The organism is Geomicrobium sp. JCM 19038 (assembly GCF_000698125.1).
Taxonomy (GTDB): Bacteria; Bacillota; Bacilli; order Bacillales; family Marinococcaceae; genus Geomicrobium_A.
This window is the reverse complement of record NZ_BAXA01000015.1, coordinates 57672-106490: the sequence shown is the minus strand read 5'-3', so window position 1 is coordinate 106490 and position 48819 is coordinate 57672. Positions and strand designations below refer to the sequence as shown.

The window sequence follows — 48819 nt, the reverse complement described above, 5'->3', positions numbered from 1 at the left end:
GATAGCCTTTATGCCTGAAAACTTAAATACAAGTGACACGCCCATTGGACATCACAGAGTAATAATTAATAATTTATCGGGTCAAAATTCAACCCAATTTCCAAGATACATTCCATAAAATCAATCCCCCACTTGTTTTATAACGAGTGGGGATTATGATTTAAGTCTTTTAAAATTAATATATATTTCTATTTCACTTCTAGAAAAGGTTTGAAAACTAACAAACTCAGGGTTGGGATAATGCTTTTGTAATTCATATAAATCTAACCTAGTTTTGCTATTCCAATAGTCTCTGATTAGTATATCTAAATTTGGTAGTTCTGAAGTAAATACGCCCTTCTCCCCAAGTCCCTCTTCTTCTATATAGGCAAAGATATTGCTAGCTATTTCCAAATTAAATACATACACTTTTTCCTTAGGTAACGAGATTCTAATATAATCAGGTGCACCTAAATCTGAATTAAATAATCTAATGGATTCAGAAAACTCCATCCATTGATCTGTATCCCCTTCTTTTATAGCATTCATTAAATCATTAAACATAAAACCGCTACCCCTACCAGACCAATCAGATATATTTAAAGGGTTTAAGCCATCTCTCAATGTTTTTTTTATTTTCTTATGACTGTCTAGAGGACCGTAGATATGATAAAAAAAGATAACATCTCCTCCAATTACTGTTATTTTAACATAGCATCTGTTTGACCAAGCAAAGAAAAACCTCATCTCAAAGGGGAAGAGGCTATTTGCGATTTGGTTATTAATCTTTAACTCTGCCCGATCCACGGTCTTTTGAACCGTAGACTTGCACACCCCTAGATACCTTGCCGCCTGCTCCAACGAGAGCAACTCTGCCTTGACCATTACATAAACCTCACGCTCTCTACCGTAAGCATAGATAAAGCGTCGTCGATGCGGAAATGGTCAGCCTGGCTAATTTGTTTGTCCTCTGACATGTTATGCCGTAATCGCTCTAATGCGCTAGGCTCCATGTAAATTGTGCGTTGGTGTACGGATCGTCGCTCAATATCTCGCTTTGCACCTGGTCGTCTACTCGTCTCCATCCACTCAATCGCATACTCCAAGTCTCTAATCGTCCCGCCAATGATTTCATGCTGTGCAGTGCAAAATAAAAGTAACGAACATTGAATACATAAAAGAGAATTTCCCACACAAAAAAGAGCCGATTTATAAAAATCGACCCCGATCCAACCCCAAGGGTTGGTATTATGTAATGTAAATGGCGTCCCAGGAGAGATTCGAACTCCCGACCCACAGCTTAGAAGGCTGTTGCTCTATCCAGCTGAGCTACTGGGACAGCGACAATTAGTATCATACCGAATAATTCATGTTTCGTCAATAATTTTACTGGTTTTTTTTAGATATCTTTTCATTGCCGCATGAATAGCGACAATGAAAAGATTACTTAGACGGAGAGCGACTCGTTGTGCTCGCCGGTGTTGCGATTGTAGTAGTCGATCGTTTTGACTTTGCTTTCTTCAATCGTAATGATGCAATAGGTCGGTTCAAAGCCGCCTCGTGGCATAAGAAGGCTTCCTGGGTTAACGATGTGCATCTTCTCGTCGATGTGCTCAACGTTTGGAATGTGCGTATGGCCGTATAACACGAGGTCTGCGCCTTTTTCTTTGGCTGCTGCATGTAAGGCTTGTTGGTCATTCCTCGTTACGTGAAGGAGGTGACCGTGCGTTTGCCAAATCGTCACGTTATCGATCGTTGTCGTTTGGAAGGACGGGAAATCGATTTCGAAATCGGTGTTGCCACGAACAATTGTAATAGCTTCTAATAGTGGATCATCAGTATCTAGCTCAGAATCTCCACAATGAAATACTGCATCAACGTCAGACTTGTGTCGCTCAACAATCGTTTCTAACCACTGTCGATCACGATGTGTATCACTCATGACAAGTAACCGTTTCATTTCCCATCGCCTCCTAAAGGGTTGACCAAAGCTCGTCCAATTTTTTCAATGCGTTACTGCGATGACTAATTGCATTCTTCTCGTCTGGTGTCATTTCAGCGAGTGACTTGCCGTGTTCTGGACTGAACATGAGTGGATCATAACCAAAGCCATGTTCACCTTGCGCTTCTGTCAAGATTCGTCCCTCGCACGTTCCTTCAACCGCTTGTTCTTTTCCTGTGCTTGCATCAAAGTAGACGAGTGCACAGATGAAGCGCGCTGTACGATCTGCGTCATCGACTTCTTTTAACATGTCTAGCAGCTTTTCGTTGTTTCGAGCATCGCTCTTTGGCTCTCCTGCGAATCGAGCAGAATAGACGCCTGGAGCACCATCAAGAGCGTCAACTTCTAGACCAGAGTCATCCGCAAGCGCGGGTAACTTCGTGTAGTTTGAAACAAATTCTGCTTTCAGTTTGGCATTTTCATAAAAGGTCGTACCTGTCTCTTCAACATCTGGGCATTCTGGATAATCGTTTAATGACTTCACATCAACTTTGCCTTGAAGCATCGCTTCAAGTTCTTTTCGTTTGCCTTCGTTTTTCGTTGCAAGTACGATTGTCGTCATTACTTCTCCTCCTCACCGTCTGTTTCGTTGACGAGTTGTAACACTTGTTGTTGAATGGCAATGAGTTCTTTAATGCCTGAATCTGCTGATGCAAGCATACGTAACAATTCTTGATGTGTAAACGTCGCCTCTTCACCTGTTCCTTGAAGTTCAACGAACTCACCGCTACCTGTCATGATGACATTTAAGTCAACGTTTGCGGCAGCGTCTTCTTCGTAACATAAATCGAGCAAGACGTTACGCTCGGCATCAAGTCCGACAGAGATTGCTGCTAATGAATCTTGAAGCGGTAGTTTTTCGATTTTCTTCTCGTTCACGAGCTTCGTAAGTGCGAGTGCCGTTGCAACATAGGCTCCTGTAATGGAAGCGGTACGCGTCCCTCCATCAGCTTGAATAACGTCGCAATCAACCCAAACGGTACGTTCGCCAAGTGCCTCTAAATCTAAGACGGCGCGGAGTGAGCGTCCGATCAGACGTTGTATCTCCATCGTCCGGCCTGTTACTTTGCCTTTTGAAGATTCACGAATGTTTCGTTGTTCGGTAGCACGAGGCAACATGCTATATTCTGCTGTAATCCAGCCTTTGCCTTGTCCGCGAAGAATGGTGGGACTCGTTCTTCTATACTTGCTGAACAAATGACTTTAGTATCCCCAACGGAAATGAGTACAGATCCTTCCGGGTGTTTAATATAATTCGTTTCAATTGTTGTTGGTCGAATTTGGTTCGTAGTTCTTCCATCTGTTCTTTCCATGTTAACGACTCCCTATCTAACGTTCATCATAACAAAAAAGGCCGCAAATTGCCGCCTTTTCTGCAAGTATACCATGAATATGAAGCTACTGTGAAACAAGTTCCTTAATGTGGTCTTCCGTAACCGCTGTTGGAAGTGCATCGCCGCTACGGGCATTAATTTCGTCACTTCCATTAACGAGATACGTCACACTGTCTACACCATCAATCGCTGTCAGTGTTTTTGTTAACATCGTTAATGCTTCCGTTGCGATTGCGGTTCCTTCATTCTCTGTAAGGAGCGCTTCATTAAAATTGACAGTCAGTACCCCATCATTCAGTGTTGGCTCATCTACGAGCTCAACACCGTGACGCAGACCGGTAAGCAATTCCGATTGGAGCGCAGGTCCATGAATGACTTCATTCACTACGGACTCAACGCGATTATCAGACTGATCGATCCGCCTTGTGACAGGCACATAATAAAGGTCATGTTCGTTTTCATTTAGAAAGTATAATGTCGATGGTAACGTCGCTGTTACATCTACTGAGTTCACATTTGGTTCTTTGTTAATGCCACGGTCTCTCGTTAATGATGTAATTGGCGTTTCATTATGTGGCATAACGTCTTGTTCATGACCATTAATAAGAATTTCTACTCGGTCAATGGACTCATATTGTGTTAATGTCCACGTTAACGCCTGAAGAATAGCTTCTTCTTTGTTCTGGTCATAATCTCTAAAGTCTTCAGAGAAGTCAACAACCGCAGTCCCTTCGTTCGTTACGTTAACTCCGAGCACTTCTGTATCTGCTGGGAACACCGCTTGAAAACCACTCGGTAGCATTTCGGTGATTGGTCCCCCGTCAATCATATACTCAAGGGCTTGACGAAGCACTTCTTCGTCGTGCGGAAGTGAAAAGGTTCTCGGGACAACATATCCGTCAGAATCGATTAAATACAACTCACGCTCTGTGATTCCTTCTGCAGTTTCTTCGTCTTGTTCTTCCACGACACGCTCTTCTGTATGCTCGGTTTCTGCATCTCGTTCCACCGCTTCTTCATCAGTGCTACACGCTTGCACGACAAGAAGTGCAGCAATCGCAATCATAGAACGGCGAATTTGCTTTTTCACTCTTGATCCCCCCTAGCTAGTCTACTGAAGTATACGAGCCTTATGACGGAATTAGACCAGTTATCAAGACGAAAAAACCCCGACAATTAGTCGTGGTTCATCGTTGATGATAAAAAACTAATCTGACGAACGTCAGGGGTTGTGATCTTCATCCAGCGTTCTACCTTTTCTACAAATGGCAACACCTCACCACTCGTATAGAAAATATGGGCTGGAGCTTCCTCAGATTGATTATGGATGCCATTATGTTGCAAGATGGTGCTCATCTCTCTAGCTGTTTCTTGCCCTGATGAAATGACGCTCACACCACCACCAACGACTTCTTGAATGACCGCTTTTAAGATTGGGTAGTGCGTACATCCGAGAATGAGCGTGTCATAACGATACTGTTGAAGTGGTCGTAACGTTTCTTCAACGATCTTGTATGCGTCTTGTTTAGATGTTCGGTTTTGTTCAACGAGTGGCACAAAGGGTGGGCATGCAAGATTATGAACAGTGACTTGCTCACCTTGAATTGCACGGATCGTTTCAGGATAAGCGCCGCTATGAATCGTACCTTCCGTGCCAATGACCGCAATTTCACCACTTGACGTTTCATTTAATGCAGCAATCGCCCCAGGACGAATCACTCCGACGACTGGAATGTCGAGTTGCGCTTGTAGCTCTTCTAGCGTCACAGCAGTTGCTGTATTGCAAGCTATGACAAGCATCTTAATGTCCCATTGCAACAACTGTTCTACCATTTGCCACGTAAAGCGGCGAACTTCTTCCACCGTTCTTGGTCCGTACGGGCAACGAGCCGTATCACCAATGTAAATCATCGTTTCCTTTGGTAACTGCCTTGCCACTTCCTTTGCAACGGTTAATCCACCTACACCCGAGTCAATAACACCAATCGGTAAATTCAATCATCTCGCCTCTTTATTTCACGATTCTAATCTTTGGACATCTCTTCATGAAGGGATCCAAGCGTGGCTTGTAATTGGTCAACTTCCTCACTAGAAAAGTGTACTAAAACTTCTTGCAAGTATTCTTGACGTTTTTGAATCACTTCATCAATGATGACCTTACCTTCTTCCAATATATGAACGCGCACGACGCGGCGATCCCGTTGATCGCGAACGCGCTCTACAAGTTCGTTTTTCTCCATACGATCCACAAGGTCTGTTGTCGTACTAAATGCCAGATACATCTTTTGAGACAATTCACCAATCGTCAAATCACCTTTGTCTTTTAAGTATTGCAATGCAATAAATTGCGGGGGTGTAATTGGAAATTGATTCAGAATTTCTCTTCCCTTTTGCTTGACTGTATATGAAATTCGACGTAAAGAACGTTCAATGCTTTCTACTTGGTTATCTCTCACATCTAATCTCCTCCCACTCTTTTGTTTGTAAAAAAAGTCGCCTGAAAAAATGTTTCAGACGACTTAACATCTACTTATCGGATTGCTTCATTTACGAGTGCTGCAACTTCCTCTTGCGTCGTGCATGTTAATGCTTGTGCCGCAAGGACTTCACACTCTTTAGAGTCGAGTCCTAACAACTGCTCTCTCGCTTGTAATACAGAAGAAGCACTCATGCTAAATTCATCTAGACCGAGACCTAAGAGTAGCGGGACTGCTGTCTTTTCACCAGCCATTTCTCCACACATGCCTGTCCATTTTCCTTCAGCGTGAGATGCATCGATGACATTTTTCACGAGTTGTAAAATCGCAGGATGGTACGGCTGGTACAAGTAAGAAACCTTTTCACTCATACGATCCGCGGCCAATGTGTATTGAATTAAGTCGTTCGTTCCAATGCTAAAGAAATCAACTTCTTTTGCAAATTGCTTTGCAATCACAGCAGTGGACGGGATCTCGACCATAATTCCAACTTCCATTGACTCATCAAACGAAATGCCCTCTGCTCGTAACTTCTCTTGTTCTTCTACGATGAAAGCCTTCGCAGCACGGAACTCTTCAAGTGTAGCAACCATCGGGAACATCACTTTCAGATTTCCGTATGCACTTGCGCGAACTAGCGCGCGTAGTTGCGTGCGGAATAACGCTTCATTCTCAAGACAAAGACGAATGGCACGAAAGCCTAAAAATGGATTGAGCTCAGACGGCAAGTCCAAATACGGCAATTCTTTATCGCCACCAATGTCTAACGTACGAATGACGACTGGCTTTCCATCAAGTTTCTCTACAACCGCTTTATAAGCATCAAACTGCTCTTCTTCAGTCGGGAGCTGATCTCGCTCCATGTAAAGAAATTCTGTTCGGTAAAGACCAACGCCTTCTGCGCCATTATTCAACACACCGTCAAGGTCTTTCACTGAACCGATGTTCGCTGCAAGCTCAACAGTCTTCCCGTCTTTAGAAACGGACGGCTCGTTGATAAGTCGCTTACGCTTTTCTTGTTCATCAAGGAATGCTGCTCGTTTCTCTTTGTATTGCTCTACGGTACCTTCATCTGGGTTAACGATGACTTCTCCGTTAATCCCATCCACGATGAGCACATCTCCATCATGAACATCCGTTGTGACATTCGTTAATCCGACGACTGCTGGAATCTCAAGAGAACGTGCCATAATTGCAGAATGCGACGTGCGTCCGCCAATATCCGTTGCAAAGCCTAACGCAAATTCCTTGTTCAGCTGGGCAGTATCCGATGGCGTGAGGTCTTTTGCGATCACGATTGTCTCTTGATCTAAATCAGCAAGTGACGCTGATTTCACTCCGAGTAAATGACGCAATACGCGTTGGCTAACATCTTTAATGTCTGCTGCTCGCTCACGCATGTAGTCATTATCCATGCTCTCAAACATCGAAATGAACATCGCCGCGGTTTCATTTAACGCATGTGCCGCAGTGGCGTTGTCCGCATCAATTTTCGTATGCACGGCCCCGACCAGTTCTGGGTCTTCCAAAACGAGCAAGTGTGCAGCAAAAATCTCTGCATTTTCTTTTCCTTGTTGCTCTTCTGTCTTCGTCTTTAACGCTTCAAGCTCTTGCTTCGATGTTTTTGTCGCCCGTTCAAAGTTCGCTTTTTCAACTTCAGCACCTTCAGTACTGTTTTCTGTGATTTCAAGCGATACTTCTTCATAGACAAAGGCTTTTGCAATGGCAATGCCATTACTCGCAGCAATTCCTGTAATCACGCTAGACATTTACGATTCTCCTAAGCCTTCATGAATCGTTGCAGTAATCGCGTTCATTGCTTCTTCTTCGTCATTCCCTGAAATAAGGATCTTAATCTCTCCGCCTTTTCCAACGCCTAATGACATGACACCCATGATTGATTTCAAGTTAACTTTCTTACCCTTTGCTTCCATTTCAATCTCAGATGAGAATTGGCTTGCTTTATGAACAAGCTGAGTAGCTGGACGTGCGTGTAATCCTGTATCAGCAGTAATAGTGAATGTTTTTTCTAGCATTTGACATGCCCCTTTCAAGATTCAGTTCAGAATTGAATTGGTTGATCTAATCATCTTTACTCCTTCTACATTTTATCACTCAAGCAATAAATCGCCAATCGTTTTGCTGATTAACAACTTTTTCTAAAAATTTTATCGGTTTTTTGCAACATTTTCTTAACATCTTTATCAAAACTTGAATAAGATAGGCTTGAGCTTTCAAGACAGCTGTTTATCGTAAGCAATTGTTCTTGGGACGTCTATGACCACTGCTGCTATTGGATGAAAGTTTTTGAAAACTTTTCGGTATAGTTGTTCGCCGCTTTTTACTCCACTACTCACCGAAGGGTTAACTCTCACATACGATATGGAGACTAAATACTTTCTTCTAATCGTCCAATTCCAACGAGAGCCGGACACACAAGAGGGTGGCCTGGATTAGAAAGGGTGACACGATTGAAGGACTTGGAACGTGGTCCGCGCTCCCTTCTGACGAAAAGGGAGAAGGAGGTCTTTGACCTTCTCGTGCAGGACAAAACGACAAAGGAAATTGCGGGTCAGCTTTACATCAGCGAGAAGACAGTCCGTAATCATATTTCTAATGCCATGCAAAAATTAGGAGTTAAAGGGCGTTCTCAAGCTGTCATTGAATTAATTCGACTCGGTGAGATCCAAATCTAGAACTGTTCCGGTCGTCAATGAGGGATGACACCGGCTTTTCTAGAGTGTGCGCAAAACAAAGATTGGGAAACCATAAAAAGCCGAATGTTCATTTCGAACATCCGGCTTTGGTCTTTGTTACAGTTTGTCGCTTCCGAAGAAGTTTTTGAACGATTGCAGCGTCATGTCACGGTTAAGCGCCGCGATTGAAGTTGTCAAAGGAATTCCTTTTGGACAAGCTTGTACACAGTTTTGTGAGTTACCGCAATTTGAAAGACCGCCGTCTCCCATAAGTGCGTTAAGACGCTCTTCACGGTTCATTTCACCTGTTGGATGAGCGTTAAACAAACGAACCTGAGATACTGGTGCTGGACCAATAAAGTCAGATTTGCTGTTTACGTTCGGACAAGCTTCTAGACAAACACCACATGTCATACATTTAGAAAGTTCATAAGCCCACTGACGCTTGTTCTCTGCCATACGTGGCCCTGGACCTAAATCGTACGTACCGTCAATAGGAATCCAAGCTTTAACTTTCTTCAATGAATCGAACATACGGCTACGATCTACCACAAGGTCACGTACTACCGGGAATGTCTTCATTGGCTCTAGACGAATTGGTTGATCTAGTTGGTCTACGAGTGCTGTACACGATTGACGTGGTTTCCCGTTAATAACCATACTACATGCACCACAAACTTCTTCAAGACAGTTCATATCCCAAACGACTGGGGCAGAATCTTTTCCATCTACAGTAACAGGGTTACGTCTAATTTCCATCAAAGCAGAAATGACGTTCATATTTTCACGATGTGGAATCTCGAATTCTTCTGTATATGGACTGGCATCAGGGCTGTCTTGACGAGTAACGATAAAGCGGACGGTTTTTTGTTCGCTCATTATTTTCCAGCTCCTTGTTTATCACTAGCTTTTTTCTTAGAGTAGTCACGTTTTCTTGGCTTGATTAGCGATGTATCAACGTCTTCATACTCAAAGATCGGCTTGTTGTTTGCCGCATCATACTTCGCTTTCGTAGTCTTTAAGAACTCTTCGTCATTACGATCTGGGAATTCAGGCTTGTAGTGTGCACCACGGCTTTCGTTACGGTTGTATGCACCGATTGTGATTACACGAGCAAGATCAAGCATTCCTTTTAATTGACGAGTAAATGGTGCTGCTTGGTTTGACCAACGGCTCGTATCGTGCATGTTGATGTTGTTCCAACGCTCCATTAATTCTTGAATCTTATCATCCGTTTGAAGTAGTCTAGCATTCTCACGAACAACAGTAACGTTATCGGTCATCCACTCACCAAGTTCTTTGTGAAGTGCATACGCGTTTTCTTTACCGTCCATTTTTAGGATGCCTTCATACTCATCTTCCACTTTCTTCGCTTCTGAATCAAACAGTGAAGAAGAAAGATCGTCGGCTGATTTCTCAAGTCCATCGATGTATTCGACGGCTTTCGGTCCAGCAACCATACCACCGTAGATTGCAGAAAGAAGTGAGTTGGCTCCAAGACGGTTCGCGCCGTGTTGAGAGTAGTCACACTCACCCGCAGCAAAAAGACCAGGGATGTTTGTCATTTGATCGTAATCAATCCACATACCACCCATAGAATAGTGAACTGCTGGGAAGATCTTCATTGGAACTTTACGAGGGTCATCACCCATGAACTTCTCATAAATCTCCATAATTCCACCGAGCTTAACATCAAGTTCGTGAGAATCCTTATGAGAAAGATCAAGGTAAACCATGTTCTCTCCGTTTACACCGAGCTTTTGCTCGACACAAACGTTGAAGATTTCACGAGTCGCAATATCACGAGGTACAAGGTTTCCGTATGCTGGGTATTTCTCTTCAAGGAAGTACCAAGGCTTACCGTCTTTGTACGTCCAAACGCGTCCACCTTCACCACGAGCAGACTCACTCATTAGACGAAGCTTATCGTCTCCTGGAATCGCTGTCGGGTGAATTTGAATAAACTCACCATTTGCATAGTAAACGCCTTGCTCATAAAGCTTCGCTGCTGCAAAACCTGTATTAATCATTGAGTTCGTTGATTTACCGAAAATAATACCTGGTCCACCCGTTGCCATAATTGTTGCATCCGCGCGGAAGCTTTGAACTTCCATAGACGCAAGGTTCTGGGCAGTAATTCCACGACAACGACCTTCGTCGTCCATTACTGCTGAGGTGAATTCCCAGTTCTCATATTTCTTAACAAGCCCTTGAACTTCGTAACGACGAACTTGCTCATCAAGTGCATAAAGTAACTGTTGTCCGGTCGTTGCACCGGCATATGCTGTACGGTGGTGTTGCGTTCCACCGAAACGACGGAAATCTAGAAGACCTTCTGGTGTACGGTTAAACATAACTCCCATACGGTCTAATAGATGGATAATCCCTGGTGCTGCATCTGTCATTGCTTTTACAGGGGGTTGGTTCGCAAGGAAGTCTCCACCGTACACGGAATCATCAAAGTGTTCCCACGGAGAGTCTCCTTCACCTTTTGTATTAACGGCACCGTTAATTCCACCCTGAGCGCAAACGGAATGTGAACGTTTTACCGGAACGAGGGAGAATAATTCTACATTCTTCCCTGCTTCCGCTGCTTTAATTGTTGCCATTAGACCGGCTAAACCGCCACCGACAACAATGATGTTTCCGTTGCTCATGAATCACCGACTCCTTTACATGTTAGCTAAAGCTGGATCTAAGAACGCAATAATCGCGCGAATACCAATGTAACTTAGTACTAAGAATACTGTAATACTTACGTATGTCATGATCTTCTGAGATCTTGGTGTAACCGTAAGTCCCCAAGATACTGCAAATGACCAAAGTCCGTTTGCAAAGTGGAATGTAGCAGCTAATACACCCGCAATATAAAATACAAGCATAAATGGACTGCTTAAAATGTCCGCCATCATGTCATAGTTGACATCTGCACCGAATGCAGCAGCAACACGTGTTTCCCAAACGTGCCAAGCGATAAAGATGACAAGGAATACACCTGTTACTCGTTGTAACATGAACATAATGTTACGGAAGAATCCGTATCTTCTCGTGTTGCTCTTACCTAAAAATGCAATGTATAAACCGTAAATCGCATGGTAAAGAAGTGGTAAGAAGATCACGAAAATTTCAAGTGCATAGCGAAAAGGCAAACTTTCCATAAAATGTGCAGCGGCATTAAACGAACTTGCACCGTATACCGCGAAATGGTTAATGATAAAGTGCTGAATTAAGAATACACCGACTGGAATGACCCCGAGTAACGAGTGTAGTCTTCGGTTAAAAAACTCTTGATTCTGAGGCATCGATAAGGCTCCCCCTCTATTTTTGCTGACCCTTGCTCCTAGTACCTATCCTATCCATATCTGTTGCTTGTCTATGCGCTATGAAAACCCTCCCTATGGCACTCCACGAACACGGCGCAAACTGTCTCCCCGTGTTACGTCCAGTATTCGATGAAAATAAATGCTATTAAACGGAACGAATATGTAACCCTCGTCAGTTTGACCAGCATTCAAAACCTAAGCGTTTTCATACTAACTAAACTGTTGTCCCGTTCATTCATATTTCCGACATATTTATTGTACTCTGACACGGTAGAGTCGTCAAGAAAGCAGATAAAACGCATTCATCTCCGACCATTTGCGGTATTTTTACATTTCTGTAGTTTTCTTTTTGTGAAACGCTTATAATAGATAATTGAATTGGGGGAGATTTCTTTGTCTGAGGAAGTACGTAAATATACAGATTTTGGCTACGAATTACTTCGAGAAGCACTGCTACCAGAGCTCCTTAACGATGATCAAGACGACATCCTCTATCTCGGCGGCAAGTTGTTAGCGAGAAAGTATCCTCTTGAAAACATCGAACAGCTTTCGGCATTTTTTGACAAAGCAGGTTGGGGACGACTAGAGCTTGTGAAATCTGGCAAAAAAACAACGACGTTTGATTTGCATTTTTTTGAAGATGAAAAGCGCGAGAATTTCTCTCGTCATATTGAAGCCGGATTTATTGCTGCCCAATATGAATTGCTCTATCAAACAACTGCCGAAGCAATCCTCGAGCGAAAGCGTCGACGCTTCCGTTTACATATACATATGGATCTAATGTAGAGATTTAGAGAACACCAGCCAGACGACCCGATCGTTTGGCTGGTTTAGTTTTCTCGTAATTTTGTCATAATCTCTTGTGCTACTTTTTCTGGAATTGAAAGGTTTGTGAACTCTTCAAGCTTTGCTTCTTTCATTTTCTTAATGGAACCAAAGTGTTTAAAGAGTTTCTTTTTCCTTTTATCTCCAACACCTTCCACGTCATCAAGAACGGACTTTTGTACACTTTTCCCACGTGAGTCACGATGAAACGTAATCGCAAATCGGTGTACTTCATCTTGAATTCGCTGTAACAAATAAAAGGCGTGACTGTCTCTCGCTAAAGGAATGACCGTCGCTTCTTCACCAAAAAGTAGTTGTGACGTCTTGTGCTTATTATCCTTTGCGAGGCCAGCAACCGGCAAAGATAAGTTTAATTCGTCTTCCAACACAGAGATGGCTGCACGTAATTGTCCTTTACCACCATCGACGAGAATCAAGTCGGGCATCGGTGCTTCTTCACGCAACAAACGTAAATAACGGCGACGAATGACTTCTTTCATTGAAGCATAATCATCTGGGCCTTCAACGTCACGAACACGGTATTTTCGGTAATTTTTCTTTTCTGGCTTACCGTCTACAAAGACGACCATCGCAGATACTGGGTCGGTTCCTTGAATGTTTGAGTTGTCAAATGCTTCGATTCGATATGGAGCATCGATATTCATCGCTTCACCGAGATGCTCAACCGCGCGAACCGTACGTTCTTCATCTCGTTCTAACAAGCGGAACTTCGCAGTAAGTGCTTCATCAGCATTTTGGCCAGCAAGTTCAACAAGATCTTTTTTCTTTCCTCGTTTCGGAACACGTACGGTCGTTTCAAGCACTTGTTCCACTTCTTCAAAACCCGCAACATCTGGAATGAGAATTTCTTTGGGTTTAATATGAGCACCTTCCCAATAAAACTGGCCGAGGAACGAAAGGAAATCATCTTCTGGTTCTTGATAAAAAGGAAAAATAGAAACGTCACGTTCAATTAATTTTCCTTGTCGCACGAAAAAGACTTGAACGCACATCCATCCTTTATCGAATGAATACGCAAATACGTCACGATCAACACCATCAACTTCTGTCATTTTTTGTTTTTCCATAACCGCGTCAATATGTTGCATTTGATCCCGAAGCTCTTTTGCACGCTCAAAATTCAAGTCTTCTGATGCTTGAAGCATGTTCTGCTCGATTTCTTTTCGGATCGTTTTATGACCGTTGTTAAGAAAACGACCAATTTCTGATGTTAACGCTTGATTTTGAGCTTGCGATACTTCAAATTCACACGGCGCTAAACATTGACCAATATGATAATACAAACAAACGCGATCTGGTAACGTTCGACATTTACGCAGCGGATACAAACGGTCGAGCAGCTTTTTCGTTTCGTTTGCTGCAAAGGCATTTGGATACGGCCCAAAATACTTGCCACCGTCTTTTTTGACGTTTCTCGTCGTAATGAGCCTAGGGTGTTCTTCATTCGTTATTTTTAAATACGGATATGATTTATCGTCTTTAAGTAAGACGTTGTACTTCGGTTCATACTTCTTAATTAAGTTCATCTCTAAGATGAGCGCTTCAATGTTTGAAGACGTAATAATATATTCAAAGTCATCAATCTGACTAACGAGGCGTTGTGTTTTCGTATCATGGCTCCCTGTGAAATAAGAGCGAACTCGGTTCTTTAGCACTTTTGCTTTACCGACATAGATAATGGCGCCATTTCGATTTTTCATGAGATAGCAACCGGGCTTGGCTGGAATAACCGCAAGTTTCTCTTTAAGAGTGTCCATTTGAACACCTCCCCTTCACCGAAAAGTAGAAAAAAAGCCTGAAGCGAATCAGGCTTTTTCTTCTACTTTATAGATGTTTTTGAAGCAATTCAACAAGTGCTTCTTTCGGTTGGAAACCTACAACTTGTTCTACTTGCTCGCCGTCTTTAAAGACCATCAATGTTGGGATACTCATAACCCCAAACTTTCCTGCAGTTTCTTTGTTGTCATCAACGTCGAGCTTAGCGATTTTGACTTTGTCGCCCATCTCTCCGTCAATTTCTTCAAGTACTGGTGCAATCATTTTACAAGGTCCGCACCATGGTGCCCAAAAATCTGCAAGTACGACGCCTTGGGACGTTTGCTCTGCAAAGTCTTGATCCGTAACATTTACAATTGCCATTGTGATAATCCCCTTTCATTTCTATCTTTCCACACCGTAAGTATAGCATTCGTAAAACTTCGTGAGAAATAATCTGCTTACACTTCGATGTACTTTTTCATTTATACGTGAACGCGCTCATTTGGTCAATAGTGGTATTAAAAAACACACCAGAAATGACATCTGGTGTGTTTAAGGTTGTTACGCTCCTGCTTTTACTTTCTTAAACTCTTCAGTGAGGATCGGAAGAATGTCGAAGAGGTCTCCAACAAGGCCGTAATCTGCAACATCAAAGATTGGTGCTTCTTCATCTTTGTTGATCGCAACGATCACTTTCGAGTTACTCATTCCTGCCAAATGCTGAATTGCACCAGAAATACCTACAGCAATATAAAGTTCAGGTGTAACGACTTTTCCTGTTTGACCGATTTGTAACGAGTAGTCACAATACTCAGCGTCACAAGCACCACGTGAAGCACCAACTGCTCCACCTAGAATGTCTGCAAGTTCTTCAAGTGGCTTAAATCCATCTGCACTCTTCACTCCACGACCACCAGCAACGATGACTTTCGCTTCCGCAAGATCGACTTTACCACTCGTCTTCTTCACGATATCTTTGATGACTGTGCGTAAGTCTTTCAAATCTACAGAAACTTCTTTCGTCTCACCACTTCTTGAAGAATCAACTTCAAGCGCTGCAATGTTGTTCGGTCTTACGGTTGCAAAGACGAGTCCACTTGATACGCTCTTCTTCTCAAACGCTTTACCAGAGTAGATTGGACGAGTGAAAATCACTTCTTCGCCAACTTCTTCAATATCAACTACGTCTGAGACAAGTCCTGACGATAGCTTTGCAGCTAAACGAGGCGCAAGGTCCTTACCAGAAGACGTGTGTGGAATTAAAAGCGCATCTGGACTTTCACTTTCAATTACTTGTAACAACACTTGCTTATACGCGTCTGTTGTATACGTTTTCAAGTCTGAATGTTCAGCAACAAGAACTTCATCTGCTCCCTGTTGAATAAGCTGTTCACTAAATGATGCAACACTTTCACCGACGAGAAGTGCCTTTACCGAACCTTCTCCAGCAATTTTCTTTCCAGCTGCAATCACTTCAAAGGAAACGTTACGTAGTTCTCCATCTTTTGATTCTGCAAGTACGAGTACATTTTTAGACATGTTGTAATTCCTCCTTATATGACCTTTGCTTCGGTTCTGAGCAATTTGATGAGTTCTTCCACTTGTTCTGCTGGTTCACCGTCAAGCTTCTTACCTGCTTGCTTTTCTGGTGGCAAAAAGCGGTCGACCGTTTTTGTTTTCGCTTCTAGCTCATCTTCATCTAAATCAAGATCATCAAGGTCAAGCGTCTCAAGCGGTTTCTTCTTCGCTTTCATAATGCCTGGTAATGAAGGGTAACGTGGCTCGTTTAAGCCTTGTTGACACGTTACAAGAAGTGGAAGTTCTGTTTCGACAACTTCAACATCCCCTTCAACGTCACGCTCAACCGTTGCTTTTGTTCCATCAATATCAAGTTTTGTAATCGTTGTCAGTTGGTTGATATCAAGAAGCTCTGCAAGTCGAGGGGCAACTTGTCCAGCGCCATCATCAACAGCGACATTTCCACCTAGAATAATATCAAATTCTTGGTTTTTGAAGTAAGCCGCTAACATTTCAGAAATCGTATAATGATCAACTTCATCATCAAGGTCTTCTGTATCAAGAAGTACAGCTTTATCTGCACCCATTGCTAATGCTGTGCGAAGCTCTTTCTCTGCCTCTTCGTCTCCGACAGTGACAACGGTAACTTCACCGTCGTTTGCTTCCTTAAGGACAATGGCTTCTTCAATTGCATATTCGTCATAAGGGTTAATGACAAATTCTGCACCTTCCTCATCGACACGACCGTCTTTAATCTCTACCTTTTCTTCCGTATCGAATGTACGTTTCATAACCACAAAAATGTTCATCTGGTTTCCTCCTCCTTAGAATTAACGATTAGAAAATACTGGCTTTCTCTTCTCTAGAAATGCTGTAATGCCTTCTTTAGAATCTTCGCTATCGAAACATTCATCAAAATATTTCGCTTCTTTCTTTAAGCCTTCTTCTAAAGATTGACCACTCGCAGCATGCTGAATGAGATCAAGAATGCGTGAAGTTGTTACTGTGCTCTTGCTGGCAATCGTATCGGCAAGAATGCCGGCTTTCTCTAGGAGCTCAGATTCATCTTTCGCAACGTCGTTTACTAGTCCCCACTGATGTGCTTGTACACCAGTAATCGGAATGCCAGTAAGCATCATTTCAGTTGCCTTATGCGGTCCTACAAGCTTCGGTAGCCGTTGTGTACCTCCGTATGCAGGGAGCAAACCGAGGTTCGTCTCTGGTAAGCCTAATTTGCAATCTTCTGTAGCGATTCTTATCGTACAGACCATCGCTAATTCTAGACCACCACCAAGAGCAGCCCCATGGATCGCAGCGATGACTGGCTTTTTTAATTGTTCAATCTTATTAAACAATAATTGACCATTTTCTGCAAGTGCTTGACCTGAGCTCCCTTGGAACTCTTTAATGTCAGCTCCTGCAACAAAAAAACGCCCTTCACCGTGCAAAACGATGGCTCGTACGCTTTCATTGTTTTCAGCTTCCGTAATCGCTTCATCTAAAGATTTCAATACTTTCGTCGACAAAGCATTTGCAGGAGGGTGCTTAATGGTTAACCACAAGACCGCTCCTTGTTTGTTCTTTTCAATCATAATTTGAAAGGCTCCTCTCTCGATCATGATGACTTCTGAAAGCCTGTTAAGAGCATGTGATACGTTTCTTGTGAAAGTGACTCTAAGTCAAACTTTCCTTCTTTCATGACCCAATTTGTCACAATTTCATCAAGCGTACCAAATAACATCTGACGAGCTAGCTTCGTATCAAGTTGCTCTTGAAAGATTCCTTCGGCTTTCCCTTCATCTATAACATTCTCCATAACTTGCACATACCCTTTCAGAACATCGTTTATTTTTAGACGAAGTTCGCGGGCAGATTGCCGAAGTTCAAGCTGAGTTACAACAGCAAGGTCCGGTTGTTCTGCAAGTTGCGACAAATGCATTTCGACAAGGTATCGTAGCTTTTCTTTTGCATCAAAACACGTTTCAAGACGCTTTTCAATCGTTGTTATAAACGTTCCCATTTTCAAGCGAAACAACGAAATGAGAATGTCTTCTTTGTTTTTGAAATAAAGATAAATCGTTCCGTCTGCAACTCCCGCTTCTTTTGCAATTTTGGAGACTTGCGCATGATGGTAGCCGTGTTTTGCAATAACTGTCACTGCTGCATCAATAATCAAGTGGTACTTCTCAGAATTTCGTTTATCTACTGCCATGTGCGGCTACTCCCTTATGTCCAACAATTATGAATGATTACTCATTCATAAATTTTACTGAATGTGCGATTGCTTGTCAATCGTATAAACAAAGATCACAGTCCGGATGAAGCTTACCGGACTGCTGCCACTAGTTTTAGTTTTCTTTTTGAGACAATAAAGCTTCTTCTGCTTTTTTCTGCTCTTCTTCAACTAACACACGTCTTAACACTTTTCCAACCAGTGTTTTTGGTAGTTCGTTACGGAACTCATAAATACGTGGGATTTTATAGGCAGCAAGTCTTTCTCGACAAAATGACTCTAATGTTTCTTCAGTTACTTCTTTTCCAGTTTTTGTGACCACAAACGCTTTGACCGTCTCGCCTCGGTATTCATCTGGAACACCAACAACAGCGCATTCTAGGATCGCGTCGTGCTCATACAACACTTCTTCTACTTCGCGAGGATAGATGTTAAACCCACCTGCGATAATCATATCTTTCTTACGGTCAACAATGTAAAAATAGCCATCTTTATCTTGGTATCCCATATCACCGCTTTTAAACCAATCTTCATGGAAAACGGCTTTAGTCGCTTCTTCGCGCTTCCAATACCCTTGCATCACTTGTGGACCTCGAATGATAATTTCTCCGACTTGATCTGTTTCTAGAAATTCACCGGTCTCACTATCTAAAATTGCAAGTTCAGTATCTGGCCACGGTAAACCGATGCTTCCATTTCTGCGATTTTCCCAAATTGGGTTTGAGGCTGCAACTGGAGCCGTCTCAGTTAAACCGTACCCTTCGATTAAGCGTCCTTTTGTTTTCTCTTCGAATTTCTTTTGAATTTCTTTAGGTAAAGGCGCTGCACCACTTAGACAGACTTTAATCGATGAAAGATCATGTTTATCGATATCAGGGTGATTAACGAGCGCTGTGTACATCGTTGGTGCACCTGGGAAAAGCGTCACTTTGTGCTTTTCGATCGTTTGTAATACTTGCTTCGGGTCGAATTTTGGCAAAATAACGAGCGTATAGCCATTCATTACAGCTAGGTTCAATGCGACCGTCATTCCATACACGTGGAAAAAGGGTAGCACGGCTAACACTTTCTCATGTGGGTTAGGATCATCAGAACGATATGTCCATTTCGTACATTGCTCTGTATTAACGACAAGATTGTAATGGGTTAACATAACACCTTTAGGTGTGCCAGTTGTTCCACCCGTGTATTGAATTAACGCCAAATCTTCTTGTGGTGAGATGTCGACTTTCTTGTACTTATTCGTTGTTGCTTCAAGCGCTTGTTTCAAATTATGTGTTTGTTCATCATAATCAACTTCAATCTTCATCCCGAGGTTTTTCTTTTGAATAAATGGATAAATTAGATTCTTCGGAAACGGCAGATAATCTTTGATGAATGTGACAAACACATGCTCAAGTTGCGTGTTGTTTCTTACTTTTTGAACACGAGGAAATACCATGTCTAAACAAACGAGTACTTTCGCACCAGAGTCAACCATCTGATGTTCAATTTCTCGCTCCACATACAATGGATTTGTTTGAACAACAACAGCGCCCGCAAGCATCGCGCCATAATAACAAATCACCGACTGCGGTGTGTTCGCGAGCATGATCGCCACTCGGTCGCCCTTTACTACTCCTTTGGATTGCAGAGCGTTTGCAAAACGTCTGGCCTGATCATAAACCTCTTTATAGGTAACATTCGTCCCCATAAATTGAACGGCCTTTTCATCTGGATTCCTCTCTGCTACTTCACCTAAATAATCAGATAAAGCCTTCTCGGAATAGCGATAACTTTGTGCAACATCCTTAGGATAATACTGAAACCAGTTGTGCGCAATTTGTTCTTGTGTCATCGTTGGCCTCCTTGAAATAGTCATACATATAGTCTACATTTTTCATCTGAAAACGCTATCATTATTAAGTGTATTATGAATATTTCATGTATAGCATGTCCTATTCGTAACTGATTTTTTACATGTAGGTCATGTTTATTTACGGATCATCTATGACGAATGACATCAATCAAAAGACTCGATTTCTAATATAAAAAACCCACTCGAACGTCACCATTCGAGTGGGTAAAAACATCTTTATTACGTCGCTACAATTAAATATATAAACCCTGCCAACATAAAGCCGACACAGCAAACAACGAGGATCTTCCAAAGTTTCTCCATACTTCCCCCTATGAGTTCGTAATTCCTGCACCGATTACATAGGACAACCCGAATGAAAGAATCAACGATAATAAACCTACAGCGCGATTGTCTGAAGCGATCTGTTCATCGACTTTTAGAAACGGCGTTAAAAATTCAAAGATTAAATAGCCGGCAACGAGTAAAACAAATCCAAAGCTTCCCCACATGAGCATTTGCAAAAGCGTATCGTTATTTTCGATTGAAAACCGAAAAATATTCGTGACACCTAGAATTTTCCCACCTGTTGCCATCGCAACAGCTACATTCCCTGATCGAATCGATTCCCAGTTTTTATACGGGGTAATCCATTCAAAAACGACCATAAATACAATCAATGCGAGTATTGTGACGCTGTATTGAGCAATAATCATTACCCACGTCATTTCCATCCATGCTGCCATGAACATGACCCTTTCTTACTTTAGATCCGCAACGGTATTGCCGATTCCACCTTCGTTCATGCCTCCGTCACGTGTTGACTTAACACTTGGGTGTTTTGCAAGGTATTGCTTAACCCCTTTTCGAAGTGCTCCTGTCCCTTTTCCATGAATAATATGGACTGTTGGATAACCTGCAAGCACTGCTTCATCCAAATACTTCTCTAAGCGAGACAAGGCATTCTCATACCGCTCTCCTCGAAGATCGAGCTCTGGCTTCACGGTACTGCCACTCGTCTGAACGCGTGTTACAGGACGCAATTCCTTTTGTTTCGGTTGTTCGGTTTTTTGGAGTCTTCGACCGTTACAGTCATTTTCATAATACCGATTTGTACGAGGTACTCTTTATCAGATACCTTTTCAAGAATTTGTCCTTTTTGATTAAAGCGTTGAACAAACACTTCTTCACCGTCGATAAATGATGCCGCCTTTTGTGCTTTGCGTTTCACTTGCTTTTGTTTCTTCGTAAGCTTCGGAGCTGCATCTTCTAAACCTTTCTTCGCATCAATTAGTTCATGCTCTTTAATCGTAGAGCCTTGCTTTTGAAGTTCGCGTAGATGGCCAATAATCTCCTCTGCTTGCAGTTTAGCAAGTTCAACTTCTTCCGCTGCTTTTTCTTCCGCCTCTTTTAAGATGCGTTCTTTTTTGCGTTCAAGATCGTTGAATGCTTCTTCAAGCTCTTCATGAAGTTTCTCAGCAGATTGTCTTAATTCGTCAGCTTCTTCTTTCGCTACTTGAGCGACTTGTTGCTGGTCTTCAAGCGACGTAATCATCTGCTCAGCTTGCTTCGTATCGGCAGTTAGTTCCTTTTCTGCTGCCTCAATTAAGAATTCATCTAAACCTAATCGACGGGAAATGGCAAAGGCGTTACTTCGACCAGGGATCCCAATCAACAAACGGTACGTCGGGCTAAGTGATGCCACGTCGAACTCCACGCTTGCATTCATAACTCCTGTACGGTTATACGCATAACCTTTAAGCTCTGTATAGTGGGTTGTCGCCACAGTACGCGCCCCTCTTGCATGCACTTCATCTAAAATCGAAACTGCAAGCGCTGCACCTTCTTGTGGGTCCGTACCGGCACCGAGCTCATCAAAGAGAACGAGACTACGATGGTCAACACTCTTTAATATGGACACGATATTCGTCATATGCGACGAAAACGTACTTAAGTTTTGTTCAATCGACTGCTCATCACCGATATCTGCATGAATCGAATCAAACACAGTCGCCTCCGCACCTTCATCCGTTGGTAAAAACAATCCTGATTGTGCCATTAATGTGAGTAAGCCCGTCGTCTTTAATGCAACCGTCTTTCCACCTGTATTCGGTCCAGTAATCACGAGTGATGTGTACTCTCGACCGAGCGTTAAATCAGTTGGAACGACCGTTTCTTGATCGAGTAATGGATGTCTTGCTTTTGGATAGTGCAAGTAATACTCTTCATTAATCTTCGGTTTAATCGCCGCAATGCTTTTGGCGTACTTAGCTTTTGCAAATGTGAAATCAATCGTCGCTAACTGCTCAACGTTAATGAGTAAAACAGCTGACTCTGCGCCAACTTCAAGTGACAGTTCACGCAAAATCTTCTCAATCTCATTACGTTCTTTTAAGCGTGCTTCACGAAGCTGATTGTTCGCGTTTACGACCGATTGCGGCTCTACGAACACGGTTTGTCCAGATGCAGATTGATCGTGCACGATCCCGCCGTAACTATGGCGATACGCAGCTTTAACCGGTATCACGTAACGATCATTTCTTACCGTTACGACTCGATCAGATAACTTCGTGTCTGCGTCACTAGAACGGATAATTTGTTCAAGTCTAGAACGTACGGTTGATTCAAAGGTACGAATTTGCTGTCTTGCTGCACGTAGTTCAGCGCTAGCACTATCTATTACGTATCCTTCTTCACTGATCGCTTTTCTGATCGTATTGTACAACTCTTTTAATGGCAGAATCTGTTCGATCATTCCATTTAGATTCGGTAGTCGCATGTCTTCTTCATCTTCAAACAATCGTTGCATGAACAGGGTTAATTGATTGCCTACACGAATCGTATCTGCCGTTTCATTAATCGCTTTTGCATCGAGCACACTTCCGAGTGATGCTCGTTTTACTTCAAAGCGAATGTCATGCAGTCCACCGAGTGGCACATGACCGCGAAGGCGCAATACTTCTGTCGCTTCATACGTTTCATCGAGAAGGCGTTTTACTTCGTTTGCGTCTTTCTCTGGTGTTAATTGCTCAACCCGTTCTCGCCCGAGTGCTGAACTTACGTGAGTGAGGAGCTGTTCTTTCATTTTTTTATATTCTAATGTGTGTAACATCGTCTTTTGAATGACCGTTCACCTCATCTATTGAAAGCGTCGCCGCTTTTCTCCGATGTATTGTTTAAATTGTTCAAGTGAATACGTGTTAATCACATCTTCTCGTGTGAGAAATGCTTTTTTACACGTTGAAACACCAACGCTCATATGGTTGAGCATTTCTTTTCGGTGGGCGTCCGTATTTACTGCAACCCGCACCCCTTTGTCACGTGCTTTTCGTAAAGAATCCGCGGTTAAATCGAGCCGATTAGGGTTCGCATTTAGCTCAAGTGCCGTGTTTGTTTCGCTCGCACGTTCAATAAGCCAATCCACATCGACATCGTACCCTGGACGTTGACCGATAATTCGTCCCGTTGGATGGGCAATTAAATGGACATACGGATTGTTCAATGCGCTGTCTAATCGCTCATGCAACGTTTCTTGGGATTGCTGGAACGAAGAGTGGATACTCGCAATTACGAAATCGAGTTGAGACAAGATCTCGTCATCGAAATCAAGCGTTCCATCTGGTTTAATATCCATTTCTGTACCTGCGAAAATGTGAATGCCGTCTACTTCTTCGTTGACCGCTTTTATTTCTTCGATTTGTCGTAGTAGACGTTCCTCTGTTAAACCGTTCGCAACTTGTAAATACTTCGAGTGATCGGTAATAACAATGTAGCCATACCCTTGATCTCGAGCTGCTAAAGCCATTTCTTTAATTGAATTAGCACCATCGCTCCAGACCGTATGCATGTGAAGATCACTTACAATATCACGTTCTTCAATGAGCGGGCGGTCTTCCTTAAACCAATCTAATTCAATTGTTCCTTCTCGAGCTTCTGGAGGAATGTAATGAAGATCGAAGTGGTGAAAAAATTGTTCTTCTGTCTCGAATTGATGCAGCTTTTCTTCATTCAAGTCTTCTACACCGTACTCGTTGATCTTTTGCCCTAGATCTTTCGCACGTTTTCGCATGAGTAAGTGATGATCTTTAGAACCTGTAAAATGGTGTAGCGCTGTTGCGAACTCTTCATCATTAACGAGTCTAAAATCAACATTTACACGATACTCTTTTTCAAGCGTTAACGATACTTTCGTATCCCCATCTGCAATGACTTCAAACGTGTCACGAAGTGACCTTAATTGCTCACGTACAACGTCCGGTTCAGTCGTGCTAATCACATAATCAGCATCACGAATCGTTTCTTTTACTCTTCGTAAACTCCCTGCTCTTTCAAAGCGTGTAATGCCTGTAAACGAACAGAGCTCTTCTTCCACCTGATCCGCAACGTCTAGCATAAACGCAACTGGCAGTCGGTCTGGCCGCTTTCCTACTTCTTCAAGTGCTGCGAGAATCTTCTCTTCGCTTTTCTTACCAAAGCCTGCTAACGCTTGGACTTGTCCTTGCTCACAAGCTAGTTTAAGTGTATCTACATCGGTAATACCGAGTTCTTTGTAAAGCTTATTAATCTTTTTACCGCCAAGGCTCGGCAGTTGCAAAAGTGAGGGGAGGTCTGCTGGAACTCGCTCTTTTAAGTCATTTAAAACAGCAGTTTCACCGGTTTCTTTAAGTTCAGTAATGACGCTCGCTGTTCCTTTGCCGATCCCTGTCAAATTCTCTGGCTTTTCAATTTCATCTAGCGTACGCTCTTCACGCTCTAACGCTTGGGCAGCTTTTCGGTATGCAGACGTTTTGAATGGATTCTCACCTGCGATTTCCATATAAACGGCAATCGTTTCTAATGTCTTAATGACCGCTTTTTTATCCATCTTGTCACTCCTTAACTCTGTTCAATCGGGGATATCCACAACGTCTTTAACCAATCCGATAAAAACGGGGTTTGTTCAATCATTAATCTAGCAATCGATGAGTTGGCAATTGCTTCTTGAATAGCGTCAACTGGGAGTAACGCAGCGACAATTAACAAAACGAATATTAAAAGATACGCTTCAATAAACCCGAGAACGGCACCTAGCAAACGATTAATGGAACGAAGGATTGGCAAATGGCTCACGAAATCTAGCATCGATGCAAGAATATGAAGTAGAATCCTCGTTGCAAAAAACAGAAGCGCAAACGAGATGCCATTATAATAGACAGCTTCAAAGTTAAATGCTGAAATTAACATATTGTCAGGGTTGTCTAGAAATTGCGGGTAAGGCAACCAAAGTCGTAAGTATTCAGCAATATCTTGGTAAAACAAGTACGCAACGATTAGAGATCCGAAGAAACTTACAAGGTGAAACAATTGCAAGATGAACCCTCTGCGTAACCCAATAAAAAAGTTCGTAATGAGTAGTAGTAATAATAGTAAACTTAACATCGATTAATCCTCTTTTTTTGTTTGTAATTCCAGTTCTTTTTTTAGCTTCAAATAATCATCGGCGATGTTCACTGCCGCTAGCACTGCAAGTCTTGACGTATCTATAAAAGGGTTGACCTTTTTCATTTCTTTCATCTTTTGATGTACGTGCTGTGAAACCTCTTGGACATGCGTCTCTGACTCGTCACTAACAATCGTATACTGATGTCCATAAATCGTAACCGTTGTTCTTTTTTTCCCCGTCACTTTTTACGCCTCCTCCAAACACCACACCGTGATGCCTTGTGAATCCGAAACTTGTCAGTCCTATGCTTCATCATACCAAAATCAGACAGAGAAGAAAATGTCATCTCCTTAATGTTTACGATGTTCGAGCCCTTTCGGTTACACATAACAAAAAGCAATCGCCACCGTTCGACGGCAACGATTGCTTTCTAACTTATAATTAGCCTCGTAGACTTGCACCGAGCTTCGATTGCAGGCGTTCAACGATCGTCTCATGAACGTTTGCAATCTCTTCATCCACTAACGTTCGTTCTTTATTTAAGAACGTCACTGAATACGCAAGAGATTTCTTGCCAGGTTCTAGATGTTCACCTTCATAAACGTCAAAGAGAGTGACATCTTTCACCCACGCGCCTGCTGCTTCATAGATTACGTGTTGTACTTCAGATGCTGCAATTTGCGCATCAACAACGACTGCAAAGTCACGTTTGATTGCTGGGAAACGTGGAAGCGGATCGTAACGCATCGTTTTGTCTTGTTCCGTTAAAAGCGCCTCACCACGAAGTTCAAACACATACGTTACAGGCAGTCCTTCACGCGTTGCAAATGTCGGATGAAGTTGACCGATAAAGCCGACAACCTGCCCGTTCACGAGCACATCTGCACTTTGTCCTGGGTGAAGTTGTTCACGTTTAGCGACTCGGTAAGTCACACCTTCATTTAATCCTAATTGTTCTAATAACCCTTCCACAATGCCTTTAGCTGTATAGAAATCAACAGGTTCTGCTGTTTTATTCCAAGCAGCAGCTGTCCAATTGCCACTAAATGCTCCTGCGATATGCCAAAGCTCAGAAGGAAGCTTCTCTCCTGGGTTTGGTAAGAACACCGCTCCCATTTCAAACAACGCAAGGTCGTTGTTTTGACGGTTTTTGTTGTAACTTATGCTATCAAGCAACTGCAGTAATAGACTTTGACGTAGAACTTTACGCTCTTCGCTCATCGGCATTAAAACGCGTACGTCATCGCTAAACTCATCAAGTCGGAAACGTTTCGATTTTTCTTCGCTCGTCAACGAATACGTAATTGCTTCTTCTAGCCCTGCTCCTTCAAGGAAGCGACGCGCTTTTCGTTTGAGCTTTTGTGTATTCGATAGACGACCCGCGCTTCGCTCACTAACTGGATACGTCGTCGGAATTCGATCATAACCGTAAATTCTTGCGATTTCTTCAATCAAATCCTCTTGAATGTTAATGTCTAAACGTCTTGAAGGAATTGAAATTCTCCAACGATCCCCTAAATCTTCAACACCAAAACCGAGACGATACAAAATTTCTTCTGTTTCTTTTTGGTCAAGTTCTGTTCCAAGTCTCGTGTTGACCGCGCCTAAACTTAGCTCAACTTCTTGTTCGAAGACTGGCATTTCTCCAGACTCGACAATCCCGTTTAGAACAGCGCCACCCGCATACTTCTCTAATAAATAGGCCGCACGTTCAGCAGCTTGAACTGTCCCTTGTGCATCCAACCCTTTTTCAAAACGTGTACTTGACTCACTACGTAAGTTCGTTCGTTTGGCTGTATTGCGAACACGAACCGAATCAAATTGGGCTGCTTCTAATAAGATATTCTCTGTCGTTTCAATGACTTCACAACTTGCTCCACCCATCACACCCGCGAGTGCTGTAGGTGTGTGACCGTTTGTAATCACAATGTCTTCTTCATTCAATGTGCGTACTTGCTCATCTAACGTCGTCATCGTTTCGCCCGCATACGCTCTGCGAGTAACGATTTCCTTTGAACCAAAACGGTCATAATCAAACGCATGAAGCGGTTGACCCGTTTCAAGCATTACATAGTTTGTAATATCAACGACGTTGTTTACAGGACGCATCCCTGCTGCAACGAGACGCATTTGCATCCATAATGGTGACGGAGCAATCGTTACTTTATTAATAATCTTTGCTCCGTAATACGGAACATCTACTCCAGCTTCAACCGTCACACTCACTTGATCGATCGCATTTTTGCGAACGGCACCGTGTTCAATTTCAGGCACTTTAATCGGACGATCTAGTAACGCTGAGATGTCATAAGCGACCCCTAGCATACTTAGTGCATCGGAACGATTGGGTGTTAAGTCAATCTCTAGAACAACATCGTTCAACCCAAGATATTCAAGGGCATCACTGCCAACTTCAGCATCGTCTGGCAGCTCGATAATTAAATCTTGTTGTTCTTTCGAAACAAGGTTTTCGCTTACCCCGAGCTCATCTAATGCACAAATCATACCTTCAGATTTTTGACCACGAATTTCTGTTGCTTCAATAACACGGTTACCTGGAAGTACCGTGCCTGGCTTCGCAACCACAACTTTGCTTGCTTTCGGGGCATTTGTCGCACCACAAATGATTTGTGATGATTGATTACCTAAGTCAACTTGGCAAATCGTTAATTTGTCTGCGTCTGGATGAGGTCCTGAGTCCGTAATTTTACCGACAACAACACCGTCCATGCCGTCATGATAACGATGAATATGATCCACTTCTAACCCGCCGCGAGTAAGAAGTTCCGCTACTTCTTCAGGAGATACTCCTGAAAGATCCACATAATCTTGCAACCATTGATAGGAAACGAGCATGTTCCCTTCACCTTCTTTCTTTATCGATTAAACGTGTTTGAATTGTGATAAGAATCTCGTATCGTTCGTGTAGAAATGACGAATATCATCAATGCCATACTTTAGCATCGCAAAGCGTTCCACGCCCATTCCGAATGCAAAGCCTGAATAGACGTCTGGGTCAAACCCATTCATTTCAAGAACTCGTGGGTGAACCATTCCAGAACCGAGTACTTCAATCCAACCGGACTGCTTACATACGCGGCAACCATCACCACCACATACGCCACAGTTCACGTCAATCTCAGCCGATGGCTCTGTAAACGGGAAGTAACTTGGACGTAAACGAATGGCACGATCACTGCCGAAATATTCTTTAACAAACGTATCAAATACGCCTTTTAAGTCACTCATTCGCACGTGTTTGTCTACGTACAAACCTTCGATTTGCATAAACTGATGAGAGTGCGTCGCATCATCTTCATCACGACGATAAACTTTACCTGGACAAATAATTCGAACCGGCCCTTCACCTTTGGCTGCTTGCAACGTTCTCGCTTGTACCGGAGACGTTTGTGTACGTAAAAGCGTATCTTCTGATACATAAAATGAATCTTGCATGTCGCGTGCAGGGTGGTCTGCAGGCAAGTTCATCATTTCAAAGTTATAGTAATCTAGCTCCACTTCAGGACCTTCTGTGACTTCAAACCCGAGTCCTACAAAAATATCTTCAATCTGCTCAACGACTGCAGTTAGGGGATGCGGGGATCCAGCTTCGACTTTCTTGCCGGGTAACGTCACATCAATTTTTTCTGCTGAAAGTTTCTCTTGCAGTTCTGCTTCTTCGAAAAATGCTTGTTTGCTGTCGATGGATGCTTGAATTGCTTCGCGCACTTCATTGGCTTTTTGACCAACGACAGGACGTTCTTCTGCTGAAAGCTTGCCCATCCCTCTTAGTACTTCAGTGATGGGTCCTTTTTTACCAAGATAATTAATACGTACTTGTTCAAGTTCTTTTTTGTCTTGACTGCTTGTTACAGCGCTTTGAGCCTCAAGCTTTAACTCTTCTAATCGATCAATCATCGTGCTCCTCCTTTATTCCTTGCTTCAACATCGTAATTGAACGCAAAAAACTTCGCCCAAAAAGGGACGAAGGTTTCGCGGTACCACCCTTGTTATCAGCTCTCACGAACGAACCAATCACTTATGAACTCATAACGGTAGTCAACCGGGACACCTTGTGACCGGTGCCAACTCCAGAGTGAATTCAAGTGATCTTTAAAGAGAAAGACTTCCAATCGATGGTCTTTCCTTCCTGTCAGTCAGTGTTCACTTTACTACTCTCTATCAACGTGTTGAATCATGTTCAGTTGCAGTATAGTATAGAGGGTTTTTGTTGCACTTGCAAGAGGGGCGGTTAACAAATCATGTTTACCTCATTAAACTTCCGCTACTAATCTTCACGGTTTCGCCAACGATGCTCTTTGTAGCATCCGTTAACAAGTAAACGATGGTGCGGGCGACTTCTTGTGGCGTGATTAACTTTTGTGTCGGATAGGTATCTTCGGTACGTTGCTTTTGTTCTGAATACGTACGGCCCTGTTGTGCGGCTTTACGTTCAATAACCGCTCTTCCCATTTCTGTATCCACAATTCCAGGTGCAACAGCATTCACACGAACACCGTATTCAATAGCTTCTAATGCAAACGATTGCGTAAAACCAATCACCGCAAACTTACTTGCAGAATACGCCGTGTTAGCATACGTTCCCCGTAATCCAGAAAGCGAAGAGACGTTTACGATTGCACCTTTTTTGTTCGCTTTCATGGAACGGTACACGAGCTTACTTAACATGACTAGTGATACGTAATTTAACTCCATAAAGTCGTGTAATTGCTCTGCTGTAACTTCTTCAACGGTATAATTGCCAGCAATCCCTGCAGCATTAACAAGCCCTGTGATCGGACCTAGCTTTTCTTCAGCAGTACTTACGATGCCTTGACGTTCTTCTTCAACCGCTATGTCTGTACGTTTGACGAAATAGTTTTCCGTATGCTTTCGAAGTTCTTCACCGAGTAATTTTAGCTTTTTTTCATTGCGACCAGTAACTGTTACTGAAGCCCCTAATTTAGCTACGAGTATGGCGGTCTCGTAACCGATTCCACCTGTCGCACCTGTTACAACGATATGTTCATTTTGAAGGGCATCATTTGAGAAAACCATTGAAATTCCTCCTATTATAAGTTCGACCATTGATAAATAAGGATGGCTGTTGCAACCGCAACATTCAATGATTCTGACTGACCAACAATCGGGATCGTAACATTCTCATCAGTAAGCGCGAGTAATTCATTAGAAACTCCAGCTCCTTCATTACCAACTAGCAAACCGAAGTCACGACTCTCAAGATCAATCTCCCGGTAATGATGACCTTTCATTGCTGTTCCGATGATCACTTTTCCAGCTTGTTGTTGTGCGATCATTTGCTCACGTAAATCGGCACGAACAATCGGAAGATGAAAAATGGCTCCTTGAGTTGAGCGAATAACTTTGTCATTATACGGGTCGACCGTCTCTTCACTAATAATGATTCCAGCAATAGCAGCAGCCTCAGCTGTGCGAATGATCGTACCGAGATTCCCAGGGTCTTGTACACCATCAATGAACAATACGTTCCCTTCAGTTGGGAGGCTTTCGTCTGGCAACTTGCAAACCGCCAGCCAGCCTTGTGATGTTTTTGTCGCACTGATTCCTTTCATTACTTCATCACTCACAAGGAGTGGCTCCATCGCCGTTTCTATTGCTAGTGGTTTTGCACTTTCACTTTGCAGCAATGAATCAGCGCGACCTGCCTTAATTGCTTCTTCCACAAGGTGCGGTCCTTCAACGAGGAATCGTTGCTCTTTTTGACGGTACTTTTTTTGCTGTAATTTCTTGATTTGCTTAATTTTAGGATTGCTCGCTGACATAATCAACGTACTCACCTCTTTCGATGATGTATAAGATTCCCTCGTTCACCTCATCCTATAATGAAACCTGCAATGACTGAAGGAGGATCTATAATGGGATTAAATTTACGACATGCAATTTTAGACAACGTTTCTGGAAGTGACGCAACACAAATTGAAGCAACCATTACCGATGCCATTTCTAGCGGCGAAGAGAAAATGCTTCCTGGGTTAGGCGTTTTATTTGAAGTCTATTGGAACGAAGTTGATGATTCAGCTAAGCAACAAATTGTTGAACAGATTTCAACAGGTGTGAAATAAAACGGGAAAACACCCCAAATGGGGTGTTTTTTTTACTTGAATGTTAGCGTTTTAACAGTTTCAGCGTCGAGCTTCTTAATGACAGCTACAATTAATTTAACTGCATTATCAAAGTCATCTTGATTTAAAATGCCTGCATGCGTATGAATGTAACGTGTCGGAATACAGATTGAAAGTGCCGGAACACCATTAGCCGTTAGTTGAATTGCACCGCCATCTGTCCCTCCTGCAGCCATCGCATCGTATTGATAAGGAATATTCTCAGCATCAGCCGTATCAACGACAAGCTCTCGAAGACCTTTATGAGAGATTAATGAAGCGTCATAAACGAGAATTTGTGGACCTTTCCCGATTTCTGCTTGTGCTTCTGCCTTCGATACACCTGGTGTATCGCCTGCAATCCCAACGTCCACACTAAAACCAATATCTGGCTCAATCGCTTGAGATGACGTTTTTGCACCGCGTAAACCAACTTCTTCTTGAACGGTTCCAACTCCGTACACTTCATTTGGATGATCGCTATCTTTAAGTTGCTTTAACACTTCAATCGCAATTGCACATCCAATTCGGTTGTCCCAAGCTTTTGCCATTAATAGCTTCTCGTTGTTCATGACGGTAAAGTCACAGACTGGTACGACAGAATCTCCTGGACGTACGCCAAATGACTCCGCTTCTTCGCGGTTACTTGCACCAATATCAATGAACATGTCTTTTTTCTCGACCATTTTCTTACGTTGGTCAGCAGGTAAAATGTGTGGGGCTTAGAGCCGATTACCCCTGTGATGTTTCCTTTGTTCGTCATGACCGTTACTCGTTGAGCGAGCATCACTTGCTCCCACCAACCGCCTAAAGGTTGAAATTTCAAAAACCCACGATCATCAATTTGTGTAATCATAAAGCCGATTTCATCAAGGTGACCCGCAACCATCACTTTCGGTCCCCCTGCTTTACCGACCTTCTTAGCAATTAAACTACCTAAGTTGTCCGTCGTTACTTCATCGGCATAAGGCTTATGTATTGATTCATGATGTCACGTGCTTCTTGCTCGTTGCCTGGTACACCGTTTGCATCTGTTAAGTCTTTGAGCATTTGTTGCGTCTCTGTTAACTTGACCATTCCATATTCCTCCATTCTAGTACAATACATCTAGTATACCGACAATTGATGGTATACTCAATCCATCGTTTCTTACACTCGTTTTAAAATGTTTGATGTGCAACAAGTTGTGGAATATTAATTGTAACTTGTAATGAAACGTTTTCTTAAGGTTCAACGTATATATACGTAAACCTGTATCGATTGGAGGGCGCATCATGTCGTTACTACTCTACGCATTTTTAGCTGCGGCCTTATTTATTCTAGCCTACTCTGTTTACCGTTATGCTACGAATTCTACACGCAAGCTTGAAGTCGCCCATAAACGGCAAGAGTTTTATTTTTATGATGACCCTGACGACGTTCGAAAGAATTTCTTAATTACGTACCGAGGGGTTATGTTTGAAGGAGAGAAGTATGTAAGTGTAGCTGAATCTAGCTTCGAAGTCGTTCGAGTCGTTATGGACCCGAAGCGGACAGAGAGAATTGAAGGGCTTGGATATGAAGACTTCTTATATCTTGAATCGGAAGTAAAGCAACGTTATTCACATGCACAAGTGGAATGGCGTAGCCCTATTAAACAACTCATGCAACGCAAGAAAACTCGAGAAGCAAAGGGGTCTGTCTGACATCCTTTGCTTCTCCACATTTTCCCACAAAAAAGAAAGCGCTTCACTTGTCTAAAAGTTTTGAAAGGGACATTTTGTATGATAGAATAGTTTCCATTAGACTTTATCACTGTAAAGAGGAGCATTACATACTTATGTCAGCATCACAATCATCAACAAAGCAAACGATCTTAATCGGGCTTATGTTGTTCTCTCTGTTCTTTGGGGCAGGGAACCTTATTTTTCCACCGTTACTTGGACAAGAAGCTGGTGATCAACTTTGGCCAGCAATTATTGGGTTTTTGATTTCTGGAGTTGGCTTGCCTGTACTTGGAGTTATTGCAATCATCTATACAGGTAAAGACGATGCTGAAGCGATTAGTAAACGTGTACACCCTATTTTTGCGACTGCATTTACTGCTCTAACATTTTTGACAATTGGACCTTTATTCGCTGTTCCAAGAACAGCTACTGTTTCTTTTGAAGTCGGTTTAACGCCCTTTTTAGACAATGTTACGAGCCTTGCACTCGTTATTTTTACAATTGTCTATTTTGCGTTTGTCTATTGGCTAGCTGCCTCACCAGGCAAATTCATCGATCGAATCGGGAAAATTATTACCCCAATCTTATTGTTCGTTTTAGCGGTCGTATTAGCTCGAACGATTTTTGGACCACTCGGTACATTTTCAGCGCCATCTGAGGAATACAGTAGCTTGGCATTTTTCTCTGGGTTTACCGAAGGGTACTTAACGATGGACACGATTGCCGCATTTGTTTTTGGAATTCTCGTTTTACAAACGATTAAATCACAAGGAATTAGCGATCAGACGGTCATCCGATCTGTAACCATTAAAGCAAGCTTAATTGCCGGTGGACTATTGGCGGTAATTTACACTGGCCTTGGGTATCTAGGTGCTGTCAGCGAAACGGCCGTCGGTACACAAGAAAACGGTGGACAGATATTGCAACTCACTGCTTTTGAGTACTTTGGAGTAAGCGGAAACGTCATTCTCGCCATTACGATAATCCTTGCTTGTGTCCCAACTGCTGTCGGTCTGATCTCATCGTGCTCAACGTACTTTAATGGTTGGTTCCCTCAAATTTCATATAAAAGTTTCGTACTCATCTTCACGGTGTTCAGTGCGCTGATCGCGAACATGGGCCTTAACCAACTCATTGCATTTTCACTACCTGTACTCGTGTTTATCTATCCTATCATCATCGCACTGATCGCTTTAGCGTTTACAGACCGACTGTTCGGCGGACGTCAAAGCGTTTATAGAGGTGTAATCATTATGACTGCACTTATCAGTACAACAGATGGCTTGAAAGAGGCAGGGTTACTTCCAGAATCAATTGTATCTTTAACTTCTATGCTACCATTAAGCGACCTCGGATTTGGTTGGCTCGTTCCAGCAATTCTCGGTGGTATTGTAGGTTTTTTCGTATCAAAGAAATAGTAATAACGCCCACACTTTCATTAGTGTGGGCGTTATTGTATTGCGCTGATCTCTATACTCTATACTAAAAAAAACCCCCTGTGCAATGCACAAGGGGTTCATTCATTATGACAATTGAGCTTTTGCTTTGTCTGCAAGTGCAGTAAAAGCGTCTTTGTCGTTAACAGCAAGATCAGCAAGCATCTTACGGTTGATGTTGATTTCAGCAAGCTTAAGACCGTGCATTAAACGGCTGTAAGAAAGACCGTTTAGACGTGCAGCGGCATTAATACGAGCGATCCAAAGTTTACGGAACTCACGCTTACGATTACGACGGTCACGATAAGCGTATTGTCCTGATTTGATTACTTGTTGTTTCGCTGTGCGGAACAACGCATGTTTGGAACCGTAATAACCTTTAGCAAGCTTTAATATCTTTTTACGACGACGACGTGTGACTGTTCCACCTTTAACTCTAGGCATCGTCAATCCCTCCTCAGTTTACGAAAATAACTTATTTTTTGTAAGGGAGCAACTGCTCAATACGAGACTGATCGCTCTTATCCATAACGGCTTGTTTGCTTAGATGACGCTTTTGCTTTTCAGACTTAGCAGCTGCAAGGTGACTTGTGTTAGCATGACCACGCTTGAGCTTCCCAGTTCCTGTACGCTTAAAGCGCTTTGCAGCACCGCGGTGAGTTTTCATTTTTGGCATGAGTACTTCCTCCTTTGCTGTTGTGCGACTACTTCTTGTCTTCAGCTTTCGGCGCAAGTATTAAGAACATACTGCGACCTTCCATTTTCGGGCGTGTCTCAATGCTTGCAACGTCCGTTAATTCTGTTGCAAGACGCTCAAGAACCTTACGTCCGATTTCAGAGTGGGTAATAGCGCGTCCACGGAAACGAATTGCCGCTTTCACTTTATCGCCCTTCTCTAAGAATTTACGTGCATTTCTAAGCTTTGTATTGAAGTCATGTTCCTCAATAGTTGGGCTAAGACGCACTTCTTTAACGTTAATGACTTTTTGCTTCTTACGAGCTTCTCGATCCTTCTTCTGTTGTTCGTAACGAAACTTTCCGTAGTCCATAATTCGACATACAGGCGGAGTTGCATTTGGAGCAACAAGGACAAGTCTAATTCAGCTTTAGATGCTAACTCAAGCGCATCGCGCTTTGATTTCACACCAAGTTGTTCGCCATTAGCGTCGATGAGACGCACTTCACGTGCACGAATCCCATCGTTGAGCTTCATATCTTTACGAATAGTGAGCCACCTCCGACATTAGTAAGGAAACGATATGAATCTAAACATGCTCACAAAAACAGTTAGCTATGCATAAAAAAAAGTGAGAGTCGTATACATACGACGCCCACTTATAGCCATCACGTTCGATTGCTTACCTGGTAACGACCCTAAGGTGTTTTGCAGGTGAGAAGCGGGCGCTTCTGCTTGCGTGCAACATGTTCAATACTTCATTACTATACAGGACGAATAACTAATTGTCAACATCACTTCTAAAAAAAGCAATCACTTCGTTGAAACGCTCGAACGAGTGGTTTACTACCAGTTTCTACTATTAGAACTTACGCGCTTCTTGTTTTAGTTGTTCAACAAAGGCATCGAGTGGCATCGACTCTGTATCACTTTCACCATACTTACGGATGTTCACATCAAGTGCGTCTTGCTCTTTATCACCGAGTACGAGCGTGTACGGAATCTTTTTCGTTTGCGCTTCTCGAATTTTGTAACCGAGCTTTTCTTCGCGCATATCTACTTCAACACGTACGCCTACTTTACGAAGCGCATCTTCTACTTTTGATGTGTACGATTGATGTACTTCTAGTGAAACAGGAATTAACTGCACTTGGACTGGCGAAAGCCATGTTGGCAATGCACCTTTGTATTCTTCAATGAGGAAAGCAACAAAGCGTTCCATCGTTGATACAACGCCACGGTGGATGACGACTGGACGGTGTTCTTTTCCATCTTCACCGATGTATGTGAGATCCATTTGATTTGGCAAGTGGAAGTCGAGCTGAACCGTTGATAATGTTTCATCTTTTCCAAGGGCCGTTTTTACTTGAACGTCTAGTTTCGGACCGTAGAATGCTGCTTCTCCGATTGCTTCCACGTATTCCGCACCACGCTCATCCATCGCTTCTTTTAGAAGACGTTGTGCTTTATCCCACATCTCATCATTATCGACATACTTTTCTTTGTCTTCAGGATCACGATAAGAAAGACGGAAGTAGTAATCGTTAATACCAAAATCGCTATACACGTTTTGAATAAGATCAACGACACGTAGGAATTCTTCTTTCATTTGATCTGGACGACAGAAAATGTGTGCATCATTTAATGTCATCGCACGTACTCGCTGTAAACCAGCAAGTGCACCTGACATTTCATGACGGTGCATCGTACCAAGTTCCGCGATTCGGATTGGAAGTTCACGATAACTGTGCAAGTTGTTTTTGTATACCATCATATGATGTGGACAGTTCATCGGACGTAACACGAGGTCTTCATTATCCATTTCCATAGGCGGGAACATATCTTCATGATAGTGATCCCAGTGACCTGATGCCTTATAAAGGTCTACACTGCCGAGAACTGGTGTATAGACGTGATCATAACCTAAGCGTTCTTCTAAGTCGACGATGTAACGTTCAATCGTTCTACGAATTGTCGCTCCCTTAGGTAACCATAATGGCAATCCTTGTCCTACTTTTTGATTGATTGTGAAGATCTCGAGCTCTTTACCTAATTTCCGGTGATCTCGTTCTTTAGCTTCTTCCAAAATACGAAGATGTTCATCTAAGTCGGCCTGCTTTTCAAATGCAGTCCCGTAAATGCGTTGAAGCATTTTGTTTTTGCTGTCTCCTCGCCAATAAGCACCAGAGATATTCATCAGTTTAATCTTTTTCAACTTGCTCGTAGATGGTACGTGTACACCGCGACAAAGGTCAGTAAACTCACCTTGCTCATAAAGTGTAACCGTTTCGCCTTCTGGGATTGCATCGATCAATTCTAGTTTAAGCGGATCGCCAATTTCATTGAAATACGCTTTCGCTTCTTCACGAGATACTTCTTTTCGAACGATCTCGAAGTTTTCATCCATAATCTTCTTCATTTCTTTTTCGATTTTAGGAAGATCTTCTGGTGTGATCGTATGCTCAGTATCGATGTCGTAGTAGAAACCCCCTTCAATGACAGGTCCTACACCGAATGTTGCATCTGGATAGAGACGCTTCACCGCTTGAGCTAGCAAGTGAGCACTACTATGGCGGAGAACTTCTAACCCTTCTGCGTCTTTGTAAGTGATAATTGCAATCTTCCCGTCTTCTTTAATTGGTCTACGAAGATCATACAATTCGTCATTGAACTTACCAGCCAACGCTTGTTTTTTCAGTCCAGAACTAATGGACGATGCGACTTCTTCTAACGTGACGCCTGCATCAAATGATTTAACTGCTCCGTCTGGAAATGTAAGTTGTACTTGATTAGACATGCGATTCACTCCTTTAATTTAAAACACGAAAAAAACCCGTCCCTAAATAGGGACGAGTTTATACCCGCGGTTCCACCCTCATACAGCTGATTTGCTGCACTCGAATCGGTTAACGCCCGATAACGACAGTAAATACTAGCATCGCGTTCATCACTGTAGCTCTGAGGGGGTAAACTCATCGACCGGCGTTAAAAAGCTTTCAGCCTAGGCTTTTCTCTCTGTGAATCGTATCGATAAATTCATGTCCTCTTCCGTGCCTTTTTTCTTACGACCTATTATATTCATTCGTCATGAAAAATGCAACCGCCTATTTTTGCTCGACTTTCTTAAGAGCCTTTGCTTACTTTTAAGACATTCGTAATTATTTCCCGGGAAAAGATAAAGCGAAAGCCCTAAATAGGAACTTCCGCTCTACTTTCATTAGCTGTCAATCTCTTCTTTAAATCCTGTGTTTGCTTTCACTTTAATTTCACGATACTTCTCGGTATCTAATTTGCGACTCGAGAAGATCGTACCGAGGTATGCCCCTAAGAACCCGAGCGGAACGGATATGATCGCTGGGTTAGCCAATGGGAACAGTGGATCTCCAACGATAATCGCATTTCCGTCTGGATCAAGCACATTTGGACTTAGCATAACGAGTACTAATGCTGAAATTAAACCACTCAAAATCCCTGTAATTGCACCTGTTGTGTTAAATCGTTTCCAATAAATTGTGAAGATGATTGGCGGTAAATTCGCACTTGCCGCCACACAGAATGCAAGAGCTACAAGAAAGGCAACGTTTAAGTTTTGGGCGAAGAGTGCCAGAGTGATTGACATTGCCGCAACACTTAATGATGCAACTCTTGCTGCAACCACTTGTTGCTTCTCAGTAGCTTTACCCTTCTTAAGAATTTGCCCGTACAAATCGTGAGCAAATGCCGATGCTCCTGAAAGAACAAGACCTGCCACAACTGCAAGGATGGTTGCAAATGTTACTGCGGCGATGAATGAGAATAATAAATCGCCACCGAGAACTTGAGCAAGAAGTGGTGCCGCCATATTCCCTGCCGGGTTATTCGCAACGATCGTTTCATGGCCGACGAAAATAACCGCTCCCATTCCGAGGAAAATCGTAAGTAGATAGAAGATCCCGACAATCCATGTCGCGGTAATTACTGATGCTCGTGCAGTCTTCGCATCTTTTACTGTAAAGAAACGTAGTAAAATATGCGGTAAACCTGCTGTACCTAATACGAGAGCGAGCATTAATGAAATCGTGTCTAATGGTAAGTCAGAGCCGACCCCAGGATTTAGATAGGACGCTCCGTGAGGCGAGGCATCTCTCGCTTGCGTGAACAATTCAACGATATTGAAGTTCACGTGGAATAATACGATAAGTGAGATGATAAACATCCCGGCCATGAGTAACACGGCTTTAATAATCTGAACCCAGCTCGTTGCGGTCATACCACCGAACATAACATATGTTGTCATCATGACCCCGACGATAATAACAGCTACCCAATAAGATCCCAAATAATAATTGAATAAGTGCACCTGCCCCTACGAGTTGGGCAATCATATAAAACGTAACAATTGTAATTGTACTAAGTGCTGCAATTCCACGTACTTTCTTTAAATCAAATCGAGCCGTTAACATATCAGCAATCGTATACTTCCCGATATTACGCATTGGTTCTGCGACGATAAATAGAACGACTAAGTAACCGACAAGGTAACCAACACTATAATAAAACCCTTCAAAACCAGTGAGTGCAATGGCGCCGGCAATCCCTAAAAATGACGCTGCAGATAAGTAATCCCCTGCGATGGCTAAACCGTTTTGCCAACCAGTAAGCCCCCCACCAGCAGTATAAAACTCACTAGCCGTATTCGTACGCTTAGCTGCGAAATACGTAATGACGAGTGTTGCTGCAACGATGATTAGAAAGAGTGATATAACGGTAAAGTTCAATTCATTCAACTTACTTCCCTCCGATCGATCTGTACATGTTCTTCTAACACTTCATCAGCCATTCGATCGTATTGAGCCGCTTTTCTCGTATACATGATGCAAAGTGTCCACGTCATTACGAATTGAGCAACTGCTAATACCCATGCCCACGTAATCACACCGAACGCTTCGTTATGTAAAACCGTTGTATACGAAGCAAGCACCGGAAGTGAAAAATAAAATAAAAAGAAAAAGATGGTCATTGGTACGATAAATCGTTTCTTGGCATTCATTAACGCTTTGAATTTGGAATCGCTTACAACTTTTTCATAATCAATTGTAGCCTTCGAATTACTCATGACCGATCACCTCTTTACCAAGTGTGTATACAAAGATTACAAGATGTTCTTAATTGTGTCAATTTTATTTATATTAAAATTTGTAAGCGCTTAAGGGAAAGAATATCCAGAAAGTATATGAATAAAAAAAACCGACAAAAATACTTTTTGTCGGTAACGCGTTCTCTCTTTAAAGCAACGTATTTAAGAGATCATGAATTTCAGAATCCCTAACAAAAGTTGCTTCCCATTCATTTGCAGAATAAATAATTTATGAATGAATTAAAAATCGACAAATTTAAAATTCCCATTGCGTAAACGATCGCAAGTTAATTCGTTCTTGGAAAATGTTCCGAAGCGTTTGAATCACACCATCATCACAGTCGGTATACACGTATAACCGCTTAGGCGCAACACTTGCAATCGGACTAATAATCATTTCCGCCGGTAACACTCCTTCTTCAAAAACGAGCATACTCTTTGTATTCCTTAGTCTTTCAATCGCATTCCACTCATTGCCATTCCCATCGCAAAGCTTAAATCGTTCCCTGCCCGGGTACCATAGATGCAATTCCGTTGACAGTGGCGTCGCACCGTGGACAAATGTCCGAAGCGTATCAACGAGCGTTTGATATTCTTGCTCCATTTGATATTCTTCGAAAATCGCATCGGACAACTCGTCTAAATAATGAATGTACTTCCCTATACAAAACTGCATAAATGGTTGCCAATGGAAGGTATCTTTGTCGATGAGATGTTGATGGACAGACTCGTAAAATGCATCCATTCGTTTCGTAATTTTTTTAGCTTCTGGAATGTCCGAATGTTCTCCAGAAAGAATTGCTTTTGTACACTCAATCACATGCTCAAGTACACTTGGATCGCAATAATTAAAGCGACGATTAATCCGTCTTGCTAACCAATCGGTTTCGTAGTTCGCCATCATTTCATCTGTAATCACCGCAGCGATAAAAGGACGTACCGATTGCTCCCACTCATTTTTGTCCCCTTGATATTCGTAACGCATCTCTGTTTCTTTCGTTTGAGAAATCGTACATGGTGTATACAGATGCGCTAACCCATTCTTCATACGATCGACGACCTTATTACAGTCCTTGCTATGTGTAAATTCAATTGTCAGCACAAACATGCCTCCTCGCGCATTCCGTTAATCCGGTCCATACATCGCTCTATTCCATCGTATGTAAGCGCTGGACAAACATGCGAAAAAAAAAAGAGAAACCTTCAAAGAAGGCTCCTCTACTGATTAATTCTGCATTTCAAAGTCTCTTGATGCTCGTTCATGTTCTTCAAATACATGCAGGGTGTTATATTTCGTATCTCGAACAGCTGGTTTCTTGCCTGCTTCACGAATAATATCAAGCGCACGGTTGTTATTCACTTTATGCGTCGTACCTGCAGCAGAAACAACGTTCTCTTCGATCATTGTACTACCAAAGTCATTGCAACCAAAGTGGAGAGAACGCTTGCCTGTCTCTGGTCCCATCGTTACCCAAGAAGATTGGAAGTTCGGAACGTTATCTAAAAACAAGCGGCTAATTGCGACGTTCTTCAAATACCCATTCGGAGTGATTTTCTCGCCTTTCATCCGAGTGTTATCCGGTTGGAATGTCCATGAGATAAATGCAAGGAAACAGTTCGTTTCATCTTGCGCATCACGTACTCGCTGCAAATGAAGCGCACGTTCTTCATTTGACTCCCCAAAGCCAATAACCATTGTAGCCGTTCCGTGCATGCCAACTTTCTTCGCGGCTTTCATACAATCAATCCATTGCAACCAATCAATCTTTAAGCGACTAACCGCTTTGCGGTTTTCTTCTGTTAAGATCTCCGCACCGCCACCTGGTAATGAATCAAGACCTGCATCTTTTAATTCTTGTAGCACTTCTTCAAGGCTAAGCCTGACACTTCCATCATCTTATAGATTTCAGCGGGTGAGAAAGAATGCATCGTAATATCCGGAAAACGTTGCTTAATGTTTCGAAGCAAGTCGGTATAATACGAAAACTCTAAATTAGGGTTCGTTCCACCTTGCATGAGTATTTCAGTACCGCCAACATCCACGGTTTCTTGAATTTTTTTGAAGATCTCTTCATCGCTTAGAACGTAGCCTTCCTCATGACCAGGAGGACGATAAAACGCACAAAATCTGCAGTATGTATCACAGAAATTCGTATAATTGACGTTACGTCCAATTACGAATGTCGTAATAGGTTCTGGGTGCCACTTCTTCATCATTGTATCTGCAGCTTCACCTAGTTTATTCAGCTGTACTTCGTCATTTTCATCTACTTCGTATAACCGAACGGCATCATCCATCGTTAGTCGTTCACCTGCGACAGCTTTCTCCAAAATCGCATCGATGCTCATCGTTCTGCCTCCTTAAAAACGCCGATTCATAGATTCATATTTCTCTTCTATCGTAACATAGCCACTGAAAAACATCGAATGTAGTTTTAGGGACGACAGTTATTCATGACGTCGGTTTCTCCCCGAAACATACACTGCAGTCGTCATCGGACGAATTCTTTCCATCAATCGCTTCGCCTTTAGTCGTTCTTCACCATTTTTTTGTGAAAATGCTAAATGTCCTTCTAGTTCGTCTAAATCCCAGTTTGACGTGAAAACGGTCGGTAGTTTTTCAGTCATGCGATATTGTAAAATCACACCTAAAACGTCATCACGGATCCAAGCGGACATCGTTTCTGCGCCTAAATCATCCAAAATTAAGACCGGGACTGCTTTTACTGCATCGAGCTTCTCTGAAACAGTACCATCTGCTACTGACTGTCGCATTTCACGGAAGAACTCTGGTGCATAGACGAGCAATGACGAGATTCTGCGACTCGCTAACGTGTTTTGGATACTTGCTGCGATGTATGTTTTGCCGACACCAAACATCCCGTGCAAATAGATCCCTTTCCCGTCTTTCTTAGGCTCAATTTCATTCGCAAACGTAATCGCTTGAATGACCGCTGTCCCTCTCGTATTGTCTTCATCATCCAGTTCCACTTGTTCAAAAGATGCCTTTTTAAATTCCTCAGAAACGTACATGCTTTGAATCAACTTCTTATGCTTTTGTTCTTGCTCACTAGCAATTTTGGAAGGGCAAGGTTGATACCTCATATGAATTTGGCCTAAATGAACATACAATTCAGGTTGGTAACCAGGCATCGGATTTTGACAAGCATTTAATGAAGTACAAGCGTGACAACCGACTGTGGAGTTTTTATACTCATATAGTTCTGCCATGCCTTGTTCGATCGCTCCATCTGCCAATTCATCGCGATGATGATCCAGCCAAGACCGAATTCTCTCGTCTTGAAACAGTGATTCACGCGCTTTATTCAAACGCTTTTCCCAGCCTGTTTCTCCCATATACTTTTTTAGGGAATCACGGATCGGTTCCACTTAACTGTCCCCTTTCTTATATTTTTGAAGTAACAACTCGAATTTCTTGCGTTCTTCTTCTGCTTTTTTGCGCTTTTCTTCTGATGGTTCTTCTTGCCGCTCGCCTGTTAACCACTTCGGTAATTTATCTTGATTTTGTTGTGACTTTTTGTTTTTCGATTGAGAAGGTCGATTTATGGATTTGGATGGTTTATCTTTTACCTGTTTACGCTTTTGGTATTCTTGTTTTGCATGGTTCATTGCTTCTTCAACCGTCTTAATCTTCTTCCTTGACCAATCGCCTGCAATCTTTTGGACGAGCGGAGCATCTAAGCGTTGATCATGGGTCCGCATCACGTAATCAATGAGCGTGTTCACAACACCGACTGGTAATTTATAATCATGCACGAGTGATTCAGCTAGTTTAATGTCTGGTGGTGAAACGGACGCTTCTGAGATGCTTTCCAATAACTCGTAGGGTGAAATGCGATTGTAGTAACTTGCCATTTTCTCATCTTCACTCATCTGTTCTGGTTTCTCAGGTGAGGGAGCTTCCTCATCAGCTGTCGTCCGAAGCCCAAGCTTTGGAGGATTTTGACCGTGTTGATGGCGATACCAATTTTTTACGACCGTACGTAACCGTTCAATATCTATCGTATCGTCACCAATCATCGCTTCAATCATTAAACGACTCATTTCCATTTCATCAAGCTGATAAACAAACGATAAACTGCGAACATCTTTTTTCACTGAGTCGGTTAGCATCGCGTCATGATCGAAAAACGCTGGTAAAAACGTCTTCACAAGTTCAAAATCAAATTGTCGATCGTTGACAGCTAAAGACGAGCGATCACGCTCACCAACAAGCTCTTCAGAGTCTTCACGATCTTCTCGATTTAATTCGCGATCTTTCAACGATGTAAACACGTCATTAAAGGCAACTGTTTTCTCTTCCCATTGATGTTTATCGATTTTTGGTGTGCTAAACCGCTGTCGAATTTGGCGAAATTTCGTTACACCGATGCGATTTTGTAAAAAAACACCTAAGAACGGATCGGCAAAAAATTCATTTGCAAGCATCGGCGTCGACAATTCGTACAAAAATACACGTTCATCGTTTTGCTTTTGCATATACGTCTTTAATAAACCGATCGCCTCAAGTCGCTTTCTAGCATCTAAAATCGTTGGCAATTCTTCTGCCGTAGTGATCATCAATTCCCGGTGTGTGCTTTCGTCACACATGTAGGCGTCTCGTTCTAATCGATAATATAACGTCAAATATAAATTAACGGCCATCGAGCCGATTAAAGGTTGATACAACAATAGCAATGCTTTTTCATGTAGTTGTGAAAACGGTTCGACCATTCGCACTGTATACGGATCCATTGGTCGTAACTCACTCCAAGACCAAGACAAACGAGTCACCTTCCTTCAAGACGTAGAAAGAGCCCTGAAAGCGTGATTGCTCACTTGTCGGGCCCTTCATCATCTGTGCGTTTCATCAATTCTTTTAATTCATCTATAAACACATTAATGTCTTTAAACTGTCGATATACGGATGCAAAACGTACGTACGCAACTTCGTCAACGTGTGATAAATGTTCCATAACAAGCTCGCCAATTCGGCCACTCGGAACTTCACGCTCGGAACCACTTCGTAATTCGCGCTCAACATCGCTAACGATCTTATCTAATCTTTCCAATGGAACTGGGCGCTTTTCACATGCTCGAATTAAACCGCGAAGCATTTTGTCGCGACTAAATTCCTCACGGTTGCCATCTTTCTTCACAATTAACATCGGTGTCTCTTCGACAATCTCATACGTTGTGAATCGATGACTACATCGTTCACACTCTCTTCGTCTTCGAATTGAGCGAGCCTCATTGTGTGGCCTTGAATCGAGTACGCGAGTCCCGTTGGAATGACAGACCGGACAACGCATCGGCCCCACTCCTTAACAAGGTAGAATAACAACTAATTGAGTCTATCATAACATGTCTAGAATTACTCATCCAATCCTAATCAAATTAGACGACAAATGTAAAAAAACTGATCCATTAACGACATGGATCAGTCATAAAAGTTCAGCTGAAAAAAAAATTAAGAATTTGCAACTGATTGTTGTGTAATTTTCTGAGCAATTAAATCAACCAGGTCAATCACACGACAAGCATAGCCCCACTCATTATCGTACCAAGCAATTACTTTCACTTGACGCTTGTTCATGACCATTGTAGACATGCTATCAACAATGCTAGAACGATCGTCGCCGTTAAAATCAATCGAAACGAGAGGCTCATCCGAAACGCCTAAAATACCTTTCATTTCTTTCTCTTCTGCAGACTTAAACACTTCGTTCACCTGTTCAGCCGTTACGTCACTTTGAAGCTCACAAACGAGGTCTACAAGTGATACGTTCGGTGTAGGGATTCGTAGTGCCATACCGTTTAATTTCCCGTCTAGATGAGGCAATACGAGGGAAATCGCGCGAGCTGCTCCCGTTGTCGTCGGAATAATTGATTGTCCACAACTTCTCGCTCTACGCAAATCTTTATGTGGATTATCGATATTCTTCTGATCGTTTGTGTAAGCATGAACCGTTGTCATCATACCGCTTTGAATTCCAAAAACATCATCAAGCGTTTTAACAACAGGTGCTAAACAGTTTGTCGTACATGAAGCATTTGAAATGACGTGGTGATTATCGTGGTCATACTCTTCTTCATTCACGCCCATAACAATTGTAATATCTTCTTCTTTCGCAGGAGCTGTAATCACGACTTTCTTCGCCCCAGCTTCAATGTGTTTCCCAGCGCCTTCTTTTGTAACAAACTTGCCTGTTGCTTCAATAACAATATCAACACCGAGCTCTGCCCAAGGTAACTGCTTCGGGTCACGGTTTTGAAGTAGTTTAATTTCTTTGCCATCAACGATTAACGCATCATCTGTTGTGTCTACAGCGACGTCAAACGTTCCATGAGTACTGTCATACTTTAGCAAATGCGCAAGCGTTTTTGGAGGGTGGGTTGCGTTCACTGCAACGATTTCAATATTTTCATTGAAGAATGCACGTCGAAAAGCCATTCTCCCTATTCTTCCAAATCCATTGATCGCTACTTTCGCTTTCATCTTGATGCCTCCTAATTATGATACACTAATCATCACTATTTTCTTCAATAGTATATCATATAACGATAACTTGTACGATGTTTTTCTTTATTGGAAATCAATTCTATTTATATTCCCCATTTTTTTAGTGTTTTTCGTACTTGTCTTGTAGTTTCCTCCATTGAGCCATTATTATTAATGATTTCATCAGCATATTGCCGTTTTTCACGTAGGGGCATTTGAGAGTTTATTCGTGACTTAGCTTCTTCTTCTGTGCTTTGATCCCGCTCCATAAGCCGTTGTAACTGTACGTCTTCATCAACGTACACGAGCAACACTTGATCGTATTGATCCATTTTCCCGCCTTCAATTAATAGGGGAATATCGTACACAATCGTTGTATATCCTTCGTTCTCATACTGTTGCTGCTTTAACTTCGATCGTTCACGAATTCGCGGATGCATAATGTTATTCAATGTTTCACGTTGCTTAGGATCATTAAAAATGACCTTACCGAGTGCTTTTCGGTGAAGTGTGCCATCTTCATGGAGCACTTCTCGTCCAAAATGAAATAGTATGTCACGATAAGCTTCTTCGTGAGGCTCAACGATTTCCTTTGCAATTTGATCTGCATCAATGACAGGCAAACCTTCCTGCTTTAGAAGGTTCGCCACGAGACTTTTACCGCTAGCAATGCCACCAGTTAACCCGATGATCATAATGAAAACTCCTTATAAAAAATTGTATATACCGATACACATCAGTAATAAACCTGGCAAAAACACTAAAGGCTCACAAAAGCGCACATTCGACAGTTTGTATCCACCCTTTTTGCCGATCACTAAAAACGTGACACACATGATGGAGACGATTAAGGCAAACCAAACGACGGAGTACCCGAGCATGCTCGCCCCAAATCCGGCACCAAAGGCATCAAGTGATAACGCAACGCCTAGTAAGACTGCTTCCTTTACACTAATTGTCCCTGAATTATCAACGTCCGCTGCCGTCGGTTTTTTGAGGATTTGGATGACCAATCCTAATTTTTTAATTTCGAATTTGACGACTTTCTCTTTTACTTGATCGACTTTTGTTATTGGCTTAACTTCTTCTGGCTTCGTTTTTGAATGGTGATACGCTTGCACAATCGCATAAACTCCGATGAGGATTAGAATGCTTCCCCCTAAGTAATCCGCAAATGCATTCGGTAAATATTGAAACACAAAGGTCGCTGCAAACCCTGACAGCAAAACCGCTGTAAATGAAAATGTGCCGATAATTAAAAGAGGCAACCAATTAATTTGCATTTTTCGCATTCCGTACGTCATTCCCACGCCCAATCCGTCTACACTAACCGCAAATGCAAGAATTAAAACTGCAATCCACGATTCCATAAAAAAAGCCCCCTCATACTCACTCAATACGATAGCCTATGAAATACGCTTATCCTATGTACATGAGGGAAAGGGGCATTTTTACAATTACGATTGACAGTCGGGGCAATAGTGCGTGCCTCGTCCTGCAACGACTGATCGAATAATGGTTCCTTCACACGTTTTACACGGTTCGTTCTTTCTCCCGTATACGAAAAGCTTCTGCTGGAAATAACCCATTTCTCCATTTCCATTTAAGTAGGAACGGATCGAAGAGCCTCCTGATGCAATGGCTTCCTCTAACGTCTGAATCGTTTCTTTGTGTAATCGTTGGATTTCGTCTTGTCGCAACGTGTTCGCAACTCGTCCAGGCAAAACCCCTGAGCGATGTAGTGCTTCGTCTACATAAATGTTTCCAAGCCCCGCAACAATCGCTTGATCGAGTAACACAGCCTTAATGGAGCGA

General features: G+C 42.5%; 46 protein-coding genes, 1 tRNA gene, 5 pseudogenes and 1 other annotated feature (1 of these 53 cut by a window edge). Of the genes and pseudogenes, 5 read left to right on the top strand and 47 right to left on the bottom strand.

Features of this window, described 5'->3' with window-relative positions; all coding sequences use genetic code 11:
* Positions 1–153: 153 nt before the first annotated feature.
* The 11 genes and pseudogenes from JCM19038_RS21255 to JCM19038_RS16830 all read right to left on the bottom strand — a co-directional run bounded on the left by JCM19038_RS21255 (position 154) and on the right by JCM19038_RS16830 (position 7828).
* Positions 154–864 (bottom strand): DNA-binding protein, encoded by a 711-nt coding sequence (locus tag JCM19038_RS21255; RefSeq protein ID WP_052361869.1) that lies wholly within the window; start codon positions 862–864, stop codon positions 154–156.
* Entirely contained in the window at positions 864–1085 is a 222-nt protein-coding gene (locus JCM19038_RS16875) for a hypothetical protein (RefSeq protein WP_152549490.1), read from the bottom strand. Before JCM19038_RS16875 ends, JCM19038_RS21255 begins: the two co-directional genes overlap by 1 nt.
* A gap of 156 nt (positions 1086–1241) precedes the next feature.
* Positions 1242–1318 (bottom strand) — tRNA-Arg (locus JCM19038_RS16870).
* A 108-nt stretch (positions 1319–1426) separates the two neighbouring features.
* Entirely contained in the window at positions 1427–1939 is a 513-nt protein-coding gene (locus JCM19038_RS16865) for a metallophosphoesterase (protein WP_042420329.1), read from the bottom strand.
* Between the two features lie 13 nt (positions 1940–1952).
* The gene (locus tag JCM19038_RS16860) at positions 1953–2543 is read right to left on the bottom strand and encodes an XTP/dITP diphosphatase (RefSeq protein ID WP_042420325.1); all 591 of its coding nucleotides are present in this window, start codon (positions 2541–2543) and stop codon (positions 1953–1955) included.
* Positions 2543–3294: pseudogene (gene rph / locus JCM19038_RS16855) on the bottom strand (ribonuclease PH). The gene JCM19038_RS16860 and the pseudogene rph overlap by 1 nt, the downstream one beginning before the upstream one ends.
* Before the next feature lie 85 nt (positions 3295–3379).
* On the bottom strand, positions 3380–4405 hold the full coding sequence (locus JCM19038_RS16850; protein ID WP_052361865.1) for a GerMN domain-containing protein: 1026 nt from the start codon (positions 4403–4405) through the stop codon (positions 3380–3382).
* Between the two features lie 86 nt (positions 4406–4491).
* The gene (racE, locus tag JCM19038_RS16845) at positions 4492–5313 is read right to left on the bottom strand and encodes a glutamate racemase (RefSeq protein WP_042420321.1); all 822 of its coding nucleotides are present in this window, start codon (positions 5311–5313) and stop codon (positions 4492–4494) included.
* A gap of 26 nt (positions 5314–5339) precedes the next feature.
* Positions 5340–5771 (bottom strand): MarR family winged helix-turn-helix transcriptional regulator, encoded by a 432-nt coding sequence (locus JCM19038_RS16840; protein ID WP_042359621.1) that lies wholly within the window; start codon positions 5769–5771, stop codon positions 5340–5342.
* 74 nt (positions 5772–5845) lie between these two features.
* A complete protein-coding gene (gene ptsP / locus JCM19038_RS16835) occupies positions 5846–7561 on the bottom strand; it encodes a phosphoenolpyruvate--protein phosphotransferase (protein ID WP_042420318.1) in 1716 nt (571 codons plus the stop codon).
* Entirely contained in the window at positions 7562–7828 is a 267-nt protein-coding gene (locus JCM19038_RS16830; protein ID WP_042420316.1) for a phosphocarrier protein HPr, read from the bottom strand.
* Between the two features lie 435 nt (positions 7829–8263).
* Here JCM19038_RS16830 and JCM19038_RS16825 point away from each other — a divergent pair, with 435 nt between their 5' ends.
* Entirely contained in the window at positions 8264–8488 is a 225-nt protein-coding gene (locus tag JCM19038_RS16825) for a response regulator transcription factor (protein ID WP_042359623.1), read from the top strand.
* A gap of 117 nt (positions 8489–8605) precedes the next feature.
* Here JCM19038_RS16825 and sdhB read toward each other — a convergent pair whose 3' ends face one another.
* The 3 genes from sdhB to JCM19038_RS16810 are packed head-to-tail and all read right to left on the bottom strand — an operon-like array spanning position 8606 to position 11790.
* Positions 8606–9367 (bottom strand): succinate dehydrogenase iron-sulfur subunit, encoded by a 762-nt coding sequence (sdhB, locus tag JCM19038_RS16820; protein WP_042420312.1) that lies wholly within the window; start codon positions 9365–9367, stop codon positions 8606–8608.
* On the bottom strand, positions 9367–11145 hold the full coding sequence (sdhA, locus tag JCM19038_RS16815; protein ID WP_042420309.1) for a succinate dehydrogenase flavoprotein subunit: 1779 nt from the start codon (positions 11143–11145) through the stop codon (positions 9367–9369). The genes sdhB and sdhA overlap by 1 nt, the downstream gene beginning before the upstream one ends.
* 15 nt (positions 11146–11160) lie before the next feature.
* Positions 11161–11790, bottom strand: a complete 630-nt coding sequence (locus JCM19038_RS16810; protein WP_042420307.1) for a succinate dehydrogenase cytochrome b558 subunit — start codon at positions 11788–11790, stop codon at positions 11161–11163.
* A gap of 414 nt (positions 11791–12204) precedes the next feature.
* Here JCM19038_RS16810 and JCM19038_RS16805 point away from each other — a divergent pair, with 414 nt between their 5' ends.
* Positions 12205–12597: a DUF2507 domain-containing protein gene (locus JCM19038_RS16805; protein WP_052361863.1), complete on the top strand. Its 393-nt coding sequence runs from the start codon at positions 12205–12207 to the stop codon at positions 12595–12597.
* 44 nt (positions 12598–12641) lie between these two features.
* On the opposite strand, the gene uvrC is transcribed toward JCM19038_RS16805, so the two are convergent.
* The 17 genes from uvrC to JCM19038_RS16725 form a co-directional block, all read right to left on the bottom strand.
* Complete coding sequence (uvrC, locus tag JCM19038_RS16800) at positions 12642–14414, bottom strand: excinuclease ABC subunit UvrC (protein WP_042420303.1); 1773 nt, start codon at positions 14412–14414, stop codon at positions 12642–12644.
* Positions 14415–14481: 67 nt separating this feature from the next.
* Positions 14482–14796 carry a thioredoxin gene (gene trxA, locus JCM19038_RS16795; RefSeq protein WP_042359626.1) on the bottom strand — a complete coding sequence of 105 codons (315 nt, stop codon included), beginning with the start codon at positions 14794–14796 and terminating at the stop codon, positions 14482–14484.
* Positions 14797–14976: 180 nt separating this feature from the next.
* Complete coding sequence (locus JCM19038_RS16790) at positions 14977–15954, bottom strand: electron transfer flavoprotein subunit alpha/FixB family protein (protein WP_042420301.1); 978 nt, start codon at positions 15952–15954, stop codon at positions 14977–14979.
* 14 nt (positions 15955–15968) lie between these two features.
* Positions 15969–16742 (bottom strand): electron transfer flavoprotein subunit beta/FixA family protein, encoded by a 774-nt coding sequence (locus JCM19038_RS16785; RefSeq protein ID WP_042359628.1) that lies wholly within the window; start codon positions 16740–16742, stop codon positions 15969–15971.
* Between the two features lie 21 nt (positions 16743–16763).
* Positions 16764–17525 carry an enoyl-CoA hydratase gene (locus JCM19038_RS16780; protein WP_042420298.1) on the bottom strand — a complete coding sequence of 254 codons (762 nt, stop codon included), beginning with the start codon at positions 17523–17525 and terminating at the stop codon, positions 16764–16766.
* 23 nt (positions 17526–17548) lie between these two features.
* Complete coding sequence (locus JCM19038_RS16775; RefSeq protein ID WP_042420296.1) at positions 17549–18145, bottom strand: TetR/AcrR family transcriptional regulator; 597 nt, start codon at positions 18143–18145, stop codon at positions 17549–17551.
* A gap of 136 nt (positions 18146–18281) precedes the next feature.
* A complete protein-coding gene (locus JCM19038_RS16770) occupies positions 18282–20003 on the bottom strand; it encodes a long-chain-fatty-acid--CoA ligase (RefSeq protein ID WP_042420293.1) in 1722 nt (573 codons plus the stop codon).
* 332 nt (positions 20004–20335) lie between these two features.
* A complete protein-coding gene (locus JCM19038_RS16765) occupies positions 20336–20749 on the bottom strand; it encodes a DUF350 domain-containing protein (protein WP_042420291.1) in 414 nt (137 codons plus the stop codon).
* Positions 20750–20764: 15 nt separating this feature from the next.
* Positions 20765–21007 (bottom strand): Smr/MutS family protein, encoded by a 243-nt coding sequence (locus tag JCM19038_RS25155; protein ID WP_307190055.1) that lies wholly within the window; start codon positions 21005–21007, stop codon positions 20765–20767.
* 26 nt (positions 21008–21033) lie between these two features.
* Positions 21034–23088: an endonuclease MutS2 gene (locus JCM19038_RS16760; RefSeq protein ID WP_307190054.1), complete on the bottom strand. Its 2055-nt coding sequence runs from the start codon at positions 23086–23088 to the stop codon at positions 21034–21036.
* A 54-nt stretch (positions 23089–23142) separates the two neighbouring features.
* On the bottom strand, positions 23143–24867 hold the full coding sequence (gene polX, locus JCM19038_RS16755) for a DNA polymerase/3'-5' exonuclease PolX (protein WP_042420289.1): 1725 nt from the start codon (positions 24865–24867) through the stop codon (positions 23143–23145).
* 11 nt (positions 24868–24878) lie between these two features.
* Positions 24879–25421, bottom strand: coding sequence for a CvpA family protein (locus JCM19038_RS16750; protein ID WP_042420286.1), 543 nt, complete (start codon positions 25419–25421; stop codon positions 24879–24881).
* A gap of 3 nt (positions 25422–25424) precedes the next feature.
* On the bottom strand, positions 25425–25667 hold the full coding sequence (gene zapA, locus JCM19038_RS16745) for a cell division protein ZapA (RefSeq protein WP_042420283.1): 243 nt from the start codon (positions 25665–25667) through the stop codon (positions 25425–25427).
* A gap of 199 nt (positions 25668–25866) precedes the next feature.
* Complete coding sequence (gene pheT / locus JCM19038_RS16740; protein ID WP_042420280.1) at positions 25867–28281, bottom strand: phenylalanine--tRNA ligase subunit beta; 2415 nt, start codon at positions 28279–28281, stop codon at positions 25867–25869.
* Between the two features lie 27 nt (positions 28282–28308).
* Entirely contained in the window at positions 28309–29343 is a 1035-nt protein-coding gene (gene pheS / locus JCM19038_RS16735) for a phenylalanine--tRNA ligase subunit alpha (protein WP_042420277.1), read from the bottom strand.
* A 348-nt stretch (positions 29344–29691) separates the two neighbouring features.
* Positions 29692–30483 carry an SDR family NAD(P)-dependent oxidoreductase gene (locus tag JCM19038_RS16730; RefSeq protein ID WP_042420274.1) on the bottom strand — a complete coding sequence of 264 codons (792 nt, stop codon included), beginning with the start codon at positions 30481–30483 and terminating at the stop codon, positions 29692–29694.
* Between the two features lie 14 nt (positions 30484–30497).
* Positions 30498–31229: an RNA methyltransferase gene (locus tag JCM19038_RS16725; protein ID WP_042420271.1), complete on the bottom strand. Its 732-nt coding sequence runs from the start codon at positions 31227–31229 to the stop codon at positions 30498–30500.
* A gap of 93 nt (positions 31230–31322) precedes the next feature.
* On the opposite strand from JCM19038_RS16725, the gene sspI reads away from it, so the two are divergent.
* A complete protein-coding gene (gene sspI, locus JCM19038_RS16720; RefSeq protein ID WP_042420269.1) occupies positions 31323–31529 on the top strand; it encodes a small acid-soluble spore protein SspI in 207 nt (68 codons plus the stop codon).
* A 32-nt stretch (positions 31530–31561) separates the two neighbouring features.
* On the opposite strand, the pseudogene JCM19038_RS16715 reads toward sspI, so the two are convergent.
* Positions 31562–32645, bottom strand: a pseudogene (locus tag JCM19038_RS16715) (M42 family metallopeptidase).
* A 197-nt stretch (positions 32646–32842) separates the two neighbouring features.
* On the opposite strand from JCM19038_RS16715, the gene JCM19038_RS16710 reads away from it, so the two are divergent.
* Together JCM19038_RS16710 and brnQ are read left to right on the top strand one after the other, a co-directional pair.
* Positions 32843–33253, top strand: a complete 411-nt coding sequence (locus JCM19038_RS16710) for a hypothetical protein (protein WP_042420266.1) — start codon at positions 32843–32845, stop codon at positions 33251–33253.
* A gap of 134 nt (positions 33254–33387) precedes the next feature.
* Positions 33388–34692 carry a branched-chain amino acid transport system II carrier protein gene (brnQ, locus tag JCM19038_RS16705; RefSeq protein WP_042420264.1) on the top strand — a complete coding sequence of 435 codons (1305 nt, stop codon included), beginning with the start codon at positions 33388–33390 and terminating at the stop codon, positions 34690–34692.
* A gap of 105 nt (positions 34693–34797) precedes the next feature.
* Here brnQ and rplT read toward each other — a convergent pair whose 3' ends face one another.
* The 15 genes and pseudogenes from rplT to mutM form a co-directional block, all read right to left on the bottom strand.
* Positions 34798–35154, bottom strand: coding sequence for a 50S ribosomal protein L20 (gene rplT, locus JCM19038_RS16700; protein WP_042420263.1), 357 nt, complete (start codon positions 35152–35154; stop codon positions 34798–34800).
* A 31-nt stretch (positions 35155–35185) separates the two neighbouring features.
* On the bottom strand, positions 35186–35386 hold the full coding sequence (gene rpmI / locus JCM19038_RS16695) for a 50S ribosomal protein L35 (RefSeq protein WP_042359639.1): 201 nt from the start codon (positions 35384–35386) through the stop codon (positions 35186–35188).
* Positions 35387–35414: 28 nt separating this feature from the next.
* Positions 35415–35935: pseudogene (gene infC / locus JCM19038_RS16690) on the bottom strand (translation initiation factor IF-3).
* 70 nt (positions 35936–36005) lie between these two features.
* Positions 36006–36129 (bottom strand) — a sequence feature (ribosomal protein L20 leader region).
* 119 nt (positions 36130–36248) lie between these two features.
* Positions 36249–38183, bottom strand: a complete 1935-nt coding sequence (gene thrS / locus JCM19038_RS16685; protein WP_042420259.1) for a threonine--tRNA ligase — start codon at positions 38181–38183, stop codon at positions 36249–36251.
* A gap of 420 nt (positions 38184–38603) precedes the next feature.
* Positions 38604–40143, bottom strand: a pseudogene (locus JCM19038_RS16680) (cation acetate symporter).
* Between the two features lie 5 nt (positions 40144–40148).
* Positions 40149–40481 carry a DUF485 domain-containing protein gene (locus tag JCM19038_RS16675; protein ID WP_042420257.1) on the bottom strand — a complete coding sequence of 111 codons (333 nt, stop codon included), beginning with the start codon at positions 40479–40481 and terminating at the stop codon, positions 40149–40151.
* A gap of 277 nt (positions 40482–40758) precedes the next feature.
* On the bottom strand, positions 40759–41604 hold the full coding sequence (locus JCM19038_RS16670) for a putative sporulation protein YtxC (protein ID WP_042420255.1): 846 nt from the start codon (positions 41602–41604) through the stop codon (positions 40759–40761).
* 123 nt (positions 41605–41727) lie between these two features.
* A pseudogene (gene mqnC, locus JCM19038_RS16665) lies at positions 41728–42851 on the bottom strand (cyclic dehypoxanthinyl futalosine synthase).
* Positions 42852–42950: 99 nt separating this feature from the next.
* Positions 42951–43892 (bottom strand): primosomal protein DnaI, encoded by a 942-nt coding sequence (gene dnaI, locus JCM19038_RS16660; protein ID WP_042420253.1) that lies wholly within the window; start codon positions 43890–43892, stop codon positions 42951–42953.
* The gene (locus tag JCM19038_RS16655; protein ID WP_042420251.1) at positions 43893–45287 is read right to left on the bottom strand and encodes a replication initiation and membrane attachment family protein; all 1395 of its coding nucleotides are present in this window, start codon (positions 45285–45287) and stop codon (positions 43893–43895) included.
* Positions 45288–45337: 50 nt separating this feature from the next.
* Complete coding sequence (gene nrdR / locus JCM19038_RS16650) at positions 45338–45814, bottom strand: transcriptional regulator NrdR (RefSeq protein ID WP_042359647.1); 477 nt, start codon at positions 45812–45814, stop codon at positions 45338–45340.
* Positions 45815–45972: 158 nt separating this feature from the next.
* Complete coding sequence (locus tag JCM19038_RS16645) at positions 45973–47001, bottom strand: glyceraldehyde-3-phosphate dehydrogenase (RefSeq protein WP_042420248.1); 1029 nt, start codon at positions 46999–47001, stop codon at positions 45973–45975.
* Between the two features lie 107 nt (positions 47002–47108).
* Positions 47109–47699 (bottom strand): dephospho-CoA kinase, encoded by a 591-nt coding sequence (gene coaE, locus JCM19038_RS16640; protein WP_042420245.1) that lies wholly within the window; start codon positions 47697–47699, stop codon positions 47109–47111.
* Between the two features lie 12 nt (positions 47700–47711).
* A complete protein-coding gene (gene ytaF / locus JCM19038_RS16635) occupies positions 47712–48374 on the bottom strand; it encodes a sporulation membrane protein YtaF (protein ID WP_042420242.1) in 663 nt (220 codons plus the stop codon).
* Positions 48375–48461: 87 nt separating this feature from the next.
* Positions 48462–48819: the 3' end of a DNA-formamidopyrimidine glycosylase gene (gene mutM / locus JCM19038_RS16630; protein WP_042420239.1), read on the bottom strand. 461 nt of this gene lie beyond the right edge of the window; 358 of the gene's 819 nt are visible here — the last part of the coding sequence; its start codon lies off the right edge, out of view — the gene reads right to left on this strand; it ends in the stop codon at positions 48462–48464.

What these genes read in the sequence shown, in the direction of transcription:
- JCM19038_RS21255 (WP_052361869.1), bottom strand. Translation starts at nt 864, where the DNA reads ATGGTCAAGGCAGAGTTGCTCTCGTTGGAGCAGGCGGCAAGGTATCTA.
- JCM19038_RS16865 (WP_042420329.1), bottom strand. Translation starts at nt 1,939, where the DNA reads ATGAAACGGTTACTTGTCATGAGTGATACACATCGTGATCGACAGTGG.
- JCM19038_RS16860 (WP_042420325.1), bottom strand. Translation starts at nt 2,543, where the DNA reads ATGACGACAATCGTACTTGCAACGAAAAACGAAGGCAAACGAAAAGAA.
- ptsP (WP_042420318.1), bottom strand. Translation starts at nt 7,561, where the DNA reads ATGTCTAGCGTGATTACAGGAATTGCTGCGAGTAATGGCATTGCCATT.
- JCM19038_RS16830 (WP_042420316.1), bottom strand. Translation starts at nt 7,828, where the DNA reads ATGCTAGAAAAAACATTCACTATTACTGCTGATACAGGATTACACGCA.
- sdhB (WP_042420312.1), bottom strand. Translation starts at nt 9,367, where the DNA reads ATGAGCGAACAAAAAACCGTCCGCTTTATCGTTACTCGTCAAGACAGC.
- sdhA (WP_042420309.1), bottom strand. Translation starts at nt 11,145, where the DNA reads ATGAGCAACGGAAACATCATTGTTGTCGGTGGCGGTTTAGCCGGTCTA.
- JCM19038_RS16810 (WP_042420307.1), bottom strand. Translation starts at nt 11,790, where the DNA reads ATGCCTCAGAATCAAGAGTTTTTTAACCGAAGACTACACTCGTTACTC.
- uvrC (WP_042420303.1), bottom strand. Translation starts at nt 14,414, where the DNA reads ATGGACACTCTTAAAGAGAAACTTGCGGTTATTCCAGCCAAGCCCGGT.
- trxA (WP_042359626.1), bottom strand. Translation starts at nt 14,796, where the DNA reads ATGGCAATTGTAAATGTTACGGATCAAGACTTTGCAGAGCAAACGTCC.
- JCM19038_RS16790 (WP_042420301.1), bottom strand. Translation starts at nt 15,954, where the DNA reads ATGTCTAAAAATGTACTCGTACTTGCAGAATCAAAAGATGGAGAACTA.
- JCM19038_RS16785 (WP_042359628.1), bottom strand. Translation starts at nt 16,742, where the DNA reads ATGAACATTTTTGTGGTTATGAAACGTACATTCGATACGGAAGAAAAG.
- JCM19038_RS16780 (WP_042420298.1), bottom strand. Translation starts at nt 17,525, where the DNA reads ATGATTGAAAAGAACAAACAAGGAGCGGTCTTGTGGTTAACCATTAAG.
- JCM19038_RS16775 (WP_042420296.1), bottom strand. Translation starts at nt 18,145, where the DNA reads ATGGCAGTAGATAAACGAAATTCTGAGAAGTACCACTTGATTATTGAT.
- JCM19038_RS16770 (WP_042420293.1), bottom strand. Translation starts at nt 20,003, where the DNA reads ATGACACAAGAACAAATTGCGCACAACTGGTTTCAGTATTATCCTAAG.
- JCM19038_RS16765 (WP_042420291.1), bottom strand. Translation starts at nt 20,749, where the DNA reads ATGGCAGCATGGATGGAAATGACGTGGGTAATGATTATTGCTCAATAC.
- JCM19038_RS16760 (WP_307190054.1), bottom strand. Translation starts at nt 23,088, where the DNA reads ATGAAAGAACAGCTCCTCACTCACGTAAGTTCAGCACTCGGGCGAGAA.
- polX (WP_042420289.1), bottom strand. Translation starts at nt 24,867, where the DNA reads ATGGATAAAAAAGCGGTCATTAAGACATTAGAAACGATTGCCGTTTAT.
- JCM19038_RS16750 (WP_042420286.1), bottom strand. Translation starts at nt 25,421, where the DNA reads ATGTTAAGTTTACTATTATTACTACTACTCATTACGAACTTTTTTATT.
- pheT (WP_042420280.1), bottom strand. Translation starts at nt 28,281, where the DNA reads ATGCTCGTTTCCTATCAATGGTTGCAAGATTATGTGGATCTTTCAGGA.
- pheS (WP_042420277.1), bottom strand. Translation starts at nt 29,343, where the DNA reads ATGATTGATCGATTAGAAGAGTTAAAGCTTGAGGCTCAAAGCGCTGTA.
- JCM19038_RS16730 (WP_042420274.1), bottom strand. Translation starts at nt 30,483, where the DNA reads ATGGTTTTCTCAAATGATGCCCTTCAAAATGAACATATCGTTGTAACA.
- JCM19038_RS16725 (WP_042420271.1), bottom strand. Translation starts at nt 31,229, where the DNA reads ATGTCAGCGAGCAATCCTAAAATTAAGCAAATCAAGAAATTACAGCAA.
- sspI (WP_042420269.1), top strand. Translation starts at nt 31,323, where the DNA reads ATGGGATTAAATTTACGACATGCAATTTTAGACAACGTTTCTGGAAGT.
- JCM19038_RS16710 (WP_042420266.1), top strand. Translation starts at nt 32,843, where the DNA reads ATGTCGTTACTACTCTACGCATTTTTAGCTGCGGCCTTATTTATTCTA.
- brnQ (WP_042420264.1), top strand. Translation starts at nt 33,388, where the DNA reads ATGTCAGCATCACAATCATCAACAAAGCAAACGATCTTAATCGGGCTT.
- rplT (WP_042420263.1), bottom strand. Translation starts at nt 35,154, where the DNA reads ATGCCTAGAGTTAAAGGTGGAACAGTCACACGTCGTCGTCGTAAAAAG.
- rpmI (WP_042359639.1), bottom strand. Translation starts at nt 35,386, where the DNA reads ATGCCAAAAATGAAAACTCACCGCGGTGCTGCAAAGCGCTTTAAGCGT.
- thrS (WP_042420259.1), bottom strand. Translation starts at nt 38,183, where the DNA reads ATGTCTAATCAAGTACAACTTACATTTCCAGACGGAGCAGTTAAATCA.
- JCM19038_RS16675 (WP_042420257.1), bottom strand. Translation starts at nt 40,481, where the DNA reads ATGAGTAATTCGAAGGCTACAATTGATTATGAAAAAGTTGTAAGCGAT.
- nrdR (WP_042359647.1), bottom strand. Translation starts at nt 45,814, where the DNA reads ATGCGTTGTCCGGTCTGTCATTCCAACGGGACTCGCGTACTCGATTCA.
- JCM19038_RS16645 (WP_042420248.1), bottom strand. Translation starts at nt 47,001, where the DNA reads ATGAAAGCGAAAGTAGCGATCAATGGATTTGGAAGAATAGGGAGAATG.
- coaE (WP_042420245.1), bottom strand. Translation starts at nt 47,699, where the DNA reads ATGATCATCGGGTTAACTGGTGGCATTGCTAGCGGTAAAAGTCTCGTG.
- ytaF (WP_042420242.1), bottom strand. Translation starts at nt 48,374, where the DNA reads ATGGAATCGTGGATTGCAGTTTTAATTCTTGCATTTGCGGTTAGTGTA.